The 57671-nt window shown below is 34.5% G+C and carries 54 protein-coding genes (1 of these 54 running past the window's edge); 29 read left to right on the plus strand and 25 right to left on the minus strand.

Annotated elements, in window-relative coordinates:
• Positions 1 to 443 precede the first annotated feature (443 nt).
• Positions 444 to 1736: an aminopeptidase P family protein gene (locus tag Q0838_RS08525; protein WP_298953514.1), complete on the plus strand. Its 1293-nt coding sequence runs from the start codon at positions 444 to 446 to the stop codon at positions 1734 to 1736.
• Between the two features lie 89 nt (positions 1737 to 1825).
• Positions 1826 to 2602, plus strand: a complete 777-nt coding sequence (locus Q0838_RS08530) for a nitrilase family protein (RefSeq protein ID WP_298953517.1) — start codon at positions 1826 to 1828, stop codon at positions 2600 to 2602.
• On the opposite strand, the gene Q0838_RS08535 is transcribed toward Q0838_RS08530, so the two are convergent.
• Positions 2589 to 4190, minus strand: a complete 1602-nt coding sequence (locus Q0838_RS08535; RefSeq protein ID WP_298953520.1) for an Ig-like domain-containing protein — start codon at positions 4188 to 4190, stop codon at positions 2589 to 2591. The two genes, Q0838_RS08530 and Q0838_RS08535, sit on opposite strands and share 14 nt — an antisense overlap.
• Before the next feature lie 200 nt (positions 4191 to 4390).
• On the opposite strand from Q0838_RS08535, the gene Q0838_RS08540 reads away from it, so the two are divergent.
• Entirely contained in the window at positions 4391 to 4600 is a 210-nt protein-coding gene (locus tag Q0838_RS08540; protein WP_298953523.1) for a hypothetical protein, read from the plus strand.
• Between the two features lie 75 nt (positions 4601 to 4675).
• On the opposite strand, the gene clpX is transcribed toward Q0838_RS08540, so the two are convergent.
• The 8 genes from clpX to Q0838_RS08580 form a co-directional block, all read right to left on the minus strand.
• Positions 4676 to 5911 (minus strand): ATP-dependent Clp protease ATP-binding subunit ClpX, encoded by a 1236-nt coding sequence (gene clpX / locus Q0838_RS08545; RefSeq protein ID WP_298953526.1) that lies wholly within the window; start codon positions 5909 to 5911, stop codon positions 4676 to 4678.
• A 161-nt stretch (positions 5912 to 6072) separates the two neighbouring features.
• The gene (gene clpP / locus Q0838_RS08550; protein WP_298953529.1) at positions 6073 to 6747 is read right to left on the minus strand and encodes an ATP-dependent Clp endopeptidase proteolytic subunit ClpP; all 675 of its coding nucleotides are present in this window, start codon (positions 6745 to 6747) and stop codon (positions 6073 to 6075) included.
• Positions 6748 to 6839: 92 nt separating this feature from the next.
• Complete coding sequence (gene tig, locus Q0838_RS08555; protein ID WP_298953532.1) at positions 6840 to 8168, minus strand: trigger factor; 1329 nt, start codon at positions 8166 to 8168, stop codon at positions 6840 to 6842.
• A gap of 109 nt (positions 8169 to 8277) precedes the next feature.
• Entirely contained in the window at positions 8278 to 8625 is a 348-nt protein-coding gene (locus tag Q0838_RS08560) for a phage holin family protein (protein ID WP_298953535.1), read from the minus strand.
• A gap of 80 nt (positions 8626 to 8705) precedes the next feature.
• The gene (locus Q0838_RS08565) at positions 8706 to 10352 is read right to left on the minus strand and encodes an SGNH/GDSL hydrolase family protein (protein WP_298953537.1); all 1647 of its coding nucleotides are present in this window, start codon (positions 10350 to 10352) and stop codon (positions 8706 to 8708) included.
• 13 nt (positions 10353 to 10365) lie between these two features.
• Positions 10366 to 11634: an outer membrane protein transport protein gene (locus tag Q0838_RS08570; RefSeq protein ID WP_298953539.1), complete on the minus strand. Its 1269-nt coding sequence runs from the start codon at positions 11632 to 11634 to the stop codon at positions 10366 to 10368.
• A gap of 103 nt (positions 11635 to 11737) precedes the next feature.
• A complete protein-coding gene (locus Q0838_RS08575) occupies positions 11738 to 12499 on the minus strand; it encodes an alpha/beta fold hydrolase (protein ID WP_298953541.1) in 762 nt (253 codons plus the stop codon).
• Positions 12499 to 13212: a pyridoxine 5'-phosphate synthase gene (locus tag Q0838_RS08580; protein ID WP_298953545.1), complete on the minus strand. Its 714-nt coding sequence runs from the start codon at positions 13210 to 13212 to the stop codon at positions 12499 to 12501. Before Q0838_RS08580 ends, Q0838_RS08575 begins: the two co-directional genes overlap by 1 nt.
• 85 nt (positions 13213 to 13297) lie before the next feature.
• Here Q0838_RS08580 and Q0838_RS08585 point away from each other — a divergent pair, with 85 nt between their 5' ends.
• The 7 genes from Q0838_RS08585 to Q0838_RS08615 all read left to right on the plus strand — a co-directional run bounded on the left by Q0838_RS08585 (position 13298) and on the right by Q0838_RS08615 (position 20463).
• Positions 13298 to 13954 (plus strand): CBS domain-containing protein, encoded by a 657-nt coding sequence (locus Q0838_RS08585; protein WP_298953548.1) that lies wholly within the window; start codon positions 13298 to 13300, stop codon positions 13952 to 13954.
• Positions 13955 to 14830: an NAD kinase gene (locus Q0838_RS08590; RefSeq protein ID WP_298953551.1), complete on the plus strand. Its 876-nt coding sequence runs from the start codon at positions 13955 to 13957 to the stop codon at positions 14828 to 14830.
• 102 nt (positions 14831 to 14932) lie between these two features.
• Positions 14933 to 15619: a DUF6089 family protein gene (locus Q0838_RS08595; protein WP_298953554.1), complete on the plus strand. Its 687-nt coding sequence runs from the start codon at positions 14933 to 14935 to the stop codon at positions 15617 to 15619.
• A gap of 2 nt (positions 15620 to 15621) precedes the next feature.
• The gene (locus Q0838_RS08600; protein ID WP_298953557.1) at positions 15622 to 16356 is read left to right on the plus strand and encodes an isoprenyl transferase; all 735 of its coding nucleotides are present in this window, start codon (positions 15622 to 15624) and stop codon (positions 16354 to 16356) included.
• A gap of 1 nt (position 16357) precedes the next feature.
• Positions 16358 to 18937, plus strand: coding sequence for an outer membrane protein assembly factor BamA (gene bamA / locus Q0838_RS08605; RefSeq protein WP_298953561.1), 2580 nt, complete (start codon positions 16358 to 16360; stop codon positions 18935 to 18937).
• Between the two features lie 34 nt (positions 18938 to 18971).
• A complete protein-coding gene (locus Q0838_RS08610; protein WP_298953564.1) occupies positions 18972 to 19865 on the plus strand; it encodes an OmpH family outer membrane protein in 894 nt (297 codons plus the stop codon).
• 73 nt (positions 19866 to 19938) lie between these two features.
• On the plus strand, positions 19939 to 20463 hold the full coding sequence (locus tag Q0838_RS08615) for an OmpH family outer membrane protein (protein WP_298953567.1): 525 nt from the start codon (positions 19939 to 19941) through the stop codon (positions 20461 to 20463).
• A gap of 423 nt (positions 20464 to 20886) precedes the next feature.
• Here Q0838_RS08615 and Q0838_RS08620 read toward each other — a convergent pair whose 3' ends face one another.
• The gene (locus Q0838_RS08620) at positions 20887 to 21372 is read right to left on the minus strand and encodes an RNA methyltransferase (protein WP_298953570.1); all 486 of its coding nucleotides are present in this window, start codon (positions 21370 to 21372) and stop codon (positions 20887 to 20889) included.
• A 170-nt stretch (positions 21373 to 21542) separates the two neighbouring features.
• Here Q0838_RS08620 and Q0838_RS08625 point away from each other — a divergent pair, with 170 nt between their 5' ends.
• Positions 21543 to 22997, plus strand: a complete 1455-nt coding sequence (locus Q0838_RS08625; RefSeq protein WP_298953573.1) for an ATP-binding protein — start codon at positions 21543 to 21545, stop codon at positions 22995 to 22997.
• Positions 22998 to 23013: 16 nt separating this feature from the next.
• Here Q0838_RS08625 and Q0838_RS08630 read toward each other — a convergent pair whose 3' ends face one another.
• Positions 23014 to 24162, minus strand: coding sequence for a HAMP domain-containing sensor histidine kinase (locus tag Q0838_RS08630; protein ID WP_298953576.1), 1149 nt, complete (start codon positions 24160 to 24162; stop codon positions 23014 to 23016).
• A 54-nt stretch (positions 24163 to 24216) separates the two neighbouring features.
• Positions 24217 to 24567 (minus strand): hypothetical protein, encoded by a 351-nt coding sequence (locus Q0838_RS08635; RefSeq protein WP_298953583.1) that lies wholly within the window; start codon positions 24565 to 24567, stop codon positions 24217 to 24219.
• Positions 24568 to 24812: 245 nt separating this feature from the next.
• Between Q0838_RS08635 and Q0838_RS08640 the strand changes: the two genes are divergently transcribed.
• The 3 genes from Q0838_RS08640 to Q0838_RS08650 all read left to right on the plus strand — a co-directional run bounded on the left by Q0838_RS08640 (position 24813) and on the right by Q0838_RS08650 (position 27308).
• Entirely contained in the window at positions 24813 to 25223 is a 411-nt protein-coding gene (locus tag Q0838_RS08640) for a BrxA/BrxB family bacilliredoxin (RefSeq protein WP_104514387.1), read from the plus strand.
• A gap of 261 nt (positions 25224 to 25484) precedes the next feature.
• Positions 25485 to 26228 carry a 1-acyl-sn-glycerol-3-phosphate acyltransferase gene (locus Q0838_RS08645; protein WP_298953586.1) on the plus strand — a complete coding sequence of 248 codons (744 nt, stop codon included), beginning with the start codon at positions 25485 to 25487 and terminating at the stop codon, positions 26226 to 26228.
• Positions 26229 to 26303: 75 nt separating this feature from the next.
• A complete protein-coding gene (locus Q0838_RS08650; RefSeq protein WP_298953589.1) occupies positions 26304 to 27308 on the plus strand; it encodes an acyl-ACP desaturase in 1005 nt (334 codons plus the stop codon).
• Positions 27309 to 27317: 9 nt separating this feature from the next.
• Here Q0838_RS08650 and recQ read toward each other — a convergent pair whose 3' ends face one another.
• Entirely contained in the window at positions 27318 to 29474 is a 2157-nt protein-coding gene (recQ, locus tag Q0838_RS08655) for a DNA helicase RecQ (RefSeq protein WP_298953591.1), read from the minus strand.
• 243 nt (positions 29475 to 29717) lie between these two features.
• On the opposite strand from recQ, the gene Q0838_RS08660 reads away from it, so the two are divergent.
• Positions 29718 to 30584 (plus strand): hypothetical protein, encoded by an 867-nt coding sequence (locus tag Q0838_RS08660; RefSeq protein WP_298953594.1) that lies wholly within the window; start codon positions 29718 to 29720, stop codon positions 30582 to 30584.
• 86 nt (positions 30585 to 30670) lie between these two features.
• On the opposite strand, the gene Q0838_RS08665 is transcribed toward Q0838_RS08660, so the two are convergent.
• Positions 30671 to 31261: a carboxymuconolactone decarboxylase family protein gene (locus tag Q0838_RS08665; RefSeq protein WP_298953596.1), complete on the minus strand. Its 591-nt coding sequence runs from the start codon at positions 31259 to 31261 to the stop codon at positions 30671 to 30673.
• Between the two features lie 126 nt (positions 31262 to 31387).
• Here Q0838_RS08665 and recJ point away from each other — a divergent pair, with 126 nt between their 5' ends.
• Positions 31388 to 33085: a single-stranded-DNA-specific exonuclease RecJ gene (gene recJ / locus Q0838_RS08670; protein ID WP_298953598.1), complete on the plus strand. Its 1698-nt coding sequence runs from the start codon at positions 31388 to 31390 to the stop codon at positions 33083 to 33085.
• A gap of 465 nt (positions 33086 to 33550) precedes the next feature.
• Here recJ and Q0838_RS08675 read toward each other — a convergent pair whose 3' ends face one another.
• The 3 genes from Q0838_RS08675 to Q0838_RS08685 form a co-directional block, all read right to left on the minus strand.
• Positions 33551 to 33937, minus strand: a complete 387-nt coding sequence (locus Q0838_RS08675) for a response regulator (RefSeq protein WP_298953601.1) — start codon at positions 33935 to 33937, stop codon at positions 33551 to 33553.
• A gap of 141 nt (positions 33938 to 34078) precedes the next feature.
• Positions 34079 to 35920, minus strand: a complete 1842-nt coding sequence (locus Q0838_RS08680; protein ID WP_298953604.1) for a PAS domain S-box protein — start codon at positions 35918 to 35920, stop codon at positions 34079 to 34081.
• Positions 35921 to 36018: 98 nt separating this feature from the next.
• On the minus strand, positions 36019 to 36777 hold the full coding sequence (locus Q0838_RS08685; protein ID WP_298953607.1) for a UDP-2,3-diacylglucosamine diphosphatase: 759 nt from the start codon (positions 36775 to 36777) through the stop codon (positions 36019 to 36021).
• 137 nt (positions 36778 to 36914) lie between these two features.
• Here Q0838_RS08685 and Q0838_RS08690 point away from each other — a divergent pair, with 137 nt between their 5' ends.
• The 4 genes from Q0838_RS08690 to Q0838_RS08705 all read left to right on the plus strand — a co-directional run bounded on the left by Q0838_RS08690 (position 36915) and on the right by Q0838_RS08705 (position 41486).
• Complete coding sequence (locus tag Q0838_RS08690) at positions 36915 to 38051, plus strand: ATP-binding protein (RefSeq protein ID WP_298953612.1); 1137 nt, start codon at positions 36915 to 36917, stop codon at positions 38049 to 38051.
• Positions 38048 to 38791, plus strand: coding sequence for a metallophosphoesterase (locus tag Q0838_RS08695; RefSeq protein WP_298953615.1), 744 nt, complete (start codon positions 38048 to 38050; stop codon positions 38789 to 38791). The genes Q0838_RS08690 and Q0838_RS08695 overlap by 4 nt, the downstream gene beginning before the upstream one ends.
• A gap of 236 nt (positions 38792 to 39027) precedes the next feature.
• Positions 39028 to 40182, plus strand: coding sequence for an SPFH domain-containing protein (locus Q0838_RS08700; protein ID WP_298953616.1), 1155 nt, complete (start codon positions 39028 to 39030; stop codon positions 40180 to 40182).
• A 206-nt stretch (positions 40183 to 40388) separates the two neighbouring features.
• The gene (locus Q0838_RS08705) at positions 40389 to 41486 is read left to right on the plus strand and encodes a DNA helicase PriA (protein ID WP_298953618.1); all 1098 of its coding nucleotides are present in this window, start codon (positions 40389 to 40391) and stop codon (positions 41484 to 41486) included.
• Positions 41487 to 41555: 69 nt separating this feature from the next.
• Here Q0838_RS08705 and Q0838_RS08710 read toward each other — a convergent pair whose 3' ends face one another.
• The 8 genes from Q0838_RS08710 to Q0838_RS08745 form a co-directional block, all read right to left on the minus strand.
• Positions 41556 to 42266: a hypothetical protein gene (locus Q0838_RS08710; RefSeq protein WP_298953621.1), complete on the minus strand. Its 711-nt coding sequence runs from the start codon at positions 42264 to 42266 to the stop codon at positions 41556 to 41558.
• A gap of 20 nt (positions 42267 to 42286) precedes the next feature.
• The gene (locus tag Q0838_RS08715) at positions 42287 to 43249 is read right to left on the minus strand and encodes an OmpA family protein (RefSeq protein WP_298953623.1); all 963 of its coding nucleotides are present in this window, start codon (positions 43247 to 43249) and stop codon (positions 42287 to 42289) included.
• A gap of 231 nt (positions 43250 to 43480) precedes the next feature.
• Positions 43481 to 46132 carry a hypothetical protein gene (locus tag Q0838_RS08720; RefSeq protein WP_298953625.1) on the minus strand — a complete coding sequence of 884 codons (2652 nt, stop codon included), beginning with the start codon at positions 46130 to 46132 and terminating at the stop codon, positions 43481 to 43483.
• A gap of 40 nt (positions 46133 to 46172) precedes the next feature.
• Positions 46173 to 46850, minus strand: coding sequence for a GLPGLI family protein (locus Q0838_RS08725; RefSeq protein WP_298953627.1), 678 nt, complete (start codon positions 46848 to 46850; stop codon positions 46173 to 46175).
• A gap of 436 nt (positions 46851 to 47286) precedes the next feature.
• Positions 47287 to 48189 (minus strand): oxygen-dependent coproporphyrinogen oxidase, encoded by a 903-nt coding sequence (gene hemF / locus Q0838_RS08730; RefSeq protein ID WP_298953628.1) that lies wholly within the window; start codon positions 48187 to 48189, stop codon positions 47287 to 47289.
• Positions 48186 to 48992, minus strand: coding sequence for an EI24 domain-containing protein (locus Q0838_RS08735; protein ID WP_298953630.1), 807 nt, complete (start codon positions 48990 to 48992; stop codon positions 48186 to 48188). Before Q0838_RS08735 ends, hemF begins: the two co-directional genes overlap by 4 nt.
• A gap of 9 nt (positions 48993 to 49001) precedes the next feature.
• A complete protein-coding gene (hemE, locus tag Q0838_RS08740) occupies positions 49002 to 50027 on the minus strand; it encodes a uroporphyrinogen decarboxylase (protein WP_298953633.1) in 1026 nt (341 codons plus the stop codon).
• Positions 50020 to 50676 carry a uroporphyrinogen-III synthase gene (locus Q0838_RS08745; RefSeq protein WP_298953636.1) on the minus strand — a complete coding sequence of 219 codons (657 nt, stop codon included), beginning with the start codon at positions 50674 to 50676 and terminating at the stop codon, positions 50020 to 50022. The genes hemE and Q0838_RS08745 overlap by 8 nt, the downstream gene beginning before the upstream one ends.
• A gap of 359 nt (positions 50677 to 51035) precedes the next feature.
• Here Q0838_RS08745 and Q0838_RS08750 point away from each other — a divergent pair, with 359 nt between their 5' ends.
• From Q0838_RS08750 to Q0838_RS08790, 9 genes are all read left to right on the plus strand, one after another.
• Positions 51036 to 51626 carry a Crp/Fnr family transcriptional regulator gene (locus Q0838_RS08750; RefSeq protein WP_298953639.1) on the plus strand — a complete coding sequence of 197 codons (591 nt, stop codon included), beginning with the start codon at positions 51036 to 51038 and terminating at the stop codon, positions 51624 to 51626.
• Between the two features lie 48 nt (positions 51627 to 51674).
• Complete coding sequence (locus Q0838_RS08755) at positions 51675 to 52550, plus strand: DUF1732 domain-containing protein (RefSeq protein WP_298953642.1); 876 nt, start codon at positions 51675 to 51677, stop codon at positions 52548 to 52550.
• On the plus strand, positions 52550 to 53149 hold the full coding sequence (gene gmk / locus Q0838_RS08760; RefSeq protein WP_298953645.1) for a guanylate kinase: 600 nt from the start codon (positions 52550 to 52552) through the stop codon (positions 53147 to 53149). The genes Q0838_RS08755 and gmk overlap by 1 nt, the downstream gene beginning before the upstream one ends.
• Entirely contained in the window at positions 53133 to 53723 is a 591-nt protein-coding gene (gene nadD, locus Q0838_RS08765) for a nicotinate (nicotinamide) nucleotide adenylyltransferase (RefSeq protein ID WP_298953648.1), read from the plus strand. The genes gmk and nadD overlap by 17 nt, the downstream gene beginning before the upstream one ends.
• Before the next feature lie 96 nt (positions 53724 to 53819).
• A complete protein-coding gene (locus Q0838_RS08770; protein ID WP_298953651.1) occupies positions 53820 to 54473 on the plus strand; it encodes a metal-dependent transcriptional regulator in 654 nt (217 codons plus the stop codon).
• A complete protein-coding gene (locus Q0838_RS08775) occupies positions 54473 to 55264 on the plus strand; it encodes a transporter (RefSeq protein WP_298953654.1) in 792 nt (263 codons plus the stop codon). The genes Q0838_RS08770 and Q0838_RS08775 overlap by 1 nt, the downstream gene beginning before the upstream one ends.
• Before the next feature lie 50 nt (positions 55265 to 55314).
• The gene (locus tag Q0838_RS08780; protein ID WP_298953657.1) at positions 55315 to 56223 is read left to right on the plus strand and encodes a zinc ABC transporter substrate-binding protein; all 909 of its coding nucleotides are present in this window, start codon (positions 55315 to 55317) and stop codon (positions 56221 to 56223) included.
• Positions 56223 to 56960 (plus strand): metal ABC transporter ATP-binding protein, encoded by a 738-nt coding sequence (locus tag Q0838_RS08785; protein WP_298953660.1) that lies wholly within the window; start codon positions 56223 to 56225, stop codon positions 56958 to 56960. Before Q0838_RS08780 ends, Q0838_RS08785 begins: the two co-directional genes overlap by 1 nt.
• Before the next feature lie 4 nt (positions 56961 to 56964).
• Positions 56965 to 57671, plus strand: partial view of a metal ABC transporter permease gene (locus tag Q0838_RS08790; RefSeq protein ID WP_298953663.1) — the 5' portion only. The gene runs 406 nt beyond the window's last position; only the first 707 of its 1113 coding nucleotides appear in the window; it begins with the start codon at positions 56965 to 56967; its stop codon lies beyond the right edge, outside the window.

Here is a 57671-nt window from a genome sequence, read left to right on the forward strand (position 1 = left end):
AAAAACAATAAAACAGCTAATCAAACCAGTAAAATGGTTAGGTTTGATATGTCTTAAATTTATTTAGGACAGGATTGTTATAAAATATTTAAAGTCCTGTTTTTTTAGCTTAAAAAACAGGACTTTTTTTTATTGCTAAATTTTCTGTATGTTTATCATGCTAATAAAAATCATCATTATCGTGGAAGTTGCAAGATATTTTATAATCAGTGTTGCTATAGTTATCGTACTACTTTTAGTAGTTACTTTTATTAAAAACCGTAAGAAGAGACGGTCATAAATAATTTTAAGATCTTTTAAAAAGTGTTTAAGATCTTGTTGTTAATGAATTCTAGTTTTCTTTGTTGTCTATTGAGCTATTCTTACCTTGCGGGAGGTTGTAGTTCCGCTTTCGCGAAAGCGAAACACAAACCATTACCCTAACTCAATTATAGATTTTACATATGAAATATCATCCTATAAATTCGGCTCTTTTTATCAAAAACCGTAAGAACTTTATGGCCAAAATGAAGCCGTCTAGTCTAGCCGTTTTTAATTCTAACGATGTTTTTACTACAGGAGCTGATAGTACACTGCCGTTTAAACAACATCGTGATATATTCTATCTAAGTGGCGCAGACCAAGAAAATACTATTTTAGTATTATTTCCAGATAGTTCTGATCCAGCGCATAAAGAAGTACTTTTTGTTACTGAAACTAATGCGCATATCGCCGTATGGGAAGGTGAAAAACTAACCAAAGAAAAAGCGACTGAAATAACTGGTATCAAAACGGTGTACTGGTTAAGTGATTTTGATAAGAAGTTTTTTGAAATGATGACTCAGTGCGATACCATCTATTTTAATACTAACGAGCATTACCGCCAGTCTGTAGAATTAGAAAGTCGTGAAGACCGATTTATAAAAAAAACCAAATCACAATACCCAGCGCATAATTATGCAAAGTCTGCACCTATTATGCAACGTTTAAGAGCGGTTAAAGATCAAATAGAGATAGATTTAATCCAGAAGGCTTGTGATATTACTAATGCAGGTTTCCGTCGTGTACTAGATTTTGTGAAACCTGGTGTGATGGAATATGAGATAGAGGCAGAGTTTTTACATGAATTTATAAGAAACCGTAGTGACGGTTTTGCTTACACGCCTATTATTGCGAGTGGTAATAACGCAAATGTATTGCACTATATAGAAAATAATCAAGAATGTAAGAGTGACGATTTAATTCTTATAGACGCTGGTGCGCAGTATGCTAATTATGCAAGTGATATGTCTAGAACTATACCAGTTAATGGCCGTTTTACAGACAGACAGAAACAAGTGTATAACGCTGTGTTGAGAGTGAAAAATGAGGCTACTAAAATGCTTGTTCCTGGAACCTTGTGGAAAGAATACCATGTTGAGGTAGGTAAGATAATGACTAAAGAGCTTTTAGAACTAGGTCTTATCGATAAGGCAGATGTTGCAAATGAAAATCCCAACTGGCCGGCCTATAAAAAATATTTTATGCATGGTACGTCTCATCACATGGGACTAGACACTCATGATTACGGTATTTTATGGGAGCCTATGCAAGCAGGAAATGTGTTTACTGTAGAGCCAGGCATTTATATACCAGAAGAAGGTTTTGGTATACGACTAGAAGATGATGTGGTTATCAATAGTAGTGGTGCGCCATTTAACCTTATGAGAGATATTCCTATAGAGGCAGAAGAAATAGAAGATATAATGAACGCTTAATGTTGTAGTATTTATTTTATATTCTATCACTTATATCATGGGCAGTGCTTTAAATAGTTCTGCCTGTTTTTTTAATTTAAAACATACTTATGAAAAAGGATATTTTAAAAACATCGATTATTCAATCATCCTTAGTTTGGGAAAATCCGAAAAAAAATTTAAAGAATTTTGCTAAGAAGATAGAATTACTCTACGGAAGAACAGATTTAGTGGTGCTTCCTGAAATGTTCACTACAGGTTTCTCTATGAGGGCTGATGGTCTTGCTTGTGACTCTGGTGTTATCGATTATTTAAAAGATCATGCCATGAGAGGCGGTTTTGCTATTTATGGAAGTGTCATGTTTCAAATTGCTGATAAATTTGTTAACCGCGGTATTTTCATGCGTCCTGATGGATCTTCTACTATTTATGATAAAAGACACACCTTTACACTTGCTGGTGAGCATGAGGTGTACAATAAGGGTGAAAAAGCCGCTGTGGCAGAATATCTAGGCTGGAGATTTAATTTACAAATCTGTTATGACTTGCGTTTTCCTGTTTTTGCTAGAAATACTAGTAATTATGATGTGCTCCTATATGTGGCTAACTGGCCCGTACCTAGAATAAACGCCTGGGATGCTCTATTAAAAGCTCGTGCCATTGAAAACATGAGTTACTGCATAGGCGTGAACCGAGTAGGAACAGATGGTACAGGAATGGATTACAACGGACACTCTCAAGTTTATGACGTTTTAGGTAATGAATTACTTAATCAACCTTGGGAAGAAGAAGGAATACAAACTATTGATATTCATAAATCTCAAATTGAGAGATACCGTTCTGAGTTGCGCTTTCTAGAAGATAGAGATCAGTTTACTTTAAATTGAGTTTGTAAACTCCGTCCCAATTAGGTTTTAATTTTACTACTTCAGGATAGTAAACTACCTTTTCTGGTTGTATGCCTTTTAAGAAATTACCTGCATCATATTTGCCATTTCTGTTCGCGTCATAAACTACTCTTATATAGTAATCTCCAGGATTGAGATAGAAGAAGTTATAAGTTCCATTCTTATCAACTGACTGTTGTAATTCTATACTTAAATCCTTTTTTGTAATTTGAATAACAATAGGGAATGCACTTGTATTATTTATGCTAACAATAATGTTACCTAGAGATGTTGATTTTACCGTGTTGAAACTATAGCTTAATGTATCTGTATTTTTCTCGCCGTAAAAATCTGTTACAGCACCTGGTAAAAGGGTTAGATTATATTTTTGAGACTCTTTTCTTTCAAAGTCTACTATAGCATTGTTTTTAAGACTGTCTAACCTTGTGGTAAAAGATATTTGTAGACTGTCCTTATCAATAAGTTTCATGAAACTGGTGTCCACCTTTTCTATAGGAGTAGATGCTGAAAAGGTGAAGGGTTTATGTAGTGAGAAATCAGTGCCTTTCTTTATGCTCAACGTGTCTTTGGTAAGTTCTTTTAAACGCACTTTAAATTCTTTCTCTTGGTTTGAAACTGTTGTACTTATCATAACAGAATCTTGTTTAATAACCGGTTGATACCAGTATTGTAAAGTGTCTTTTTTTTCTAATTGTGTTAAGCGGCTTTTGGTAATTAGTGATTTGTCAGTAGGTTCTATTTTTAAATTCTCTACGTTTCCTGTATAACCTACATATAGTCTAGATAGAGCCTGTTGTGTGATTTTTTTAATGCTAGGGTCCAGCTCTTGCTGGTACATGTTAAGTTCATAAATCTTATCACTAGGAATAGTTATGTGTTCTGTGATAAAGCCTATTTTATCTCTTGTTACATCAAAGCGTAAATCATAATTTTCTTCTTTTAGAGCTACCATTTTATAAGTACCTTCTTTAAGGTTTTCCATAGTAAAGGTAGTCAGACTGTCTAGAGTATTTAGAACATATCGCGGTTGTTCTTTGTATACAACACTATCTGTGTACTCTTCATTTACTTCATATAGTAAAACGTTTACAAATTCTTCTGCCTCATAATTTAATGCATCTGTTATTTTACCTTTTAAGGTTAAGGAGTCTATCACCGTACCGGTACTGAAAACGTATTTAAAAAATGGATAAGGATTCCCTTCATTATTGTCTACTATACTTTGTCCAAAATTGAGAACATAAGTGGTATTATCCTTTAATGTGTCGGTAATCTCTATAGTTATTTTTTTTGATGGAGTCCCTTGTGGTGTAATAGTAGGACGCGTTTTTAAAGGTGGTGATATAACTAGTTGTTTTTGTAAATCATTGAGTTTTACAAATTCGTCAAATTCTATCTCGATAATGCGATTCTTGAAATTACGAGTATAATTATCTGGATACATGCGTAATATTACCGGCGGCTTTTCATCTACTGGACCACCTGTAGGTGTGCCTTTTTTTGCACATTGAACTAATGTGATGGCTATGAATAGAACTGCGAGTATATTTAAAAAATGTTTTTTCACTGGTATATTTAACGAGTGCAATTTAAGATGATTGTTTTAAATTAGTTCTATTAAGTTTCAATTTTGCTGTTTATGAAGTTCTCTACTCTTTTTTTTTCTCGCTTTAAGCTTTTTAAGTTTATGGAGGTGCGCTAGTGATGTGGATGATGTTGTGGTGAACCGAGCAGTGCTCGATTTCACAAAAAAATTACCGGTACACAATGCTATTATTAATATGGAATGCTGGTATTATCGGGATAGGCCAGATGAAAAGTTATGAAAGCAGTGTGATTAAGTCTGTTAAAACAAATGAGGATGGAACCTATCAACTAACTTTTCTCAAAAGTGCATTTCTTAGTTTTACGATTAATGCAGATAGATATAAGAAACAAGAATTAGGTGAATACATAAATACTAGAAAGGTAAATTGAACTACCATTATGAAATAAAAAATCCCTTTGCATTAAATAACAAAGGGATTTTATTGGGTAAATTAATGAAGTGGTTTAACTCACTGCTTTTAATTTTTGAATAGCACTTTTGTCTAATTTAGATGCGGCATATTCTTTAGTAACTATTAATTCTTTAGTATCGCCACCTGGCATGTCGAACATGGCGTCTGTAAGAATCGCTTCACATAAAGAACGTAGTCCACGTGCTCCTAGCTTATACTCAATAGCTTTTTCTACTATGTAGGTAAGCGCATCGTCGGTGATAGTGAAATCAATCTCATCCATGTCAAACAATTTTTTGTATTGTTTTACAATGGCATTTTTAGGCTCTGTAAGTATAGCTCTTAACGTATTTGCGTCTAGCGGATTCATGTACGTTAATACAGGTAAACGACCTATGATTTCTGGAATCATCCCAAAATCTTTAATATCTTTAGGTATAATATATTGTAACAGATTATCTTTTTCTACCACACCATCGTTAGAAATACTGGCGCTGAAGCCTACAGCCTGCATGTTTAATCGCTTGCGTATTACTTTTTCAATACCGTCAAAGGCGCCACCAGCGATAAACAAGATGTTCTCTGTATTTACCTCTATAAATTTTTGATCTGGATGTTTGCGACCACCTTTGGGCGGTACGTTTACCACAGTTCCTTCTAGTAATTTAAGAAGTCCTTGTTGTACACCTTCTCCAGACACATCTCTAGTAATAGATGGGTTATCACTCTTGCGGGCAATTTTATCTACCTCGTCTATAAAAACGATTCCTGTTTGTGCTTTTTCAAGATTATAGTCTGCTGCCTGTAATAATCTAGTTAAGATACTTTCTACATCTTCTCCTACATATCCAGCCTCAGTAAGTACCGTTGCGTCTACTATGGCAAGAGGAACGTTTAACATTTTTGCAATTGTTTTTGCAATAAGTGTTTTACCAGTTCCTGTTTGTCCTACCATCATGATGTTAGATTTTTGTATCTCTACATCATCATCGGTATTTTTTTGTAATAATCTTTTATAGTGGTTATAAACCGCTACAGACATTACTTTTTTAGTAAATTCTTGCCCTATGATGTATTCATCAAGAAAAGCTTTTATAGCCTTAGGTTTTTTAAGTTCTAATTCTGCACTAGAAACTCCAGGTTTATCCACTGTAGTATCTTCGAGAACTATTCCATGAGCCTGCTCAATACAGCGGTCACAAATATGTGCATCCAGTCCTGCGATAAGCAAATTAGTTTCTGCTTTATTGCGTCCACAAAAGCTACATTCTAGTTGTTCTTTACTCATATTTCTGTTTTTGACACGATAGTTTGTGCCTTTTTAGATAGGAGTCGTTTTTCTATAAGGTTAGAAATACGATTCTTAATTTTAATATAGGCAGTTTAATTGTTGTGGTTTCCGCTTTCGCGAAAGCGGAATAACCACTAATTATATTGCAAGAATTGATCTTAGTCTCTTCTTAGTACTTCGTCTATCATACCGTATTCCTTAGCCTCATCTGCTTTCATCCAGTAATCGCGGTCAGAGTCTGCATAGACTTTATCATAAGTTTGTCCAGAATGCTTTGCTATGATGGTGTATAATTCTTCTCTAAGTTTTACAACCTCACGAGCCGTGATTTCTATATCACTAGCCTGGCCTTGTGCTCCACTAGAAACCTGGTGTATCATTACACGACTGTGTGGTAAAGCACTACGCTTACCTTGGGCACCGGCGCACAACAAGACAGCTCCCATACTTGCGGCCATGCCTGTACAGATAGTGGCTACATCTGGCTTTATGAACTGCATCGTGTCATATATGCCTAGTCCAGCATAAACACTACCGCCTGGTGAGTTTATATAGATCTGTATGTCTTTATTTGCGTCTGCACTTTCTAAGAAAAGCAGTTGCGCCTGTATAATGTTTGCTACTTGATCATTTACTCCGGTTCCCATGAAAATGATGCGATCCATCATTAAACGTGAGAATACGTCAAAGATCGCGATATTCATCTGGCGTTCTTCTATAATGTTAGGAGTAAGATTAGTTGGGTACATGCTACCCATAATTTTATCGTAATACATAGGATTTACTCCTTGATCTTTTACGGCAAATTTTTCAAATTCTTTAGATATGTCCATGTTGTAATGATACTATATGAGTGATAAAAAAGGCGTTAACTAATTGATAAAATAGTCAACGCCTAAAGATATGAATTATTGACAGGAATAAATTATACTTCGTAAGCTTCTTTAATGAAGTCTTCGTAGGTCATTTCTTTCTTTTTCAATTTTGCGTTTGCTTTGAAGAAATCTAGCATTTTCTCGTTTTGTAGTTGCTCGCTCATGCGTTTTACTTCTTCTTGATTGCTCATGATACGTGCCACTACACTATCTACTTCTTCGTCAGTTGCGCCAGTATGACCGTACTGAGCCATCTGTAAACGTATCATTTTACGAGAATATTCCTGTAGATCTTCAAACTTTAATTGTAATTCTTCATTGTTTTTTACAATGTTAGATTCAATTAGTTGATATCTCAATCCTTTTTCAGAACGCTCGTACTCTGCGGCAGCTTCTTCTTCTGTTAATTCATTCTCGCCATTACTTGCGATCCATCTTTTAAGGAAGTCTGCTGGAAGATCAAATTTTGTGTTCTCAATAAGTGATTCTGTAACGTCTGTTAATAATTTCTGATCTGTTTGTTGAGCAAATTGTTTGCCTGCGTCTTCACGTAGTTTTTCAACCAGTTCTTCTTCACTCTTGATAACATCTTTTCCAAAAAGCTTGTCAAAGAATTCTTGATTTAACTCTGCTTTTTCACGCTCGTTAACTTCAGTGATTTCAAAAGTTACAGGTGTTTCAAGACCTTGTGCTTTATCTTGCTCTAATTTAAGAAAATTCATTAGATCGTGATCATCATTAAAAAGATCTTTTGTTTTAAGTTCTAAAGAGTCACCTATTTTAGCACCTATGAATTTCTTAAGATTAGTCTTTCCTTTGATTTTTGATGTAGAAAACGTAGCGTCAGAATTGATTTCTTCGTCGTCATTTCTGAAAACTCCGGTAACTTCATTTCCTTCTTCCACTTCTTTCTTTGCAATTAACTTACCATATTGCTCACGTATGCGATCGATCTGGTCGTTGATTGTTTTATCATCAGTTTTTATTTCATATTGTGTAATGGCTTTTTTACCTTTTACATCTACATCAAATTCTGGAGCTAAGCCTACTTCAAATTCAAAAGTAAAATTATCTTGATCCCAGTTAATATCTTCTTGAGTCTTAGGAAGTGGGTTTCCTAAAAGGTTCATTTTTTCACTGGTGATGAATTTATTAAGTTGAGATTGAGTCAGTTTATTGATCTCTTCTACTAATACGGGAATGCGGTATTTTTTATTGATAAGGCTAGCAGGTACATGGCCTTTTCTAAAACCAGGTATGTTTGCTGTCTTGCGGTGAGTTGCAAGTACGTTATCTACTTGGTGGTGATAATCTGCCTTTTCAATTTCTATGGTAATTGTCGCATTTAATGCGTCTGTGTCCGTACGTTTTATATTCATTTAAAGACTTTTTTATGCTGTTAAAATTGGGCTGCAAAATTAAGCTTTATTTACTAGTTATCAAAGTGTTTGTCTTATTGCTATGGACCTACGTGGTGGTTAGATATTCTCAGTTATCTTCTTTGTCTAATAATTTAAAGAGAAAAGATCGTGCCGCTGCGAGTAATAGTGAAAATATAAATGCCCAAAATACACTTGTTACCGTAAAATCGTCTACAAACCAGTCTGCTAGGTAGATAATGATAACGTTTATAAATAATAAAAATATACCTAATGTGACTATAGTTATAGGTAAGGTAAGTATAACAAGTATGGGTTTTACTATAAAATTTAATATAGATAAGGTAAGGGCAACTAGTATGGCGCTTACATAATTAGTAATACCTATACCTGGTAAGATTTGTGCCAGTCCCATTACTAGTGCAGCCGTAATAAGTAATTTTATAATGAATCTCATACTATAGAATTTGTGTAAAAATAAAAAATCTGCTGAAGAACGAGCCTTCAGCAGATTCATATAGAAATAATATGCTCTGTTTATTGAGCAGAATCACTTAGTTGAATAGAGTCATAAGCGCCTATGTCTACTTTAGGTAAAGTAGAATCATATTGTGCGTTTATTGCATCTATGATAGTGTTTGCAGTAAATGCATAACCTCTAGCTGTAGGGTGAACACCATCTAATGAAAAAGCACCACCTGATGCATATGTAGAAGTTAAAACACCGCCGTTATAAGAAATACCTGATGTAGCTACTCTAGATAACTCTGTGCGCACATCAACATATGCTAGATCATTTGCTATAGCAATAGCTTCTATAGTCGCGTTATATGCAGTTTGCGCAGCGGTTATTCTATCTTGTTCATCATCATCTAGTACAAATTCATCACCTAAAGGGAAGGTGATACCATTTGCCGTTAACGCACGAGCTAATTCTACTGGTACTTGAGCATCTGTTAAGGTTCCAAGTAGTTGTTGATTATTTTCGCCGAGTAATGTCGCCGCTGTAAATGTTATTAAATCACTTGGTGTTGCTTGACGTATTTGACCGAATTGAGGTGCCAAAATCTGAGCTAATCCAGTAGCTTGCGCAGTATTTAGGGTTAAGTTAAAAGAATCACCAATACCTTGAACTAAAGGAACTAATGCGCCAACAAAACTTGGATTTTGTGATAAATCAACTAAGTCATTGTCTCTAACAACAAGTCCACTAGCAGCGGAAGTAGAAAAAGAAATTTGACGGTCTGGTTGACCGAAAGCTGCAAATATTTGATTTAGTCCACCGTAAACTTGATTAAGTAATGGTATTTGTGGTCCAAAATTTGGATCAACTGGGCTTAGAGCTTGTGAAGGTACCGTTGTAAAGAAAGGAATAGAAGTAACATCTGGAATGTTAACTAGAGCTCCTTTTGCACCGTTTGCAGTAAGTCCATCAACTAACTGTTGGTACACTCGAGCAAATACATTATTGTTAGTTATACTGTTGTCTCCTTGTGCAGCTGGGTCTATGTTGTTTAATTCGTTGTTATCAACACCTAACCCACCGCTAGTAGCATATCCTAATATATCATTATTACCTATCCATAGAGTAAAGAACGTTCCGTTTGCAGCAATCGCATCATCTATTACTGTAGAAGATTCTGAGCTAGAAAAACGAGCATAGTATGGGTTTGCAGTACCTGTAGCAACACCAGCTAAAGCACCGTAACCTGGAGCTGCTAGGTGAAATACTCTTGCGCCTGGAACACCAAAGTTGTTTAATGGTCCGGTAACTTTGTTAGTAATATCTGTCGTTGGAGTTGCGTCTAGAACAACTGGTCCAGCAGGAGTTCCATTACCGTCAGACGCTAGCACAAGGCGGTTAGGTCGTATTTGCACACCACCAGCAAGTAGACCACCGGTATTATCATTAACTAATGGTTGATTAAATTCACCACCTCCAGCAAATTGCATTTGTCCTGCAATGATATTAGGATAAGAATTTAATTGTCCACTTAGGTATAGTGCGTTATCAGCAAATCCTGCTGTTAAAGAGTTTCCTAATGTTACAAATTTAGAGAAATCTGCTTCTCCAGATGTATAGACTCCACCATCTTCGATAGCGTTGTCAAATTCGTCATCACAACCTATTATTGCAGTACCTGCAAGAAAAAGAGCAATGAATTTTATATTTAAGTTTTTCATTATTTTATTTTTTTTACATGCTATAAGTTATACCTAGACCACCGATAAATGCTGATGATTTATAGGTTCCTGCAAATGGTGCAGGAGTAGTTGCGCCAGTGTCAAAAAAGAAATCATAAGATTCATTTATTTCTTTAAACTGTACAAATAGGAATGAAGTGTCGATAGATAACTTTGAATTTACTTTGTAAGAAAGTCCAAAAGTGTAATTATTAGAATCGTTACGTGGTGTCTCTGGTGCAAAGAATCCAGATTGTACAGGAGACTCATCAAAGTAATAACCACCTCTAACTGTTAGTTTTTCTGTAAACTCATATTGAGCACCTAATCTCCATGTAGAAGCATCTTTATAGTTTCTTGGGTTAATAGAAGTAGCACCATTACTAAATTCTAGATCTAGACTGTTGTATTCACTCCATAGAGTTCTATTGTAATCAAAAGCAAGAAGTAGTTTATCCCATTTATAGGACATTCCTACAGTAAGCTCTGCAGGTAAAGGAAGTGTAGCGTTAAAACCAGCTGTTGCACTTCCATTTTCATCAACATCTATACCTGTAAGGCTTGAGTTAGGAAAGTTGGAGAAGGTAGCAGTACCTTCTGTACTTTCTATATCAATTAAAGAACGGTAGTTAAAACCTAAACTAAATCTGTCGTCTGGAGTAAACATAAGTCCAGCAGACCATCCCCAGGCTGTAATACCAGAATCTTCTATTTCTATGTTAGAACGTACACCTTCTTCATCGGTAAGTGTTCTACTAGCATTTCTATTAAATGTTACCGCTCCTATAGCTAGGATAGGTCCACCACCTATACTTACACTATCAAATAATTGATAAGATAAAGTAGGCTGAATAAAGATAGCGCTTAAGTCTATTTCATTAACTAGGTGAGATCCTGCCCAGTCAGTAGGCCATGTTACATTACTTCCGTAAGGTGTGTAAATACCTAAACCTACAGCAAAATCTTCAGACACTTTGTAGGTAGCATAAAGATAAATAGGTGTGCTTACTTCGCTTTCTGTTTCAAAAGAGGTTCCGAATTCTTCATTTTGGTACTTTACATCAGAGAACACACCGAAACCACCAGCGCTTATATTTAATTTGTTTTCTAGGTGTACTATTCCAGCTGGATTAAAGAATAAGATGTCTGCATTATTAACGACAGCGACACCAGTATGTCCCATTGCTAATTGCGTGTTACTTTGTGTGCTGACACGATATCCACCTGCGTAAGCAAACGTAGAGATCAAACAAAGTACAACAAAAACTTTCAGTTTGTTCATAATCAATGATTTGAGGTATAAATTAAATTTGTAAGTGTCAAATTTAATATTAAAATGATATTACACAAGGGTTTTCTTTATTATGATGCAAGCATAACAACGTTTATTTTATGAATTCCGTAACATATGTTAAAAAATCTTGCGGTTTCTCAGCATGAAGCCAGTGTCCTGCATTTTCTATTGTTTTTAGTTCCGCTTTCGCGAAAGCGTGCCTTATAATAACTATGTCACTTTCTAATATGTATCCAGACTTGCTACCTCTTATAAAAAGAGTGGGTCTTTCTATAGGTGTTTTTATGGGTTCATGAATGCCTATCTTTTCTTGAGACTCTCCTAAAACGTCTAGGTTAAACCGCCATCCATAACGACCCTTTTCAACGCGGTAGAGACTTTTTAATAAAAACTGACGTGTTCCTAAATCGGGAATTACTTTTGTTAACATCTCGTCTGCATCCTTGCGAGTACTTATCTTATCAAAATCGATACTTTTTAGGCCGTTTATAATATCGCTGTGGTGCGGTGGATATAATTTAGGCGCTATATCTGCTATTATTAATTTGTCCAGATAGTTTTCATTTTCTGCTGCAAATCTCATGGCTACTTTACCGCCCATACTATGTCCTAAAAGTATGATGTTTTTAAGTTTATGCTTATCACAGTATTCTTTTATATCTTGAGCCATTAAGGAATAGCTAAACTGGTCACTGTGTAAACTGCGTCCATGATTACGCTGGTCAATAAGGTGTACTTGAAAACCGTTTTCACTCCATTTGCGACCTAGAGTTTTCCAGTTATCTGCCATGCCTAAAAAGCCGTGGAGAATTAAAAAAGGCTGTCCTTCACCTAAAATTATAGAATGTAACATTATACCAGTTTTGATTTATACATGTTAACTACATTTTCTAGTCCTAGATAAAGACTCTCTGAAATTAAAGCGTGGCCTATGGATACTTCTAATAATTCTGGTACATGCTCATTAAAAAATTGAATATTTTCTAATGATAGATCATGACCGGCATTGATACCTATACCTAGTTCTGTTGCTTTTTTTGCTGCTGTTATGTAAGGAGCAATTGCATGGTTTCTGTCTGTATCATAATGACTCGCAAAATCTTCTGTGTATAACTCAATACGATCTACACCTGTTAGCGCAGCGCCTTCTATCATTTCTATACTTGGGTCTACAAATATGCTGGTGCGTATTCCTTGATCTTTAAAGTGTTTCACGATTTTAGTTAAGAAGTCTTTATGTTTAACGGTATCCCATCCAGCATTAGATGTTAAAGCATCTGGTCCATCTGGTACGAGAGTGACTTGCGCAGGTTGTACTTCGTCCACTAGTTTAATAAAACTTTCTATAGGGTTTCCTTCTATATTAAGTTCTGTTTGCACTACTTTTTTAAGATCTCTAGCGTCTTGGTATTTTATATGACGCTCATCTGGTCTAGGGTGGATAGTGATTCCTTGCGCACCAAAAGCTTCTAGATCTATTGCTACCTTTAATAAATTAGGAACATCACCACCTCTAGAATTACGTAAAGTTGCTATCTTGTTGACATTTACACTTAAAATTGCCATGTTTTATTTTTATTTCAAAAATACAAAGGATTGTGTCAGAGGTATAAGTGTAGAATTGATTAATTTGCGTTAAATTTTGTACTTTATGGATATTAAGCAATACATAATTAATGATGTAATGCCTTTGGAAATCTCTTCAGATATGAAAAAGGCTCAAGAAATATTCTCGCAGCTTACTTATTCTCATTTACCTATAATGGAAAATGATATTTACATAGGGTGTCTGTCAGAAAATGATGCGCATTGCTTTGAGTCAGATCAAATATTGCAGGCCGTTAAGTATTCTATGACTGCTTTTCATGTAAAAGAAGAGACGCACTGGCTAGATGTTTTAGAAGCATTTGCACAACATCAATCTAATATGATGCCTGTCTTAGATAGTAAGAATGAATATTTAGGATACTATGAACTTAAAGATATTATGGAGCTGTTTAATGACGCGCCTTTTATGTACGAGTCTGGTGCGGTGGTCGTCGTACAAAAAGGTTCTAATGATTATAGTTTTAGTGAAATAGCGCAAATAGTAGAGTCTAATGATTCTAAAATATTCGGTTGTTTTGTAAGTAATTATAACGACCATATGTCTGAGATTACTCTTAAATTGAGTCCTCAAAATTTAAATACCGTTTTACAGACTTTTAGAAGGTACAGTTATGAGATAATAAGTGCAGCCGAAGAAGATTCTTATCTAGATACTCTCAAGGAGCGCTCAGATTATTTGAATAAATATCTAAACATGTAAATGAAAAAAGTTGCTATATACGGTCAGTACCTCCATGATGACACAGTAATAACTTGTAAAAAGCTTATCGATCTTTTAAAAATTAAGAATTGTGTCGCGCTGGTGGAGTCTGGATTTCATAATTTACTTAAAGATCAAGGAGTAGCCTTAGGTTTAGATTCTTTTGATCAATTAGATAAATCCTTTGATCTACTTATAAGTATGGGAGGCGATGGTACTGTTCTTAGAGCAGTTGCTTACATAGGTAAAGTAGATATTCCAGTAATAGGTGTGAATACAGGTAGATTGGGATTTCTAGCAACCCTTCATAAAGACCAATTAGAAGAAGCGGTAAACGCCTTGTATAATGGGGATTACACACTGAGTAAGCGTAGTCTAATTACCTTAGTTTCTACACATGAAGAAAATCATCCAGAGCCACGTAATTTTGCACTTAATGAAGTGACCGTTAGTAGAATGAATACAACTAGCATGATTCAAATAGAAACTAAATTAAATAAAGAACTTTTAACAGTTTACTGGGCAGACGGTCTAATAATATCTACACCTACAGGTTCTACCGGTTATAGTTTAAGTTGTGGTGGGCCTGTTATATCGCCAGATACAGACGCGTTTGTCATAACACCTATTGCGCCTCATAATTTAAATGCCCGCCCACTTGTTATTCCAGATCATACAGAGATCACTATTAAGGTAAGTGGTCGAGAAGAAGAATTTCTTGCATCACTAGATAATCGTATAGCATCCTATCCTAATGAAACACAATTAACACTTAAAAAAGCAGATTTTACTATAGATCTCATAGAGCTAAAAGGGCAAAGTTTCATTAAGACCATTAGAGATAAGTTACTCTGGGGTGAAGATAAACGCAATTAAACAATAAAAAACATCAATACTAGTTCTGTATTACTAGAATCGAGCATGTAAACATCATGCTGGGTAAAGAGAATTGTTATATTTGCACGTTTTAAAAATTTCATGCGGTTAGTTTTTTTATTTATTGTTTTTTTTAGTTTCGCTTTCGCGAAAGCGCAAACCTATGAGTTAGGTATTTTTGCAGGAACCTCAAATGTGGTAGGTGATGTCGGGAGTACTCAGTACATTCAATTTAACGATATCGCAATAGGTGGTATTTTTAAATGGAATCGTAGTCCACGACACAGTTTTAGAGCCACCATAATATCTGCAAATATGGTAGGTGATGATAATGATAGTGATGATGTTTCAAGAGATTTAAGAGGTTTAAAATATGATTATACTATGCTAGAAGCGAGTGTAGGCTTAGAGTACACCTTCTGGGATTGGGAACTGTATTCAGGTAGACCGCAGTTTACACCTTACTTATATACAGGAATTACTGCGTTTCATTATGAGTTGTTTGCACTAAATAACACAAATGAGTTGGAAGAGTACGGTGAAACGACTGATATTGCAATGCCTATAATTTTTGGAGTTAAGATGTCTCTTACTCCTAAATTGATACTCGCAGCAGAGATAGGTGCTCGATATACTTTTACAGATAATCTAGATGGAAGTAGTCCTGTAAGAAGTAAAGATTTTGATAATTTGAAATTTGGTAACTTAAATAACAACGACTGGTACGTGTTCAGTGGGGTGACTCTTACTTACACATTCGGTCGTAAACCTTGTTATTGTAATTTTTAAGTATGGCACAACAATTACTCGATCCTACTAGAATCCCTAAGCATATCGCTATTATAATGGATGGTAATGGTAGGTGGGCAAAGAAACAAGGTTTAATGCGCGTGCGTGGCCATGAAAAAGGTGCAAAGGCAGTTAGACAGTCTGTAGAAACATGTGCAGAATTAGGTGTGGAGCACTTAACTTTGTACGCTTTTAGTACAGAGAACTGGAAAAGACCAAAGTTAGAAGTAGATACCTTAATGAGGTTATTAGTTTCTAGCCTTAAAAAAGAGCTTCCTACCTTACAGAAGAATGATATTTCTCTTAAGGCTGTAGGTGTTTTAAGTCTTTTACCTAAGTCTGCTCAAAAAGAGCTAGCTGAAGTTATTGATGCGACCAAAGAGAATAAAAGAATGGATTTAACTCTAGCCTTAAGCTATGGGTCTAGAGAAGAGTTGATATCAGTTATAAAAAATGTGGCCGGTCAGGTAAAGGAAGGTTCCTTAGAGATCGATCAAATAGATACAGACGTCATTAATAAACATCTATATACGAGTTATATGCCCGATGTAGATTTGTTAATACGCACTAGTGGAGAACAACGTATTAGTAATTTTCTTTTATGGCAAATTGCTTATGCAGAATTATATTTTACAGAAGTGCTTTGGCCAGATTTTAGAAAAGAAAATCTGATAGAGGCAATACATAATTATCAAGATAGAGAAAGAAGGTTTGGTAAAACAAGTGAACAATTATAGAATGATAAAAAAGTTAGCAAACTCGCTACTACTGGTAACATGTTTACTATTAAGTGCAGCTACATACGCTCAAGAGAAAAGAGGAGACCTAGCAATAGGAGATGCCACTAAATATAAAATAGGTGAAATTACTGTTACCGGTAGCCAGACCTATAATGATAATACAGTAATCGCTTTTACTGGTTTACGTAAAGGTGAAGAAGTTTTTGTGCCAGGTGAACGTATAAGCCAGGTGGTAAAGAAAATGTGGGATCTAAAACTTTTTAGTGACATAAGAATTTTTGCTACAGATATTATAGGAGACCCAGAAGATGATGTGATGGATACTATTAATCTAGAAATTAATATTATCGAGGTGCCTAACCTTAATGAGGTAACTATAGAGGGACTGCGCAAAGGACAGACTAAAGATCTTAGAGAAGAATTAAAGTTAACTAAAGGACGTAAGGCGACTGAAAATCTTATCACTACAACTAGATCTTTTATAGAAGATAAATATAAAAAGAAAGGTTTCTTATATGCAGATGCTAAGGTAAAAACGCGCACGCTAGTAGATACAACTGGAAAGAATAGAGTCGATATGAAAATAGATATCGATAAGGGTAAGAAAGTTAAAATAGCAGAGATAAATTTTGAAGGAAACTCCATGCTTACCGATAAGGAACTGCGTAGAGCAATGTCCAATACTAAAAAGAAGAATTTTGTTAGATTTTTAAAAAGATCTAAATATGTCGAAGAGGATTTTCAATCCGATTTAATTGCCGTGGTAGATAAATATAAAGAAAGTGGTTATCGTGATGCTCGTGTGATATCTGATACTCTAACTAAGGTAAATGATAAAACCATCTCTCTAGATATTGAGGTAGAAGAGGGGACAAAGTACTATTTTGGAGATATTAAATTTATAGGTAATACAGCTTTTTCTGATGAGCAATTAAAGAGATTGCTTAAAATAGAAAAAGGAGATGTTTATAATGGAGTTGCTTTTGATGAGCAAATTAGTAATCCACAAGACCCAGATTCTGATGATTTAACTAACTTATATCAAAATAGTGGTTACTTATTCTCTAGTGTAAATGCCGTAGAAACTCGTGTTGAAAATGACACTATTGATTTTGAAATTAGAATCGTAGAAGGTAAAGAGGCTTATTTTAATAATATAAGTGTAAGTGGTAATACAAGAACAAATGATCATGTCATTTACAGAGCGATAAGAACATCTCCTGGTGAGAAATATTCTCGTCAGAAGATTATTAATTCCATACGTGAATTAGGGCAATTAGGTTTCTTTGATGCTCAAAAAATTAATCCGCAATTAAATAATGTAAATCAAGAAGAAGGAACTGTAGATGTAGATTATGAACTAACAGAGGCAGGAGCAAGTCAGATAGAATTACAAGGTGGTTATGGTGGTGGAGGTTTTGTAGGAACGCTAGGTTTACGTTTTAACAACTTTTCATTACGTAATATATTTAATGGTAAAGCATATGAGCCTGTTCCTATGGGTGATGGACAGACCCTGGCTATAAGAGCCCAGGCAAGTACTATTTTTAGAACTTACAGTTTAAACTTTACAGAGCCTTGGTTAGGTGGTAAAAAGCCAGTTTCTTTTAATGTGTCTTTTTCTCACAGCGAGCAATTCCGTGTTAATCAACAAAATTTTAGGGAAGTAGATAGAAATCAAAGATTTTTAATTACTGGTGGTACAGTAGGTATAGCAAAGAGATTAGAATGGCCTGACCAGTATTTTCAATTCTCTCAAGCCATTTCTTTCCAGCATTATAACTTAAAAAACTATCAGACTAGTTTATTTAATTTTCCTAATGGTTTTTCAAATAACCTGGCATACACAGTTGGTTTAAGTCGCAATAATGTTGGTGTTAACCCTATTTTTCCTACTTATGGATCTTCCTTCAGCCTTACTGCAAAAATGACTTTACCTTATTCTGTATGGAATGGTGTAGATTATGCAAATCTAGAAGATGACCCAGAGTTTCAAACTAATGGAATAGCAGACAATGGTAAGATAGATCAAGAAAAATTTAAATTCTTAGAATATTATAAGATAAAATTTGAAGGTACATGGTATACACAACTGTATGAAAAATTAATTTTACAAACTAAAACAGAATTCGGTTTCTTAGGAGCTTATAATAATGATCGTGGTCTCGTTCCTTTTGAAAGATTCTTTGTAGGTGGTGATGGATTAGGTGCTTTTTCTCTAGATGGTCGCGATATTATTAGAATGCGAGGCTATGATAATAGTGCGTTAACTACAAGTGATGATGGAGATACGGTATACAATAAGTTCTCTATGGAACTACGTTACCCTATATCATTAGAACAAGCAGCATCTATTTATGTATTAACATTTGCTGAGGCTGCAGGATCTTATGATCGTTTTAGAAGCTATAATCCTTTTGATGTGCAGCGATCTGCAGGTGCAGGATTACGTATATTTATGCCAGCATTCGGTTTATTAGGTGTTGATTTTGGTTATGGTTTTGATAGTGTTCCTAATGCTGCAAGTAATGATCCTAGTGGTTGGAACGTTCACTTTATAATCGGACAACAGTTTTAAATATGGCATAATTATTTCTTTAAACAACAAGCTTATGAGAACTAAGATTTTAATTATTGGATTAACAGTTTTTTTTAGTTTCACTTTTGCGCAAGCACAAAGAGGAGCAAGAATAGCTTACATAGACATGGAATACATTTTAGAAAGTGTTCCAGAATATCAGGAAGCATCAAAGCAACTGGAGCAAAAAATGCAAAAGTGGAAAGGTGAGATCGATAAAATGTCTAATGAGATTTCTCAAATGAAAGCATCTCTTCAAAATGAAAAGGTTTTACTCACCAAAGAACTTATTGAAGAAAAGGAAGAAGATATATCCTTAAAAGAGCAAGATCTAGCTGACTATCAGCAAAAACGTTTTGGTCCACAGGGTGATTTTTTATTGCAAAGGCAGCAGCTTATCGAGCCTATACAAGACCAGGTTTTTAACGAGGTGCAAAAGATAGGTAAACAGAAGAAATACGACATGTTAATCGATAGTTCTGAAGCGGCATTGTTATATAGTGCAGATCGCCATGATGTGAGTGACCTAGTATTAAAAGCTATAGGCAGAACTGGAAAAAGAAAAGAGGCGCGAGAAAAGCAAAATGCTAGAAATAATCCAGTAGAAGATAATGAGCCCTACCTGTCTGTGGTAGAAGCTGAAGAAAAGGAGAAAAAAGAACAGCTTAAAGAAGATAAAAAAGAAGCGATTCAAAAAGTTATATCTGAGCGTGATGCGGTCCGTAACGAACAAAGAAGAGTACGCGACTCTGCAAAAGCGGCAAAAGCAGCAGCTTATCAAAAAAGAAGAGATAAGCTTATGGCAGACCGTAAGCGTAAGAAAGATAGTGTTCTTGAGCTAAGAGCAGCCGCTAGAGCAAAAAAACAAGCTCAAATAGACGCTAGAAACGCAAAGAAAAATAAGAAAACCCCACCTGGTGGAGAATAATATAGGAACTCCTTATATTTGCAATCGCCTACTAGGCTACTGAATTTAAAAATTGATAACAATTAATAAAAAAATGAAACAAGTAAAAACACTAATAGCAGTAATCGCATTCATCTTTGCAGGTATTCATATAGGTCAGGCACAAGACGCTCAACCTACTAAGGTATGTCACGTAGCCTCTCAATCATTAGTAGAGTCTTTACCTAGTGCCATTGCAGCAGATAAGCAATTAAGAAACCTTGCAAAAACTTATGAAACTAAGTTAACTGCTATGGATAAAGAACTGAAGACTAAATATCAAAATGCACAAGAGGCGGCACCTCAAAGAACTCAAGAAGAAAATGAAAGAATTCTTGCAGAGCTTGCCGAAGGTCAGAAAAAATTAGAAGAATATTACCAGAACTCTCAAACTGCTATGGGTCAAAAAAGAACTGACTTATTAAAGCCACTATATAAGCAAGTAAGAGAAGCTATCTTTACAGTTGCTAGAAGAAAGGGTTTTGATTATGTATTAGACTCTACAACAGGAACTGGTATCATCATGGCAGACGGTTATGACCTTACTAATGACGTAAAAGCAGAACTAGGCGTGAAGTAATTCTGTTTCTTTTTAAAATATATTAAAAGTCGCTTTGTTAACAAAGCGACTTTTTTTATTAGCTTTTATAAAACGAAGTTTTTTTGTTAAGAACAAATAAAAAAACCACGGCCTTTGATGAGATTTGATTTTTACTTATTCTATAAAATAAAAGGTTCATCCACTCGTCTTATAGATTCACAGTATGCACTCACCTTTATTCATTCTATACATGGTGTGTTTCTTCTATATCGTTTATCATTTCTGTAACGGGCATAGAGCAACTTTGATCAGTTCTTTTTAACGATTAATCCCAATCTTTTTAATCTATTAAAAAATACGTTTCCTTGTTTTATGGTCTACTTTGATAAAAGTGTACGTCATAAAATTAAAATCCTTTATGGTGTTCATATTTAAGCGTTAACCCTACTTTTTGTTGTTAGGTTACTCTTTTGGAACTCCATTTATGTAGACATGATTTCCTTTAACGCTTCTATCATATATAATAATACTACCTGCAACGGCCACGTTTAGGCTTTTGGGAGTGTTAAACTTTACTATATGATGTGATTTTGCAATGGCCTCGTTAGTTAATCCGTGGTCTTCGGCTCCTAATAAATACACGCAATTACGTGGATGTTTAAAGTCTTCTAACGCCACAGCGCTATCTGTTAACTCTATTCCCACTACCATAGCGCCTTTAGGTAAATGGTTGTAAAAATCGTCAAATGTTTTATAATGAAAATATGGAATAGCACCTACAGCGTTGTGAGTGTCGCAGGCTTGTTTTGCATAACGTTTACCTATTGTGTAAATGAAATTTGCTCCTAGATTTTGTGCCGTACGCCATAATACACCTAAATTTTCTGGTGTCTTGCCATGCATGATTCCTATTCCGTAATATCCCTGCTCTAGATTATCTATTTTCATACTGCAAATCTATTAATTTATGCGATTATATGCTGTTTGCACTGGTAGGAAGTTTTATGGCTCTTTAAAAATGGATTTTGTATTCGCTTTCGCGAAAGCGGAATTATTCATCTACATATTACATTTAATAGCGTTTTACAACTGGCTCGATTATTGTTATTTTTACTGCAATGAGATTGTATAAAAATAGCCTTAGAAATCGCATCTTCTTCTCCATGATGGTGCTTACCATTATTGCAAGTGTTTTGATTGCCGGTATGTCTATATATCAATTTAAAGAGCAAGCAAAGGACTATCATGAGAAGCGATTATTACGTAAGGAACAGGCGATTAAGGAGCATATTGCCTTTGTCCTAGATGAAACAGATTTTCAGGTCGTAACAAATAACTTACCTTATATTTTTAAAGAAGATATCTATGGTTTAAGTGCTGTGCATGGTATGCCTATTTATATGTATGATTTAAATGGAACTTTACTTAAAAGCTCTAAAGCACAATTTACTAGTGATGGTTTACACAAACAAATATCGTTAGATATTATTAAGAAACTTAACAATGCAGACGATGGTCGTTACGTGCAAAAATTTGAAGTAGACGGACAGAGTTATCGCTCTAGTTATACCTATCTTACCGATAATAGATTTAAGAACATCGCTATTCTTAACTTACCTTATATAGAGAATGACGACTTTATGAATCATGAACTAGAGGAGTTTCTTAAAAGACTGGCCCTAGTTTATGCCTTTATATTTTGCTTTTCTATAATACTAGGTTATTTCCTTTCTAAATACATCACTAGATCGATAAGAAATATATCTGATAACTTAAAAGAGCTAGACATTTCAAAACGCAACCGTAAAATAGACATAGATTATAAAGGAACTGAAGAAATTAATACTCTAGTAGAGTCTTATAATAAAATGGTGGACGAGTTAGAAGAAAGTGCTGTAAAACTAGCCACTAGCGAGCGAGAGCAAGCGTGGCGAGAAATGGCAAAGCAAGTGGCACACGAGATTAAAAATCCGTTGACACCTATGCGTCTTACTGTACAAAGTTTTCAGAGAAGATTTGATCCAGAAAATCCTGATGCTAAGGAAAAACTAAATGAATATTCTAATTCAATAATCGAGCAAATAGATGTGATGAGCAATATCGCTAGTGCATTTTCTACCTATGCCACCATGCCGGCTCAAAAAAATGAAGAGACTGATGTATGTATGGTTACACAGCTCGCTCTGGATATATTTAATGAATCTAACATACGTTATACAGAAGATGTAGATTCCTTAATGGCTGTTTTTGATAGGACACAATTGATACGTGTGGTCACTAATCTTGTAAAAAATGCCATACAGGCTACACATAGTGATAGAGAAAATATAATCGAGGTATCAGTGACTCATGATTCAGATCATATCTTTTTAACCGTGAAAGACGCTGGTACTGGTGTACACCCTGATAACGAGAAGAAAATATTTGAGCCCAAATTCACTACAAAAAATAGCGGAATGGGTTTAGGTCTAGCTATGGTAAAACAAATCGTAGAGAACTTTAATGGAAAGATAGAGATGCATACGGTCTATGGTAAAGAGACAAGGTTTATAGTAACTCTACCTAGATGTTAATATGTTTTAATCTTTATTAAACCTTGTTTAAGATTATCTCAAAGGTGGTCCCCATGTCTTTCTTACTATCGATTACTCTTATTTTACCGTTGTGATAGTCTTTAATTATACGCTTAGCGAGAGATAATCCCAGGCCCCAACCTCTTTTTTTGGTTGTAAATCCAGGTGTGAATATTTGATTCCATTGCTGTTTTGGAATCCCCTTACCAGTATCTTTTATTTTAATAAACACATTATACACGTCTGCCTTGAGATAAATGGTTATGTTTCCTTTTCCCTTCATGGCATCGATACCATTTTTAATCAAGTTTTCTATAACCCATTGAAAAAGAGGTTCGTTTAACTTTACCTGTATAGGCTGGTCAGGAAGATCTACCTTAAATAGAATTAACTTAGAAGATCTGTTTGCTATATATTCCACAGCTTGTTTAGTTTGATGTACGATATCGACTTGAGCAAGTGTGGGAATAGAGCCTATTTTAGAAAAACGATCGGTAATCATTTTAAGACGATTTATATCTTTTTCCATCTCGTCAATGTAAGATGGGTCTACGTCCGTATCTCTTAATATAGTAGTCCAGCCTACTAGAGAAGAAAGCGGTGTGCCTATCTGGTGTGCACTTTCTTTGGCCATACCAGCCCATAATTTATTTTGCTCGCTTGCTTTACTAGATCGATAGAAAAACCATATGACTGAGAAAAATAGAAGCATTATAATTACTAGCGCCATAGGGTAGTACTTGATCTTTGTAATTACGTCACTATTTCCATAATATATGGTGCTGAATGGTTCTCCTTCAAATTCAGTGACTATAGGATCATTTTCTTGTTTAAAAACCTCGATTAATCTTTTAAGTTCTTCTGTATCTCGCTCTACTTTTTCTGATAAGTTACGGGCGCTCATCTCACCTTTATAGTTAACTACTATCATAGGGACTGATGTGGTGTTTGCCATTACTGTAATGCCTAAATCTCCCAAATCTGCTTGAAGAGATTGATTTTGAAGATCTGTTGCAGCGATACCAAATTCTTTTATATTCTTGCGCTCATTCTCTTTTAATTGCTGGAAAAAATCAAACGTGTTCCATAGAATTAGTGAAGTAATTATGACTGCTGCTACAATCATGGACCATCGGTAAATGTCTTTGTTAGAAGTGAAATTCATGTAAGAATTAAATGTTTTATAGAATTAAAAACGTGTCTTTTTCTGTTTTATTGATCAATCGCGTTTAACAATTAAATAGTGATCATCGTCCATAGGTAGATAGCCCTGATCGTATACAAAGTAATAAACCGTTCCCTTCTTTGTAGTGTAAATACTAGTAAAAAAATTAAAATCAAATCCTGCCGCTAGCATTTTATTTCTAGTTACTTTAATTTTATCTTTAGGGTTAAGTTCTTTTAATACTCTGTGATTCTTGCGTAATCTATTATTAATATTACGCATTAAGGCGTTACTATCTCGGTTAAGCTTATTGTTAGCTACATTACGACAGTAGTCACTGCAGTAGATTTTATCTGCTCTACCGCGCACTTCTTCTTTACATTCAGGACATTTTTTTCTAGCCATAATTACCTTACTATCTATTCTTTAAATATACTAAACATTTGTAAACGGTTAGGAGTACTATTATAAGAGACGCAGCTATTTATTAAAAGTGTCCTGATAGAAAGGAAATAAAATAAGTAGCGATTGTTTTTAAAAAAAAAATTACTCATCAACTATTCATAAAAGCATTCTTGTAATAAACTAAAATGATAGGATTGCTGTTTTATAAAGAGCTAGAAGTCTTTACCTTTGTAAAAAATAAAATTATGTACCCAGCAGAATTAGTTCAGCCTATGCGTGACGATTTAGGTAACGCAGGATTTGAACATTTATATACACAAAACGACGTAAAAGAAGCACTAAGCAAAGAAGGTACAACACTTGTTGTTGTAAACTCGGTATGTGGTTGTGCAGCTGCAAATGCACGTCCAGGAGCAAAAATGTCTCTAGATAACTCAAAAAAACCAGATCACATCGTGACCGTGTTTGCAGGAGTAGATCGTGATGCAGTAGATGCAGCGAGAGCAGCTATGATTCCTTTTCCACCTAGTTCTCCATCTATGGCATTGTTTAAAAATGGCGAGTTAGTACACATGTTAGAGCGTCACCATATAGAAGGAAGACCTGCTGAAATGATCGCCGAAAATCTTAAAGAAGCGTATAACGAGAACTGTTAGTCAGTCCTAGTTTAAAATTTTTAAAAGTGCTTTTGTGAAAACAAAAGCACTTTTTATTTAAGATCTACCGCAAGATGCTTAGCTATTAGAATAATAGGCAAGTTTATATTTAAAACTGTAGGAAGAATACGTCACACTTGTTCTTGTGTGATAATTTTTAAAATTTGATTTCTCTAACTACTACCTCAAAAATACTATGCACGCATATCGATTTAAGCAGTTCTCGTTTTTTGATGTGTATTAACAAATTATCTTTGCAGTATGCAAAAAATCATCTCATATCCATTAACAGTAATTCACTTCATACTCTTCTTCTTTTTTCTGGTTATATTCCATCCCATACAACTTATTTGTTACAAATTAAGTGGTTATAATGCACATCGCAAGAGTGTATATATACTTAACTGGTTCTTAATGCAGTCACAGTTGCCGCTGTTCAATACTTTTACTATCAACTATAAAAGGGATCTACCTGTTGGTCCATCTTACGTGTTTGTATGTAACCACCAGAGCATGTTTGATATACCACCCTTAATTTATTATCTTAGAAATTATCATGCAAAATTTATAGCAAAAAAAGAACTGGCCAAAGGGATACCTAGCATTTCACTTAATTTAAGAATAGGAGAGAACTGCGCCATAGATCGTAAAGACCGCAAGCAGGCCATAACCGCCCTTGTTCAATTTGCAAAAAACATACATGAAAAGAAACGTAGCGTTGTAATTTTTGCAGAAGGTACTCGCAGTAGAACAGGTGTTCCTAAGCCATTCCAGACTAATGGTTTAAAGACTATTTTTAAATATGTTCCAGACGCCGTTATCGTGCCAGTTACAATTAATAACAGCTGGAAAGTAGATCGTTATGGAAAATTCCCTTATGGTATGGGGAATAAGATAGCACTAACCCTACACAACCCTATTCCTATTCAAGGAAGAGATATGGACGAGGTAATTCTAGAAACACAAGAAATTGTGCATAAAGGCGTTACTTCTACTGCGGTATAGAGTTGGATAATATTTCCGCTTTCGCGAAAGCGGAACAAATTCAAAACGACTACCTTTACATAATAAGCTATACTTATGAGCAAGCCCCTTAAAAATATACGCATCGAGGTGATGCAATCGCTAGAGAATAAAGTAGAATCCTTTATGGATGAATATTTAATTCCTGTTGATAAGATCTGGCAGCCTACAGATTTTTTACCTAATTCTCAAGAAGATACTTTTTTTGAAGAAGTGAGAGAGTTGAGAGAATTAGCCAAAGAGCTTCCTTATGATTTTTGGGTTGCCCTAGTAGGAGATACTATTACAGAAGAAGCTTTACCTACCTATGAGGCATGGCTAATGGATGTAGAAGGAATTAATCAAGTAGAAGGTAAAGGTAATATCTGGTCTAAATGGGTGCGCCAGTGGACAGGTGAAGAAAACCGACATGGAGATACATTAAATAAATATCTGTACCTATCTGGTCGTGTTAACATGCGTCAGGTAGAAATTACAACACATCATTTACTCACAGATGGTTTTGACATCGGTACAGATCGTGATCCTTATAAAAACTTTATTTACACAAGTTTTCAAGAACTAGCTACCTACATTTCACATAACCGTGTGGCAAAACTTGCTCGTGGTTATGGAAATACTGCCTTATCAAAAATGTGTCGTATCATTTCTGGAGATGAGATGCGACATCATAAAGCCTATAGCACTTTTGTAAAAGAAATCTTTAAAGTAGATGCCAGCAACATGATGGTAGCCTTTAAAGAAATGATGGTTCATAAAATAGTCATGCCAGCCATGTTTTTAAGAGAGCAAGGTCAGAGTATAGGAGCTGCATTTGAAGATTTCTCAAACAGCGCGCAACGTATAGGTGTTTACACTGCTCAAGATTATATAGATATTATGCAAAAACTCATTGATCAATGGGATATTGCAAACATGACACATCTTACCGAAGAGGCTGAGAAAGCACGAGATTATTTAATGAAACTTCCTGCACGTATGGAACGTGTTTCTCAAAGAATAAAAATCCCAACAGATTCTGCCACATTTAGTTGGGTAAATCCCGCCATTATCGGAGGATAGATGTATCTATTATAGAGATTTCTTTAATAAAGTGAGACCCAGTCGCAAAGATCCATAATCTATTTTACCGTTAAAATGTTCAAAGATGCTTTTAAGGCTCTCATTATCTTTTATTTGCTCAAAGTCTGCGGCCATTAGATTATAATCATTAGGGTCTATTAATTTCTCTAGATCTATATCGCCGTGGCTTTCATAACGCTTAGTAAGATGATTTAAGATAGTACCAGGCTGGTAATTTCTTATTTCAGCTATTTCTTGAATCGTTTTACCTTCTCTAAATAAAAGGACTGTTTCCATTACCGTATCCTTTTTAGTACCATTACTTTTCTTTTTGGCTTTTTTAGGTTTTACTATTTCATCTCTATAGACAAAGTTATTTTTACGATCATTTTTAAATTCTGATATCATTTTTAAGAACTTTGCACCATAGGTATCGTGTTTATGAGTTCCAACACCGGTAATGTCGGCAAATTCATTATCGTCCAGTGGAATTCTCGCTGCCATATCTTTTAAAGTCGCATCACTAAAAATCATATAAGGAGCTAGATTTGCAGCATTAGCCAGTTGTAATCTAGTTTTGCGCAATGCTTCATAAAGATCACGATTTACCTCTGTCGGCAACTCTTCTCTAGTTAGTTTTGCTCTACGAGAGGCTAGTTCTTCTGGTTTAGGTATCACAGCTAGAGAGACTTTACGACCGTTAAATAACACCTCTTTACCTTGAGGGGTAATTTTTAAATGATTGTTTTCATGAAAAGCTATTTCTATCAGACCCTGATTAATCATTTGTACGATGTACTGTTGCCAGTTGTTCCACGTTATATCTTTACCAGCACCATAAGTTTTCATATGCTGGAAACCACTTTCCATAATGGCTGCATTCTGTGCACCACGTAGTACGTCTATTAAAAGATTAAGGGATGCTTTTTCATTAGCGCGTATTATGGCGCTCAATGCTTTTTGCGCCGGTAGTGTTGCTTCAAAGAAATCGGGCTTGTTAAGACATACGTCACAGTTGCCACAGTCTTCATCTAGATATTCATTAAAGTAAGAGAGGAGCATTTTCCTGCGGCAGGTAAGAGCCTCGGCAAATTGCTTCATGCGTTCTAGTTTTGCAATTTGTAATTCGGCATTACCGCTTCCTTCTGCAAATTTGCGCAGCTGGATCACGTCTGCATAACTGTGAAATAATAACGCATGTGAGTTGATACCATCACGACCAGCACGACCTATTTCTTGATAATAACCTTCTATGTTTTTAGGCATGTTATAGTGCAGTACAAAACGCACATTAGATTTATCAATTCCCATCCCAAATGCTATAGTCGCACACACTATTTTAAGATCGTCCTTGATGAATTTTTCTTGTACATTTTCTCTTTCTTCATGACTCAAACCAGCATGATAAGCAGCCGCATCAAATCCATAAGCTGTTATCTTACTAGCTAGTGACTCACACGTGTTACGGCTTAGACAATAGATTATTCCAGATTGGTCTTTATTTTTCTGTAAAAAACGACGTATTTGCTGCAGTCTATTATTTCCTGGACGTACTTCTAGAGTTAAATTAGGGCGGTCAAAGGAGGAGACATATTCCTTTCCATTTTGAATCCCTAATTGTTTTTTAATGTCAGCCCTAGTGGCTCTGTCTGCCGTGGCAGTTAGTGCGATCAGGTTAGCATCTGGAAAACTGGTTTTAAAATAAGATAACTGTGTATATGCAGGTCTAAAATCATGACCCCATGTAGAAATACAGTGCGCCTCATCTACGGCAATTAAAGAAACAGGAATTCCCTGAAGGTGATTATTTAATAAACCTATACTTTCTGGAGCTACATAAATTAATTTGAGACGTCCAGAACGCAATTCTTCCAGCATTTCTTGTTGCTGCGTTGCATCTTGAGAGCTGTTAAAGTAAGATGCTGCAATACCGTTTGCTCGCAACGCATCTACTTGATCCTTCATTAATGCTATAAGTGGGGACACTACTAGGGTAATGCCATCTAGTAGTAAAGAAGGTAATTGAAAACACATGGATTTACCTCCACCAGTAGGCATGACGACCATAAGGTCTTTTCCAGCAATAACGCTGTCTATAATTTCTTCTTGTAACGGGCGGAAACTGTCGTAACCAAAATACTTTTTGAGTAGTTCTAGTTTTTTCATAATATTGATTTGAATGGCGTGTAACGTCTTAAAAGACAAGTTTCAAAGGTAGGGTTTCAGTGTGTTTTTATAAAGCTTTGTTTATAACTTGATGTGGTCATTTCTTGATTTATCTAGTGCGATAGATACTTTTCTATCTAGTTAATTTGTATTTTTCCGCTTTCGCGAAAGCGAGATTTCCAACAACATATGCACTTGTATTATTGTTATTTAGAAATCTTATAATTCAGTTGAAACGAGTATATGAAGTATCTTTTTACATTTTTATTTTTTATCATAACATTTTTTGCGGTTGCTCAAAATCAAGATTTGAATGATTATAAATACATTGTCGTAGAAAATCAATACGATTTTCAGAGTGAGGCAAATGAATACCGACTAAATGAGTTGATTGTTTTTGAGTTTAAAAAACGCAATTTTAATGCTTTTAGAAATACAGAAATTCTACCAGAAGATAGGAATAGAGGTGTGTGTAATGCACTTCAATTAAAAATAGATGAAAGTGGAAGTTTTACCAGGAGTTTGATTTTCAAACTGGTGAACTGTGCTGGTGAAACTGTTTTTACTAGTAAAAAAGGTGTAGGAAGAACTAAGTCTAATGACAAAGCCTATTATGAAGCAGTAAGAGATGCGATGACTTCTTTTGATGCTGTTGATTATAGATATGTAAAGCCTAATGATATAAAAATACTTCCAAATAGTGAAGTAGCAGCAATCGGAATAGCTAGTGTGCAAACTATGTCTAGTCAACCAGGTAATGTCGTAAAAGAAACAGAAGAGGTTAAAAAGCCAACTCAAAACTCCTTAATTACAAAGATAGCACCGGATGAATCTCCGAAGTTTGAAAAGAATGTGATAGATGATGCTGCGCCGTCTAGTGAATATGAGTTCACGTCAAAGGAAGGATTTGCATTAATGAAAAGCGCCAAAGGCTTTTTAATCTTTGATAATAATCTACCTATAGGTGTAGTGCTTAAGAAAAGTAATAATGCTTATCTAGTACATACGTCTGTGTTTGCAGGTGTAGGATACAGGAATGGCGATAAATTTATTATTGAGTACATAAATAATAAGGAAGAACAGATTATTGAATTTGTAAATGTTCCATAATAAATAGGTTCATTTATAAAACAGGGTGCTGGTTTATATCAGCACCCTGTTTTCTTTTAAGAAGGTTTGTGAAATTTTAAAGCAGTTTAAACATGCTTACCTACTTCAAAGCCATGCTTTCCTAAATATTGATTACCGCTATCGATAGCATCACCTTCTAAGGTAGTTCCCATAGAATCGTTCCATCTGTTTAAGTAGCCGAATAGTGAGATTACACCTAGCATTTCTACAATCTCTCCATCATCCCAGTGCTCGTGTAGTCTGTCATTTATGTCTTGATTAACGGCATTAGGCACCTGACTCGCTGCTAGTGAAAAGTCTAATGCTGCACGCTCTGCTTCACTGAAGGCAGAGTGTGTGCGGTACTCCCATATGTTATCCAGTTGTTCTTGTTCTGCTCCATAACGCTCTGCAGCTCTTATAGCATGTGCCTGGCAGTACCTGCAGCCTGTTGCGTTACTGGATACCCAAGCAATCATTCTTTTTAAAGCACTGGTTACACGACCTTCGTTTGCCATAACGGCTTTATTCAGGTTGATAAATGCCTTAGATATGGCTGGACGTCGTTGCATAGTAAGGACAGAATTAGGGCAAAAACCTAATGTTTCATTAAAGAAATCTGCTAGTTGAGCAGTTTCTGGATCATGACGGGCGTCTAATGGGGTTACTAATGGCATGTATGTTTTATTTATATTTTCTTGTCTCGTAATTTACGTTTTAAAAATAAAGGAAACATCACAAAATTGAAAATTGCAATTAAAATTAAAGAGCTTAGACTCTTTTTTAGATCTTATCTTTACCAAATGCGTTGGACTTTAAAACCGGTACCAGATTCTCAAAAACAGCAGCAGCTAGCTCAAGAGTTAGGAGTAGATCCTTTTCTAGCTGGTTTGTTAGTACAGCGTGGTGTGGACGCTTTTGCAAAAGCGAAATCCTTCTTTAGACCTGATCTAGAAGAATTGCATGATCCTTTTTTAATGAAGGATATGGAGCTGGCAGTTAAACGTATTCAAAAAGCAGTCGGTAATAACGAGAATATTCTAGTTTATGGAGATTATGATGTAGATGGAACTACTAGTGTTGCATTGATGTCTACGTTTTTAGAAAGTTTTTATGAACGTGTTTCTACTTATATACCAGACCGTTATGATGAGGGTTATGGGGTGAGTTATAAAGGAATCGATTTTGCGGGCGATAATGATTTTTCTTTAATTATTGCACTAGATTGTGGTGTGAAGGCTGTAGATAAAGTTGCTTATGCAAAGGAAAAGGGGATAGATTTTATAATTTGTGATCATCATAGACCTGGTAGAGTATTGCCAGATGCTATTGCGGTCTTAGATCCTAAACGAGTAGATTGTACTTATCCTTATGATGAGTTGTGCGGTTGTGGTGTAGGATTTAAATTATGCCAGGCTCTTACTGTTACAAATGGTTGGGATTTTGATATTTTGATTCCTTACCTAGATCTTGTTGCCACGGCAATAGGTGCAGATATAGTGCCGATGACTGGAGAGAATAGAATACTTGCCTATCATGGTCTTAATGTGATAAACACTAGCCCGCGAGCCGGTTTTAAGGCTATTATTGAAAATTTAAATAAAACGGTCCTTAATATTACTGACGTTGTTTTTACCATTGCGCCACGTATCAATGCTGCTGGTAGAATGGAGCATGGGCTGCATGCAGTGGAATTGCTCAAAGAGATAGATCTAGATAAGGCCAAAGAATGTGCCGCTGCTATAGAAAATTATAATTCTGATAGGAGAGAGCTAGATCGATCTATTACAAAAGAAGCGTTAGATCAAATTATAATTAATAAGGAAGAAGAGAATTTTACAAGTGTAGTTTATCATGACAGCTGGCATAAAGGTGTTATCGGGATAGTAGCTTCTCGTTTAACTGAGACCTATTATAGACCTACCTTAGTGTTTTGTAAATCTGGTGATAGACTTGCCGCTAGTGCACGTAGTGTGAGAGGTTATGATGTATATAATGCATTAGAACAATGTACTGAATTTATAGAACAATTCGGTGGGCATATGTATGCAGCTGGACTTACCTTGTTGCCAGAAAATTATGAGAAGTTTAAAGTAAGATTTGAAGAGGTGGTTTGTGCTACCATAGAAAATAAACATCTGACTCCAGAAATAAACATAGATTCTAAGTTGCCTTTAAGCGCAATTACACCTAAATTTTATCGCATATTACTGCAAATGGCGCCATTCGGTCCAGGGAATATGACACCTGTGTTTATGACAGAAAATGTGGTAGATACTGGGTACGGTAAACGTGTGGGGAAGGACGAAGGCCACCTTAAAATTAAAGTGGCCTCAAAAAAAGGGGAGAAGAATGGCTTTAATGCCATAGGTTTTAATATGGGTGATACATACGATCTAATTACCGATGGTAAAAAATTCCACATTGCTTATTCTATTGATGAAAATGAATGGCAAGGAAATGTTTCTTTGCAATTGAGGTTGAGAGACATTACTTCTTAAAACACAGATGGTAAGAATTCTACTTTACCGATGGGTGTAACCGGTCTGTACTTGTTATAAAACTTTCTCATGCTGTTATCTATCATATTCCTAGATAATGAGATAGAGTTAGTTATATCTTTTTTACACTTGTAATGTTGCTTTTACTCAGTTTTGCAGCCCTGCGCAATGTTTTTTTATTGTTTATAAAAACACATTGGTTGCAGAGTGATGGTGTTTAACTTTTTATGTTTATCTCTAATAGATAATTAGAGACGCTCTTTGCTGTCTGTTTTTGATTTCTGGTACAAAGGAGAACAAAGTGAAAAATAATGTTTTATATACGTTTTTAAATTTGAATTTTTCCTAAGTATCTCGTTTTGAGATGAAACTGTTAATTATCCTAAATGTAGTTAGGTTAATTAGGTTGCTACCTTAAATATCGTATTTTATAATTGTAACTTTACTGTATGTGTTACATTTTTTTTAATTGTTTATGATATTTTTTAGATCGTCTAATCTTAAAGGTTTTTTATTTATGGAAAGTAACGGTTCTGTTTCTTTAAATTCTTTAAAATCCTTGTTAGAATAAAGCTCGCTTGTCATATGAAATTTAATGTTGAGATCTTTCTTTTTTTCTGACATGTCGGTAATAAGATCCCATCCATTCACTGAATTAGTCTTGTTCTCTGTGATGACTACAATAGATTCTTTGTAGTCTGTACTGTTTAATTTATCTAAATTATGAAGAGCTTCTTTATTATCAGAGAACACCTCTATATTATTTGCTAGATCGTTTACTTCTAGCATGGTTTTTATTACGTATGAATCTATAGGATTATCATCAATGATCCAGATTTTAGATGTGTTCATAAAACTTATATTTTGAGATATAAATTTCACACTTTTAAACCAGGTTTTGAGAATGTAAGTTGATCTTAATTTTTAATCGTTTAAACGCTTTAAAATCAGCTAAAAAGCGCATTTTAAAAGACGTTTGATACCTTAGTAGAGTTATAATTCTATAGTGAACTTTGTTCCTATACCTACTTTACTTTGTACAGATATATTTCCACCCATGGCTTCTACTTGATTTTTAGTCATGAATAAACCTAGACCGTTAGAGTCTTTATGGTCATGAAATGTCTTGTACATTCCAAATATTTTATTCTTATTTCTATCCAGGTCTATTCCTATCCCATTGTCAGATACTGTTATGTTACAAGAATCGTTATTAACCCTGGCACAAATAACTATTTTCAAGTGGACGTCAGGATTTCTATATCGTATACTGTTAGTGATTAAATTGAGCAAGATACTTTCTAAATAAACAGGGAAAGCCAGAATCTCTGTGCCGTTTTCTATGTCTATTTCTATATCGTATTCATTTTTCATTATTTCTAATGAAACACTTTCTAACGTTTGTAGAACGAAGTCTTTTAAAGCAATATTTTTTAATTTGATCTTATTAGAGTGTATAGAAACTACCTGATTAAGATCTTCTATGGTTTGATTTAAATTATTGCTAGATGTATTTAACATGGATATGATTTTAGAACGAGTTTCTATCTCTTCACTTTCTTTATAAAAATCAATAAGTCCTTTAAAATTACTAGAGTGCGATCTTAAATTATGAGAAACTATATAGGCAAAGTTGAGGAGTCTTTCATTTTTACTCATTATTTCTTTAAGAAATACTTTCTTTTCCTTTTCTACCATGCGCTCATTAGTTATATCTAAAATTTGAATAACTAGGTTTTCTGGGTCGCCATGTTCATCATGTAATACATTGCATATAGTTTGAGTATAAACTATGGATCCATCAGACGCTCTCAAGGTTATAGCTTGTCTAATATGGTCTGTTTTTTTATTTAAAACCTTTTCTAAGTGATGAAACCATTCTGTAAAATCACTTTTGTCGATTAGTTGATCAAAAGAAGTTTTTAATAGATCCTTGTTTTTTAGTTTAGTTATTCTTTCTAGTGTGGGGTTTACATTAAGGAATTCAAGGGTAGCAGTGTCTAGTATGGCTACACCTAAGTTTGAATTAAAGAATAATTTTTGAAATTTTTGTGATGTAACTTTAATCTCGTGCTCTTTCTTTTTGCGGTCACTTATGTTTTCAAATGTTCCGTATTGTGTTATACATAAACCATTTTTAAACTCACTTTGACCTGTTGCTCTTACCCATATGCAGTTACCTTTTGCGGTAACTAACTCTAATTCTAGATCGTATGGTTCATTTCTCATAATAGAGTTAAGAAAAGCTTCTGATATTTTATTGCGAGATTCACCGTTTTTATAAAAATTTATTGCTTGCGTAGCGTCTGGCACAAAATCATTAGACACTTCATGAAGTTTTTTTGTAGCATCTGACCAGTATAACTCTTTAGTCACATTATTATATTGCCATGTACCTACGTTTGCGTGCGAGCATAGATCTAGTAAAATTTTGAAATCTAATTGATCACGTTTTTTAATAAGAATTTGAGAGGTAATGTCTTCTGTAACCATTACTATACCAGCTATTTTTCCATTATGGTCATACCAGGGTTTAATACTCCATTTTAACCACTGTTCACTGCCATCTTCACGTATAAAAAGCTCCTCATCTCGAGATTCTTCAGCACCATTTAAAACTCTTTGATGTTTATCTTTACATTGATCACTTATTTCAGGAAATATATCATAATGATTAAAGCCTCTTAAATCAGACTTTTCTAGTTTATAATCAGTGCACCATTTTGCAGAGTGTGCAACATATCTCAATTGATTATCTAAAAAAGCTACCGCAATAGGAGCCTGAACAATAATATTAATTTGATCGTGTATCTCGTGATTTTCTTGATCCTCCATTGATCTAATTTAAAAAAGAAAACTAGATAATCTGTGAGTCTCTAAAACAAATGTTAATTTTTTATAAGTTAAAATCGATTAACAGCATATTTGATTGGTTAAGAGCGTATTTTTTCTAATTTAAATTGCTCTCCATCGAACACTCCATAGGTATAATGATTTATCCAGTCTCCTATGTTAATGTAAGTAGAATTTTCTCCTACCTTTATTTCCATAGGTAAATGTCTATGACCAAAAATGAAGTAATCAAAATGTTCTGTTTCTAATTTACGCTTAGCATAGAGTGCCAGCCATTCTTTATCCTCACCTAGAAAAACAGCATCTTCATCTCCAGATATAAGTTTATTTTTAACAGATAAATATCTTGCTATCCCTACACCTATGTCGGGATGCACCCACTTAAAACACCACTGAAAGAATTTACTAGTAAATATCTTTTTCATATGTTTATAACCTTTATCACCAGGTCCTAGACCATCTCCATGGCCTATGAGTAATTTTTTACCATTAAATTCAAAAGCCTGAGGTCTGTGATAAACAGGAATTCCTAATTCCTCTTCAAAATAGCCGAACATCCACAAATCATGATTCCCTACAAAAAAGTAAATAGGGATACCGCTATCTGCAATTTCAGCAAGTTTACCTAATACCCTAACTTGATTTTTAGGAACTACATGTTTATACTCAAACCAGAAATCAAATAAATCTCCCAATAAGAATATAGCAGCAGCATCTTCTTTGATATGATCTAGCCAGGTTAGAAATTTCTGTTCACGTGGTTTACTTTTTTCTTGAGTAGGCGCTCCTAAATGGTTGTCGCTAGAGAAATATATTTTTTTTCCTTCGGGAATTTGCATAGCCACAAAGATAATACACTTACCGCTATCTGAATTATCGAATGGGGTAATGTCCGTGTATTATAGGATTGTATATTTATCTTAATTTTCACATTACTTTAATCTGTATAACTCATAAAGAGAGTATCTTAGACTCTATGATTAATAAACGGCTTCTAGTTAAGAACTTACTCGCTCATAATGATGAGAATAGTTTCTATGATAAAAAGTTAAAAATAGATCTGAGTAGTAAAGAAGGAAAAGCAAAGTTTTTAAAACACATCTGTGCACTAGCAAATTCTAATCCTGACAATAATAGTTACATAGTAATAGGTATCGATGATGAGACTAACGCCATAGTAGGTGTAGACTTCTTTGATGATTCAAAATTACAAAATTTGATCAATGCCTACTTTACAAATGCTCCTATTATACAGTATGAAAACATCCCTTTTCCTCACTTGCCGTTGGGTAAGGTCGTCGGATTAGTAACTATAAGAGCACAAGTAGGACTCACATCACTACGCAAAAACATCTGGAAATACTACGGTGGTAGTGTATTCTTCAGAGATGGAAGTATTTCAATGCCTAAAACTTTTGATCTTGAAATCAAAGATGTCAATTCAGAGATAGTAAAGAAATTAGAAAAACAAGCTAGCAATAATATAGAACATACTTTAGATAGTGTTGTAGAATTTTTAAATCGTAAAAATGAAGATCTAGAAACCCATTATAAGGTTTTTAAAGAGCAATTTGTTATTTGCTGGTCAGGAAAAGTAAAGGTGAATAAAGGACAGCGATATTATAATCGTGTAGACATCGAGATGGTAAATGAACAGGTTAAAATTTTTTACAGCACGTTAGATGAGGTTCAAATCACCTATGATGAGGACAGTTTCAGCATTTTAGAGTTTGTTCAATTAGGTATAGGAGACCGACAGCGTTATCACCCACTAGAGAGACAGACGTTACGGTTTTTCCATAATGGAACTTATTTGCTAGAAAATAAGATCTTATTTAATCCTCCTTATTACCACCGTCGTACTTTGCATCATATTTATAACACAAACCTAGCTCTTTTACATAAAATCTCGCACGACATACCCTTAAAAAATGAAGAGCTAATAGACCTTAGACAGTTGCCAGAGACTATGTTAATATGCCAGTTTAACAACGTAGGAGAGCCTATAGAAAAGATGAAATCTCATAAGAGTTTTCTTAAAAACTATCCAGATACCTATAAATCATATAAAGAAGCATTACGCGTTTTGCGCAAAGTAAAATATAATTCATGAGAACTATTGCAATAGGAGATATTCACGGCGGTTATAAAGCCTTAATTCAGCTTATAGAAAGGATAGATTTAAAAGATGACGACCAGTTAATCTTTCTAGGGGATTATGTAGACGGCTGGTCAGAGAGTTTTGAGGTAATAGATTTTTTGATCTCGCTTTCGCGAAAGCGGAAACAAAACAATCAAGTGGTACCTATTTATTTAAGAGGTAATCATGATGAATTAATTGTAGATAATTTACAAGCAACAACACCTAATGAAATGTGGCTGTTTCACGGCGGGCAAAGCACGGTAGATAGCTATAAGAATAGAAGTAAAGCCGAATTAGAATTGCATTTTAATTTTTTAAGATTTGAACTTCATAATTTTTATGAGCTAGACGGTAATGGCTTTTTTCATGCTGGATTCCATAATTTAAAAGGACCGCATTACGAGTATTATAAAAATATAACTTACTGGGACCGTACGTTATGGGAGCTAGCTCTTGCGGTAGATCCACATTTAGATAAAGAAAACGATCGGTATCCAGGTAGACTAAAAATCTATAATGAAGTATACATAGGACACACTCCTACAGATCGCTTAGGCTCGCATAAACCTATTAACGCAGCCTGCGTGTGGAATATCGATACTGCAGCAGCTTATAAAGGTCCATTAACCGCAATATGTGTAGAGACTAAAGAGGTGTGGCAAAGTGAGCCAGTACATACGTTTTATCTAGATGAGAAAGGAAGGAATTAACAGCCACCGTTCTCATTAAATGGGATGTAATGAGAATGCTATTCATATTAAAAAGAATCATCCCTTAATGAACAGGTAATTTATTGCGACCGATCTAGTAATTTAGGAATGTTAAATTGTAACATAATGATCCTACATTATACCTATTATATGTGATGGTATTTATTCTGCTTGCGCAAAAGCGAAGTTTTAATAAAAATCTGTAACTTAGAAATCTAAATTAAAAATAAATCAGCATGAGCATATTTGATAAGATTAAAGAGAAATTAAGTCACGAGTTTATTGACATAGTAGAGTGGCTAGATTATACAAATGACACGATCGCACATAGATTTGAGCGTTATCAAAATGAGATTAAAAACGGTGCTAAATTAATAGTGCGTGAAGGACAAATGGCTGTTTTCATTAATGAAGGTCAACTAGCAGATGTTTTTAAACCTGGTACTTATGATCTTACCACCCAAAACCTTCCTATTTTAAGTACACTCAAAGGCTGGAAATATGGTTTTAACTCGCCATTTAAAGCTGAGGTTTATTTTGTAAACACTACTTTATTTACAGATGAAAAATGGGGTACTAAAAACCCAATTACTTTAAGTGATAATCGTTTTGGTCTTGTAGAGATTAGAGCATTTGGTACTTATGCGTTTAAAATAGCAGACGCTGGTAAATTTATTATAGATATAGTAGGGACAGATAATAATTTTACCAACTTTGAGATCAATGAGCATCTTAAAAGTCTTATTGCAACTAGATTCACTGATACCGTAGGAGAGGCAAATCTACCTATAGAATTATATGCTGCAAATACTACAGAACTTTCTGAAACCTGTCAGGAAGTAATGAAAACAGAATTCTTGAGTGTAGGTATATCATTAGAAAAATTCTACATCGAGAATGTTTCTATGCCAGAAGAACTCAAGAAAGAGATCTTTGAATACAGCCGTCTAGATAAAATAGATCTGGATAAGCTTACTAAATTTAAGACTGCCAAAGCTATAGAAGCAGCAGCAAATAATGATGGAGGTACTGCTGGTGCAGGTATGGGAATGGGAATGGGCTTTGTCATGGCCCAACAAATGGGTGGTATGATGTCGCCTCAAATGGGTGGACAGCAGCAAATGCCGCAACAACAGCAACAGTATCAGCAGCCCCAGGCCGCGGCAATCCCACCACCTATGCCACAAGCTGTAAGTTATTTTTATGCGGTAAATGGAGCACAAGCTGGACCTGTTTCTTTTGATCAATTAAGATCTCTTTTTGCTAGTCGCAGTATTAATAAAGACACGTTAGTCTGGAAAGCAGGTATGGATGGCTGGAAAGCATTAAGTACTGTAGAGGAGTTAAAAGGATTCTTAGGCGGCAACACGCCACCGCCATTACCTATGTAAAAATATAATTTTCCAACTTTTAAAGCCTTTTGCTTAATTTATAACTCTAGGTCGTTATTAACTGTCATTCTACCGTATGATAGAATAGGGCATTGCTTTTCCAGATTATAATTTCTAGATTTATCCTTAAATTTTGTTTTATGTAGCAATACTTAAATCCTTATTTTTAATACGATATAAATATAACTTTTTGAACCTTTTCTATCTTGAGTGACTCATCTTCTATAAACTCTGAGCGTAAAAAATCCTGTATCAATTGTGGTGCAGAGCTTACTTACGAGCCAGGAACAGATCTAATAACCTGTGATTATTGTGGTCATAAAGAAGTTATCGAGCAATCTGACCAGCCTTTTAAAGAACTGGAGCTTAATAAATACATGGATCAAATGGGTGCCCAGTCGCACTCTATGGAAATTACCATGTTGCACTGTGATAATTGTGGGGCAAACCAGCACATAGAAGAGAGTTATAAATCGCTACATTGTGTGTACTGTACAATGCCGCTTATTATTGAAGACGCATATAAAGACGACTGGATTCTTCCTGGAGCGGTGGTTCCGTTTGAATTTAAGCCAGATAGAGCTTATCATATTTTCAAAAAATGGGTCGCTGGTTTATGGTGGGCACCTAATAATTTACAAAAAGCGAGTCTAAGTCCCGAGAATACAAAAGGACTGTACGTTCCCTACTGGACTTTTGATGCACAATTAGACGCTCAATATGAAGGAGAGCGAGGCGAGTATTATTATGTTACAGTAACACGTGGTTCAGGAAAAAATAAACGCACCACACAAGAACGCCGCACGAGATGGTATGACGCATCTGGTGATATCTCTGGTTTTATAGATGACACTTTAGTTAAAGCCTCTCAACAAAAAGGAGGACAAATACCATCTAAAATAGCATCTTGGAATTTAAAACATCTCAAAACATTTGATACTAGATTTCTAGCGGGCTATGTGACAGAGAAATACACCATACCGCTTAAAGATGGACATCTAGATGCCAAAGAAAAAGCAAGAGATATTGCCGCAAACTGGGTGCGACGTGATATAGGTGGCGATACCCAGCGCATTCATAGATTAGAAATGGAATTAAGTGACCAGACTTTTAAGCATATTCTATTACCAGTTTACATAAGCTCTTATAAATTTAATGGCAAGCGCTATAACTTTTATGTAAATGGACAGACTGGTGTTATTCATGGTAGTAGACCTTATTCTTTTTGGAAGATATTTCTAGCTATTCTAGCTGCATTGATTGTTATAGGTGCGATAGTTTACTTTATAAATACCCAACAGTAATAATTTAATGTAATAATCAAAAATGCCCGATAAAATATCGGGCATCTTCTAGTAACATAAATTATGGTTTTATTCCTTACCGCCTTTATGTTCATCTTGCCATTTTGATAGTTGAGACCATTCACCTTTAAAAGCCATAGCAGCCTGTTTAGGCCAGCTACCAGGTTGGTGTACTTGAAATCTAGAACCACCGTTGTTGAGAATTTCTTTTAACTTAACAGGGTCTGTTTGTGATAATTTATACCACGTTCTAATACCTGCTGCATGAAATAATTCAGAAATTTTAGGACCTATACCTTCCACTATGGTAAGGTCATCTGGTTTTATTCTTTTACCCATTGCGGCCTTTGCAGCATCGGCATCATATTTTAAATTGCTGTCTTCATTTGCACTATCGATAACATTATTAGTAACTGCTCCTGCTACAAATCCGCTAGCTAGATTTGCTGTATTTGTTGCATCTACTGCAGGTGCTTGATCTAATTTTAATTGAAGCGATCTTGCATCTGCCTCTGCTTTTGATGCTTTTATTTTTAAATCATCTGAATTTTTGGTTAATTGAGACACCTTATTTTTTAGACTAGAAGAGTTAATCTCACAACTTTTTAATTGATCTTTTAATTGGTCTATTTCAGACTGTAATGTTTTGTTCTTATCTATCCAGTCGTCACAATCATTAGTAATTACAGAATTAGATTTACCCCAGTAATAACCTATTATTCCCGATATAATCCCTGTTAATAATGGTAATAACCAGCACCATATATTTGATAAATTCATATTTTATTTTTTAGTTGGTTTTATTTAATTGTTATTTCTACACGTCTGTTTTCTGCTCTTCCTTCTGCTGTTTTATTATTTGCAATAGGAGCGTCTGGGCCTTTACCTCCAGTTTCTATTTTTGATTTAGATAATCCATTTTCTATAAGGTATTTTTCAACCTCTATCGCGCGTTTTTTACTCAATGCGATATTAGAGTTTCTGTTACCTACATTGTCAGAGTGTCCTATTACTAGAATTCTATCTTCTGGTCTTTTATTTGTGTAATAATTGATCTCAGATACTTTCTTACGTTGTGTCGCAGTTAATTTTACGGTATTACTTCCTGTCTGAAAGTGTAGGATTAAAGGGTTTGCTTTAATTTGAACCTTTAACTCATCTAGTTTTTGATTTTCAATTAGTGCAGCATCTCCCTTTGCTATTAATGCCGTCGTATAGGTAATGGGTCCTTTAAAAATACTATCACTCGCTGTCATTTCATCATTTAAGCTGCCATAGATATCCATTCTAGAGTTGTCATACCCTAAACTAGTTAGGTAGTTTTTAACATCGTTTGCTCTTGCCTCACCTAGGTTAGTAAACGCACTTGAGTTAGTTTCTGTACTCGTGTATAGACCGGTAATATTTAATTTAGTATCAGGGTTGTCTTCTAAATAGTTCTTTATGTTTTTAAAGCTATTTGTCGCGTTATCTGATACGGGAATGATGTGGTGATAATCATTGCTGTTAAAATCTAGGTTGTCATTAGATCTTTCAATTAACTCTTGGTTGTTATTAAATAGCTCTATGCCGTTAAAACGCTCTTTTTGGGGTGCAGTTTTAATTTGAGAAGTGGTGTCACTGTCTACAGTAATCGCTGAGTCTGTTTTCTCCTGGTCATTACAATTACCGCTATAACATGTACCACAACACAACCATATGGTGAGCAGTATTCCTATGATAATAGTTATAATAATTCCTACCGGATATTTTAGTTTTTTCATTATTTAATTCATCTATAGTTAGTATTAAAATTAAATTAAATTCTTGCTAAAACTATTGATCCGTTCTAATAGGGAGTTTAAAACCGCTAAAAAGCATTAATTAGTCGATAAAAGACATTTTTAATTACGCTTCCGCGAAAGCGTAAACATTAAGAGCAGCTAAGAATGAATATTTTAATAATAATTGAACGATTTTTGTAGACCATCTTTTGCTAGTTTTGTAAACAATTGCTAAAGTTTATAGCTCACAGAAAATAAAGCATATCTGGGAAAAACGGCATTACTTATTTCAGATATGAAGGTAGTGTTAAATGAAGTGTTTATGAATTCCTCATTGTTAGTCAGATTGTATACTTTCAATTTAAAAGCCCAAAGACTATCTTCTTTTTGATATATGATTTGAGAAGATAAATTATCAAAAAATGATGAAGTACGATTATCGTTGTTATTGCTTCTAAAAGTAGTGAAATCGTAAGTTAAATTCAATTTCCAATCTTCATAATCATAGGTCAAAGTAGTGTTGATAGAGAAGTTTTGTTGCGTATTCTCAAAATCATCGATCTTATTATTAAAAATTAAATATCTTATTTCTGTATCAATATTCGGTCTATCTTTAAATGAAGTGCTTGCCGTTAATGCATTATCTAAAGTATTACTAGTAGTAGGTAATAGGGTAGAGTCTATTATGGTAGTAAGATTTGATTTTCTATAGGACGAATTAAATCTGATCAACCAATATGGATTAATATAACTCAATCTAAGATTTGCGGTATAAAATGAATTAGAACGATCGATTTGAACTGGAGTACTTGTTCTGTAAATCTCGTCTACTTCAAAGCGATTGATAATTATAGGTTCAACATTTTTATAGCTTAGAGTGGTGCGTAAAGTAAATCCATAGGTTTGCCCATAAGAGTAATTTAACACTGCCTTATTACTTTCTTGAATATCTAGAAATTGATTACCTTGAAAAATACTGCTAAATCCATTGAGTTGAAAACCTGATGTGTATTTTTGAAAATTCACATAATCTGCATTTTCAGTATATTGAAAAGAGATTTCATTTTTTTTATTCAGTTGCCATTCTGCATTTACTGAAGGTAAAATTTTATTATTAACAAGGTTAGAAGCATTACTTATATTATCGATCGATAGAGTATTGTGTAAGAAGTGAAGGCTAGACTCTACAATTATATTTTTAAATAAGCGTTTATAGGTAAATCCAGATTGTGATTTAAAATTTAGAAAGCTAACGTCATTATTAAACCCATCAAATAGAAGACGTTCATTACTTTCAATATTTTGAAACGCTTGTGAATCAAAATTTTGATCGGTAAAGTAATTTGAAGACTCTAGATATAGGTGGTTTTTACGATTTAATACCCAATAATGAGTAAAATCGGCGCCTATTTTATGACTTTTAGTATCATTACTTTGAAGAACTGAATATTCTTGTTGGTTTACTACTGGAATGAAATCTGCAAACACATTAGTTTCACTTAGTGTAGAATTAATCTCCTCTTCTTGATCTAGCTTCCATTTTACAGTGATTTTTGTAGTATGATGTTTATTAAATTTCTTATTAAAATTACTTTCAAGTAAAAGAGAAGTATTGTAACCAGTGACCGACTCTTTAAAAGGGTTGCCGTTATTTAAAAATGTAGAAGTTGTCTGACTATCATAGTCAAAAATGGTCTTCTCGTATTTTAGTTTATTGCGTAGTTCTGTATTAGGATTTATTTTAAGATTATACTCAAATAATCCAAATAAATTTTTTAATTCATTTTCTGTATTAGTTAATCTGCTGTCTGTTGTGTTCTCATTTAAAAATCTCAAAACATTTGCGTCTTGCTGTTCTGTTTGATCTTGTAAGCCAATAAGTGATATTCTAAATTCAGATTTTTTATTTGGATTGTATTGTGAATTAAAACCTGAGAACAAATGGCGATTTGCTTTAAATTCTTGCTCTATTAAAGATTGAGAAATGCCTGAAGTTAATACATCTTTTATACCATCAAGGTCAGATGCTCCAGTAAACCTGAGGTAATCTTTTAAGGTGAAAGATTTTTCTATTGTATTATTGAGATCGCCTATGTAATTAATGGTGAGTTTATCAGAATATTTAAAAAGAGTGGGATTCAATACATATTGATCTTCTATTCCTGCACCTACTTCTATTTCTCCAAAGTAGAATTTCTTTTTATCTTCTTTAAGCTTAATGTTAAGTGCGATTTGCTCTGACTTCTCTAGTCCTTTAAAGAATGAAGTTTCATGATAATCTTTAATTACCTCAATTTCTTTTGCCACATTTGCTGGGATATTATTAACCCCTAGCTTTGTATCACCGAAGAAGAATTTTTTACCATCTATTAATAATTGAGTGACTTTCTCACCTTTATGCTCTACGTTTCCTTCACGATCTACCGTGATACCTGGTAGTTTTTTAAGTAGTTCTCTTAGTTTGTTTTCTTTTCCATTACTAAAAGCTGACGCATCATAAGTAGTCGTGTCTTTTTTTACGGTAATAGGGACTCTACCTTTTATTATTATTTCTTGTAGCTCATCAATACTGGTGTCTAAGATGGCCGTATAGTTTAATAAGTCTGTTTTTAATAGTAGTGAATCTTTAAACCTTATGTATTTGATATGTGTAATACTTAATAGGTAATTAACATTATTTTCTAGAGTTAGGGAGAATAATCCACGATCATTACTTGTTGTAAATGCAGGTGGTGATAAATCATCTTGTGGATAAGCAATAATGTTTGCGTCACTTACAACGGTATTATCTACACCTAATACGGTACCTTTTAATTGTACTTGAGCAGCAGCACTAATACAAAAAAGCAATAAAAAAGATAGTATGGAAAATTTACTTAGCATTACTATGATTGATATTTAAAAAGTGAATAAGAAAGCATTGTTATTCCTTTTCTTCAGTAACCCTTCTGGCAGCTCTCATTTTCTTAACATGTTCATCTACAGTTATCATAGGAGCATCACCTATAGATGGCACCTCTATATTTTTAGGATTCAAAATAATTTTTTCAACCTTAAATGTAGCGTTTTTATATTCTAATTGTAATATTAATCCTGGTAATCCGCCAAAGCCTATAGGACCATAACCTGCTGGAATTTCTGGAGTGTACCATGCATTATAAAGTAATGTTTTACCAGAAAGTTTATTATAAAATTCAAACACAGCCTTGTAACACTTGTAGTTATCTATCATAGCCGTTTCATTGGTAAATTTCCAAGCATTCATTCTTGCCGAATAATCAACTTTGAACATACTATCCTTAACTTTTCTTATTGTATTGGCTTGTTTTTTAGTTTGTTGAATACCGCTTTTAATACTGAGTAAAGATTTTGCTATTTTACTAGATAATTCATCTTTTATAATATACGGTTGCATTTCAAAGTAGGAGGAGTCTGCATCATAACGAAGAGTGAATTCCATAAGTTCAAATTCTGTTCGTAATTTATGAATAAACTCATGATCAGTATCATTAATCAATTGCACGCTATAAGTGATTTTTCCCGTTTGAGAAAATGCTGTGAAAGTCGTAAATAGGAGGAGAAATAATATTTTGAATTTCATATATAAAATTTTATAGCCCAAATTAATTTTAATAATTTGGGCTAAATAAATGATGTTTATTTTTAATTAAAGATTTATAATCATTTATTTCATACATAAACTATAAGCATCATTTTAAACGTCTTCATAGTCGGCTGGAGATAATGATAAACTCATACTATCAGCCAATCCTACGGAGTAACAAGCTGGTATATTACAATTATACTCTTTATCATTTTCTGATTTTGCAAAACTCATTAAAGATTCACTAAAAGCAAATCCCATTGCAAGCACAATTGATTTTTTAAACTTAATAAATATTTTTTGATTTATCCAAATGTAGGAAGCATATCGGTTTATATATTAGCACAAAATTGACTAAACACGATTATTATTATATCGCTAACCAAATTTTGATAAAACCTTAAACCCATTTAAAGACTGGATTTATCATATTCTAAAGCCAATTCACTGGTGTTTTTAATACCTTAAGTAATTTTTCTTCGTCACTGCCAGCATCAGGTTGGTGATCATAAACCCATTGCACATGTGGTGGCAGGCTCATTAAGATACTCTCAATACGACCGTTTGTTTTAAGACCGAAGAGTGTTCCTTTATCATGTACTAGATTGAATTCCACGTAGCGGCCGCGTCGTATTTCTTGCCAGTTGCGTTGTTCTTCTGTATAAGATAAACTTTTTCTTTTTTCTACTATAGGGATATAAGCTTCTAGAAAATGGCTGGCCATATCTATTTGAAAAGCAAGCCAGTCCTGCATGGTGAATTTTTCTGATTCTTTACAATAATCATAAAATAAACCACCTATCCCACGAGCCTCATCACGATGTGAGTTGTGAAAATAGGCATCACACTTCTCTTTAAAAAGAGCGTAGTCTGCAATTTCATGACGGTCACATACGTCTTTACATACCTGATGGAAATGACGAGCATCTTCTTCAAACAGGTAATAAGGAGTCAGATCCAGCCCACCACCGAACCAGGAGTCTACTATCGTGCCTGACTGATCATACATTTCAAAATACCTAAAATTTGCATGTACAGTAGGTATCATAGGGTTCTCTGGATGCAATACCAGACTTAAACCAGTGGCAAAGAAATTACAATCTTTTACTTTAAAATAGGTTTGCATTGCTGGTGGTAAGTCACCATGAACGGCACTTATGCTCACACCACCTTTTTCAAATACATTACCATTTTGAATAATGCGAGAAAAACCGCCGCCGCCTTCTTTGCGGTGCCACTCATCTTGATGAAAGGTTGCGCCACCATCTATTGCTTCTAATTTTGATGTAATGGTATTTTGAAGTTCTACTATAAAGGAGTAAAATTGATCTTTCACGATTCTAGTTTTGGAGTGTGTGATTGTTCTAACTGTTGCTGTTTACTTTTTACCAGCATTTTACGTTCTCTTAATAATTCTAGTGTTATTTTACTAGCTGATGTAACTGCAACTGGTAAAACGAGTATTATACCTATAACAGGCAGGAATAACATTCCCATAAATACGATGCCATTTCCTACGGCATAACCACGACTTTGTTTAACAAAATTAACACTGTCTCTATAGGTATAATGACGTTCTAAAGTGTAATCCATATTACCAAAACCTGCATAATACGCCTGTACTAAAAAGAGTAAAGGTGTGGTGATGAAATTAACCCCTGGAATGAACGATAAAAAGAGAAGAGGTATACTGATAGAAATTTCGTAAAGTAAATTTCTTATGTTAATACGTAAACCTCGCATTAACTGTTCAGTGTTACTAGTTTTACGATGTTTAATATCGTCATGTAAATCTGGATAGAGGTGTTTTTCAATACGCTCTGACACAGGTGACATAAAAGGCGCGCTTAACGCCATAACTACGTGTTTATATAATATAAATCCTAAAATGGCTATCGCTAGTCCACCTATCCATGTCGCTATTTCGGTAAATGTTTCTTTACCCCATTCCCAAAACCATATTCCAGCGATAAAACGGCCTAAGTTATCTGATAGACCGTAAATAGCTAGAAATATACATGCTCCAAAAAGTAAACTTATACCCATAGGAACTAGAAAAAATGACCAGAGTTTTAATTCATTGATCAGTTTAAAACTGTCTTTATAGGCTTGCAGTCCTTTCAGGATATTTTTAAGCATAATTATATATTATTGTTCATATTCCTTTACAGCATCTACAAATGCTTGTGCGTTCTCTACAGGTATGTTAGGTAATATACCATGACCTAAGTTAGCAATAAAACGATCCTTACCGAATTCATTAATCATTTGCGTTACCATTTTCTTAATCTCGGCAGGTGGTGAGAATAATCTAGATGGGTCAAAATTACCTTGTAAAGTTATTTCTCCACCAGAAAGGTAACGAGCATTTCTTGCACTACAAGTCCAGTCTACACCTAGTGCGCTTGCACCACTCTTTGACATATCATTAAGTGCAAACCAGCACCCTTTACCGAAAACGATAACCTCTGTATGTGGTTTAAGAGCGTCTACTATTTGCTGGATGTATTTCCATGAGAATTCTTGATAATCTGTAGGAGATAACATGCCGCCCCAAGAGTCAAAAACTTGTACAGCATTCACACCGTGATTTACCTTTTCTTTTAAATAAGCGATAGTAGTGTCTGTAATTCTTTGAAGTAATACATGTGCAGCCTCTGGTTGGGTAAAACAAAATTCTTTTGCCTTGTCAAAGTTTTTACTTCCCTGTCCTTGTACACAATAACAAAGAATAGTCCATGGAGAACCTGCAAAGCCTATTAAAGGAACTCTATTATCTAGTACTTTTTTAGTCATGTCTATGGCCTCATATACATAACTTAAAGTATCTTTTACATCTGGCACTACCACGCGCTCTAGATCTTTTACAGACCTTATAGGATTAGGTAGCCACGGTCCTATACCGTTTTTCATCTCTACATCTATGTTCATTGCTTGCGGTATGACAAGAATGTCAGAAAATAGAATAGCCGCATCTGGACCTATTTGATCTATGGGCATTACCGTAATTTCTGTGGCTAGTTCTGGAGTTTGACATCTAGTAAAAAAATCATATTTTTCTTTAAGCTTCATGAAGTCAGGTAGGTACCTGCCTGCTTGTCTCATCATCCATACTGGTGGACGTTCTACGGTTTCACCTTTTAATGCTCTTAAAAAAAGATCGTTCTTAATCATTACGTAATGCTTTTATTGCTGTTATCAATGTGTTTTCTATAGTCTGCTTATTTGCGATTACTATATTTTTAAAATAGAGTCTTGCAGTGGTGGCGGTTGTATCTCCTATACAAACTGCTATTAGAGTTTTGTTGTTAGGGTTCGCTTTCGCGAAAGCGTGCACACCACGAGGGCTATAGAAAGCTATAGCTGCAAAAATACGATCAAAGGTTTTCACGACCGCAATAGATCTATAGGCAAAAACTTCTTTTAAAGGTATTTTTTTATCTAGAAAGAACGCAGGAAGTTCATCCCGACGTTGCTCGCTGCACAAATAATAATAATCTTGATTACTGTAATGTGAAGTTAATTCTATGGCAAGTTCTACTGCATTTTGTGCAATATATTTAGGCTGGAGACCATTTTCTTGCAACAATGCAGCGGTTTTATTACCCACACAGTAAATGTTTTGAATTAGGCTCAAATAAGGTAATATCGCTGGGATTGCGTTTTTACTAGTTATAATTATATGGTCCCAAACAACGTTCTCCTTTAGAATTACATATTCTGTTTTTAAAATATCGTATTGTGTTAATCCTATTCCTGTATTAAGAACTAATTCTTGTTGGGCAGGTGTAATTATTTTAGTGGAGAGTAGGGAATTGTTCATAAAAAGCAACAATATATTATTTTAGAACGGTTTAAACTTCTTTTGAGCTAAAAGTTATTTTTTTACCATTTCAAATATATTGTCGGTATTCTCTATTTTTAGTAAATTTGCTCCCTTATTTTATGAGAGTAATCTAGTGTGTTTTAGGATAATTAGTTATTTTTACCTGATCATCTGCATATTTTTTAACCTTATGGATGCGATAATTGTTTTTGTTTATATCTTTAAAAATAAGATATTTATGAAGTTTAATTAATATTGAAAGCGTTCATTTTTACTTTGTAAGGTCTGGAGTTTTGTGCTTAAATAAATTTTATCCATATTTACTTGTTAACGAGTAAATTAATTAAATTCGTATTATGGAATTACCATCGTTTTTATATGATTTAACTGGAGAAGGTGATAAACCTTCATTGGAATATGCTAATCAAATTTTTAGCATGCTCGAAGTGATTAAGGTACGTAAAAAACAGGTTTTACTTCATTTAGGTGAGGTGGCTGACTGTATCTTTATCGTTAAATCAGGCATACTTAAAGGTAGTATTATTGATGAGTTGGGTGCCTTACATACCGTGCGATTTGTTGCAGATGGTAATGTTATGGCTTCTATGTATAGTTTTATAGATCAAAAACCATCTGATCTTCAAATTACCTGTATAGAAGCAGGTGAGGTGTTGTGTTTTAAATATCAAGATTTTGAATACATGAGTAAGCTGTATTCTGGTCTGTCACCAGCTTTTCACAAGATTATGTTGAAAAGATATCATGACATGGTAGATGAGAAATCTAGAATGATTAGTCACGATGCTACTACTCGATATCTTAAATTTATCGAGCGCTATGCGCCTATAGAAGATAGGTTACCGCTCAAAGAGATAGCGTCCTTTTTAGGTATAAGACAGCAGTCTTTAAGTAGATTACGTGGTAAAATGGATGAAACTAGTAGTTAAACCATAATCCTTTACTTAATTGTTATCTTTGTAGAAAAAAAGTAGAGAATGGTTACTTCTATGACTGGCTACGGTAAAGCAGTCGATCAATTATCAGATAAAAAAATAACTATAGAGATAAGAACTCTTAATAGTAAAAATTTAGACCTTAACATAAGAATCAGTTCTCTATTCAGACAGCAAGAGTTGCCTTTAAGACAGCTAGTTGCAAAATATTTATCAAGAGGTAAAGTAGATTTTTCTGTCCATATAGAGCAAACAGGTATAGCGGCCACTTCAAAACTTAATCTAGAGGTAGTAGAAGGTTACATGAAGCAAATGGCACAATTAGACGGCGTTTCATATGATAGTCCAGAGCATAAATTACAATTGCTAGAAATGGCCACTAGATTTCCAGATGTTTTTTCTCAAGAAAGCAAAGAAGTAGCAAAGGAAGATGTCGCTGTTATTCAACAAGTTGCTTTAAAGGCTATTGCGGCAGTTAATGATTTTAGAAAAGAAGAAGGTAATGTGCTAGAGATAGAATTCAATAAGCGTATCACTAATATTAAAGTTCTTCTTAGCCAGGTGATAGAAGAGGATAAAGAGAGACTCGCTAGCGTAAGAACAAGACTTGAAAAAGCAGTATCTGATCTAAAAGAGTCGGTTGATCAAAATAGATTTGAACAAGAACTTATCTATTACCTAGAAAAATATGATATTACAGAAGAAAAGGTGCGTTTAGAAAATCATTTGAACTACTTTATTGAGACCATGGGTATTACAGAATCTCAGGGTAAGAAATTAGCTTTTATATGCCAGGAGATAGGTAGGGAAGTAAATACAATAGGTAGTAAAGCTAATGATGCTAGCATGCAACAGCTAGTGGTTCAAATGAAGGACGAGCTAGAGAAAATAAAAGAACAACTGCTTAACGTATTATAATGGAAGTATTACCTAAACTAATTGTTTTTAGTGCTCCTTCTGGTGCTGGTAAAACCACCCTAGTAAGACACTTACTGAATCAAGAAGAGCTTAACCTCGCTTTTTCTATAAGTGCCGCTTCTCGAGAGCCTCGAGATGGAGAGGTTCATGGAAAAGATTATTATTTCCTAGGTACTCATGAATTTAAAAATAGAATTAGAGCAAATGACTTTCTTGAATTTGAAGAGGTTTATAAAGATCAGTTTTACGGGACTCTTATAGAAGAAGTAGAAAGACTTTGGGCACAAGGTAAGCATGTTATATTTGATATAGATGTGGTAGGTGGTCTGCGTTTAAAGAAAAAATTTCCTAATCGTAGCCTTGCTATCTTTGTTAAACCACCTTCTATTAATGAGTTGCAAATACGTCTTAAAAAACGTAAAACAGAAACTGCAGAGAAAATTGCTATGCGAGTAGCAAAGGCTAGTACTGAAATGGCGACAGCACCACAATTTGACGTTATTATCGAGAACGACGATCTCGATGCGGCAAAGTTAAAAGCGTTTCAAACAGTTCATGAGTTTATAAATAAAGAAGTCAGTGATGACGAAGAGGAGTAAGATAGGTCTATACTTCGGTACGTTTAATCCTATACACATAGGGCATCTAGCTATTGCAAATTATCTAGTTGAAAATAGCGATCTAGATGAAATTTGGATGGTGGTTACACCTCATAATCCGCATAAAAAAAAGAAGACATTGTTAGATGACTACCAGCGTTTACATATGGTGCATCTTGCTACAGATAATTATGATAAGATAAATGCAAGTAATATTGAGTTTAACTTACCACAGCCTAATTATACGGTAAATACTCTCGCATATCTTTCAGAAAAGTATCCTACAAAGGATTTTACTCTTATAATGGGAGAAGATAATTTGAAAAGTTTACATAAATGGAAGAATTATCAAGTAATTCTAGAAGATTATAGCATCATAGTTTATCCTAGAGTTTCATCTGGTGATGTTCCTGAGCAGTTTGTAAATCACCCCAAGATCACCCTTATTCCAGCACCTATTATGGAGATTTCTTCTACCATGATACGCAATGGTATTGCGTCAGGTAAAGATTTGAGATATTTTATGCACCATGATGTGCAAAAATATGTGGAAGAAATGCATTTCTATGAATAGATTAAATTTTTATGTTTGATTTTTCTTTTAACTAAATTTTTAGACAAGACTAAAAATTAATTTACCTATATCAAATAAAAACTTTACCTTTACCGCATGCATTCCATATCTGAAGAAAATTATATTAAAGCTATTTACCATCTACAAGGTGGTAAGGCTCTAGTGTCTACTAATGAAATAGCAGGGCGCATGAATACAAAAGCGTCATCTGTAACGGACATGCTTAAAAAGTTAGCAGATAAAAATCTAGCAGAATATGTTCCTTATAAAGGTGCGAGACTTACTGATAAAGGAGTACTATGTGCAAATCAAATCATTAGAAAACACAGATTATGGGAAGTGTTTCTAGTCGAGAAGTTAGACTTTTCATGGGATGAGGTCCATGAAGTAGCAGAGCAGCTGGAACATATTCAATCACAAAAGCTTATTGATCAAATCGATAAACATCTCGGTTTTCCTAAAAAAGATCCACATGGAGATCCTATTCCTGACCGGCATGGAAATTATGAAAAGACCAATAAAACCGTTCTTTCTAAACTTAAAAAAGGTGATAAAGGTACCTTAATCGGTCTGATAGACTCCTCAAAAAATTTCTTGAAATATCTAGATAAGCAACATATGAAACTAGGTACTCATATAGAAATTGTCGATTTTGAAGAATTTGACCTTTCCTATACCATTAAAGTAAATGGAGCTGAACTACAAATATCAAAACTAATATCTGATAATCTTTATATTAAATTGAACTAATGAAAAGAATAACACTTACACTAATTGCCCTTGTATCTTCTAGCGTTGCAGTGGCTCAAACCGAAGAAATAGGAGCGCTTGTAACTGACAGACCAGACGCAACAGAATCTGCTAATACGGTTAGAAAAGGGTTTCTTCAAATAGAAACAGGTGGTTTTTATACAGAAAGTGAAGATAATGACTTAAAAACTAAAGAAATTACTTATAGTACAACATTACTACGCTACGGCCTTTTAGATAATTTTGAATTGAGATTAGGATTAGATTATCGCAACACAGAATTTGAATCTAATGGAGAGCGTCAAGGTGATGATTTAAATGGAACATCTCCATTACTATTAGGTGCAAAAATAGGTATTGCCCAAGAAAAAGGATGGATGCCTAAAATTGCTTTACTAGGACATTTAACCCTTCCTTTTACTGCAGGATCTGACTATATACCAGAGAATACAGGAATAGATTTCAGATTTGCATTTGATCATACACTTTCAGATCGTTCTGGAATCGCATATAATGTAGGTGCAAAACTTAGTCCAGAAAACCCTGAACTTGCTTACATCTATACTATTTCTTATGGATATGATTTATTTGATAAAGTTGGATTTTATGCAGAGTTGTACGGAGATTTCCCTGAAGATTCTAAGGCAAATCATCTTTGGGATGCAGGTTTAACTTATTTAGCAAACGATGACTTACAATTTGATATAACTGTCGGAACAGGTATTACTTCAGATATTCAGAATATTTTATTAAGTGCAGGTTTAAGTTATAGAATTAGAAATAATAAATAAATTATTAGTGTTTCCGCTTTCGCGAAAGCGGAACATTTAAAATTTACAACATGAAAAAAATAGTATTCCTCTTAACAGTCTTATCGATAGTGAGCTGTGGAGAAAAAAAACAAGATAACGGTAAGTTGCAAGTTGTGACAACTACTACCATGATTACCGATCTAGTAGAAAATATAGGTGGTGATCTTATCGATGTAAATGGTTTAATGGGTAGTGGTATAGACCCTCATTTATATAAAGCAAGTCAGGGCGATGTGAGAAAACTGGACGGTGCAGACGTTATTTTTTACAACGGTTTGCATCTAGAAGGTAAACTGGTAGAGGTTTTTGAAAAAATGAATGAGCAAGGTAAAACTACTATCGCGATAAGTGATGGAGTGTCTGAGAAGTCTCTTATAGGTAGCGAGTATTTTGCAAGTAATTATGATCCGCATATATGGTTTGATCTGACTTACTGGAATAAAATTACATACTATGTAACTGAAAAACTTATTGAACTAGATCCAGAAAACAAACTAGCTTATGAAGCAAACCGAGATGCTTATCTAGTTAAATTAATAGACCTAACAGCTGCTTTAAACGTAAAGATACAAGAACTTCCTAAGGAGCGTCGTATTCTAGTAACTGCTCATGATGCCTTTAATTATTTTGGTAGAACATTTGATTTTGAAGTAGTAGGCCTGCAAGGAATATCTACTGCAACAGAGGCTGGTGTTAAAGACGTTCAACGCATTACAGATTTTATAATAGAAAATAAAATTAATGCGGTATTTATAGAAAGTAGTGTCCCTAGACGTACGGTAGAGGCTTTACAAGCTGCTGTTAAAGCACAAAATCATGATGTGAAGATAGGTGGAGAGCTTTTTAGTGACGCATTAGGTAGTGCTGGAACGGTAGAAGGTACATATATAGGTATGTATAAACATAACGTGAGTACTATTGTAAACGCACTTAAATAATGGAACAGAAAATAGCAGTAGCGGTAGATGATCTTACGGTGGCTTATAACTATAAACCAGTCCTATGGGATATAGATTTATCTATTCCAGAAGGTGTGTTAATGGCTATAGTAGGTCCTAATGGTGCAGGAAAATCTACGTTGATAAAATCTATTCTGGGTATTATAGACCCTATTGCAGGTTCTGTTGCTGTTTATGGTAAACCTTATAAGAAGCAACGCGATAAAGTAGCTTACGTGCCACAAAAAGGTAGTGTGGACTGGGATTTTCCTACGACAGCACTAGATGTGGTCATGATGGGTACTTATGGCGCTCTAGGCTGGATTAAAAGACCAGGCGCAAAACAAAAAAAACAAGCTCTAGAAGCGCTCGAGAAAGTAGGAATGCTTGCTTTTAAAGGTAGGCAGATATCACAATTATCTGGTGGGCAGCAGCAACGTATATTTTTAGCTCGTGCATTAGTTCAAAATGCAGCTATCTATTTTATGGACGAGCCTTTTCAAGGTGTTGATGCTACTACTGAAATTGCGATCATTAATATCTTAAAAGAACTGAGAAAAGCTGGTAAAACGGTAATAGTCGTGCACCATGATTTACAGACGGTTCCTGAATACTTTGACTGGGTTACTTTTTTAAATGTAAAGCATATTGCTACAGGTCCTGTAAAAGATATTTTTAATGATGATAATCTAACAAAGACGTATGGTATCAATTATAAAGTAGCTGTACAAAAATAACTAGATGGAATTAATAGATTTCTTTACAGATTATACGTTGCGTACTATAACGCTAGGTACGGCTGTTCTAGGTGCTATTTGTGGTATGCTAGGTAGCTTTGCTGTTTTGAGAAAACAAAGCTTATTAGGAGATGCGATTTCTCATGCCGCGTTACCAGGTATCGCGCTAGCCTTTCTATTTACTGGATTAAAGGATTCTAACGTTCTTCTTTTGGGCGCTTTAATCAGTGGTTTTATAGGTACCGTATGGATACGTGGAATAGTTACTAAAACACATCTTAAAACAGATACAGCTTTAGGTCTTATTTTGAGTTTGTTCTTTGGCTTTGGAGAATTGGTTTTAAGTTATTTAAAGAAACAACCAGATGCAAATCAGGCAGGGTTAGATAAGTATTTATTCGGGCAGGCGGCTACACTTGTGCAAAGCGATGTGATTGTTATGATTATTGTGACAGGTATAAGTCTTGTCGTAATGTTGCTATTCTGGAAAGAATTTAAACTCTTGTTATTTGATAAGAATTATGCCATGACTCTAGGTTTTAATACACGATTCATAGATGGATTGATCAGTTTTTTTATTGTATTAGCTATAGTTATAGGTTTACAAACGGTAGGTGTTGTTTTAATGAGTGCTATGTTACTCGCTCCAGCAGCAGCGGCAAGACAGTGGACTAATAGTCTTGGTACGATGGTGATTCTAGCAGCTGTATT

The organism is uncultured Nonlabens sp. (assembly GCF_947495285.1).
Lineage (GTDB): Bacteria > Bacteroidota > Bacteroidia > Flavobacteriales > Flavobacteriaceae > Nonlabens.

Excerpts from the sequence above, each read along its gene's own strand:
- Q0838_RS08720 (WP_298953625.1), bottom strand. The coding sequence starts at position 46,132 with ATGCTAAGTAAATTTTCCATACTATCTTTTTTATTGCTTTTTTGTATT.
- Q0838_RS08640 (WP_104514387.1), top strand. The coding sequence starts at position 24,813 with ATGTACCCAGCAGAATTAGTTCAGCCTATGCGTGACGATTTAGGTAAC.
- Q0838_RS08715 (WP_298953623.1), bottom strand. The coding sequence starts at position 43,249 with ATGAAAAAACTAAAATATCCGGTAGGAATTATTATAACTATTATCATA.
- Q0838_RS08775 (WP_298953654.1), top strand. The coding sequence starts at position 54,473 with ATGAAAAGAATAACACTTACACTAATTGCCCTTGTATCTTCTAGCGTT.
- Q0838_RS08685 (WP_298953607.1), bottom strand. The coding sequence starts at position 36,777 with ATGCAAATTCCCGAAGGAAAAAAAATATATTTCTCTAGCGACAACCAT.
- tig (WP_298953532.1), bottom strand. The coding sequence starts at position 8,168 with ATGAATATAAAACGTACGGACACAGACGCATTAAATGCGACAATTACC.
- Q0838_RS08700 (WP_298953616.1), top strand. The coding sequence starts at position 39,028 with ATGAGCATATTTGATAAGATTAAAGAGAAATTAAGTCACGAGTTTATT.
- Q0838_RS08725 (WP_298953627.1), bottom strand. The coding sequence starts at position 46,850 with ATGAAATTCAAAATATTATTTCTCCTCCTATTTACGACTTTCACAGCA.
- Q0838_RS08590 (WP_298953551.1), top strand. The coding sequence starts at position 13,955 with ATGAAAAAAGTTGCTATATACGGTCAGTACCTCCATGATGACACAGTA.
- gmk (WP_298953645.1), top strand. The coding sequence starts at position 52,550 with ATGGAAGTATTACCTAAACTAATTGTTTTTAGTGCTCCTTCTGGTGCT.
- Q0838_RS08665 (WP_298953596.1), bottom strand. The coding sequence starts at position 31,261 with ATGCCATTAGTAACCCCATTAGACGCCCGTCATGATCCAGAAACTGCT.
- Q0838_RS08660 (WP_298953594.1), top strand. The coding sequence starts at position 29,718 with ATGAAGTATCTTTTTACATTTTTATTTTTTATCATAACATTTTTTGCG.
- Q0838_RS08650 (WP_298953589.1), top strand. The coding sequence starts at position 26,304 with ATGAGCAAGCCCCTTAAAAATATACGCATCGAGGTGATGCAATCGCTA.
- clpX (WP_298953526.1), bottom strand. The coding sequence starts at position 5,911 with ATGAGTAAAGAACAACTAGAATGTAGCTTTTGTGGACGCAATAAAGCA.
- Q0838_RS08560 (WP_298953535.1), bottom strand. The coding sequence starts at position 8,625 with ATGAGATTCATTATAAAATTACTTATTACGGCTGCACTAGTAATGGGA.
- Q0838_RS08595 (WP_298953554.1), top strand. The coding sequence starts at position 14,933 with ATGCGGTTAGTTTTTTTATTTATTGTTTTTTTTAGTTTCGCTTTCGCG.
- Q0838_RS08755 (WP_298953642.1), top strand. The coding sequence starts at position 51,675 with ATGGTTACTTCTATGACTGGCTACGGTAAAGCAGTCGATCAATTATCA.
- Q0838_RS08615 (WP_298953567.1), top strand. The coding sequence starts at position 19,939 with ATGAAACAAGTAAAAACACTAATAGCAGTAATCGCATTCATCTTTGCA.
- Q0838_RS08585 (WP_298953548.1), top strand. The coding sequence starts at position 13,298 with ATGGATATTAAGCAATACATAATTAATGATGTAATGCCTTTGGAAATC.
- bamA (WP_298953561.1), top strand. The coding sequence starts at position 16,358 with ATGATAAAAAAGTTAGCAAACTCGCTACTACTGGTAACATGTTTACTA.
- Q0838_RS08750 (WP_298953639.1), top strand. The coding sequence starts at position 51,036 with ATGGAATTACCATCGTTTTTATATGATTTAACTGGAGAAGGTGATAAA.
- recQ (WP_298953591.1), bottom strand. The coding sequence starts at position 29,474 with ATGAAAAAACTAGAACTACTCAAAAAGTATTTTGGTTACGACAGTTTC.
- Q0838_RS08745 (WP_298953636.1), bottom strand. The coding sequence starts at position 50,676 with ATGAACAATTCCCTACTCTCCACTAAAATAATTACACCTGCCCAACAA.
- recJ (WP_298953598.1), top strand. The coding sequence starts at position 31,388 with ATGCGTTGGACTTTAAAACCGGTACCAGATTCTCAAAAACAGCAGCAG.
- Q0838_RS08540 (WP_298953523.1), top strand. The coding sequence starts at position 4,391 with ATGCTATTATTAATATGGAATGCTGGTATTATCGGGATAGGCCAGATG.
- Q0838_RS08635 (WP_298953583.1), bottom strand. The coding sequence starts at position 24,567 with ATGGCTAGAAAAAAATGTCCTGAATGTAAAGAAGAAGTGCGCGGTAGA.
- Q0838_RS08525 (WP_298953514.1), top strand. The coding sequence starts at position 444 with ATGAAATATCATCCTATAAATTCGGCTCTTTTTATCAAAAACCGTAAG.
- Q0838_RS08600 (WP_298953557.1), top strand. The coding sequence starts at position 15,622 with ATGGCACAACAATTACTCGATCCTACTAGAATCCCTAAGCATATCGCT.
- hemE (WP_298953633.1), bottom strand. The coding sequence starts at position 50,027 with ATGATTAAGAACGATCTTTTTTTAAGAGCATTAAAAGGTGAAACCGTA.
- Q0838_RS08675 (WP_298953601.1), bottom strand. The coding sequence starts at position 33,937 with ATGAACACATCTAAAATCTGGATCATTGATGATAATCCTATAGATTCA.
- clpP (WP_298953529.1), bottom strand. The coding sequence starts at position 6,747 with ATGGACATATCTAAAGAATTTGAAAAATTTGCCGTAAAAGATCAAGGA.
- Q0838_RS08570 (WP_298953539.1), bottom strand. The coding sequence starts at position 11,634 with ATGAACAAACTGAAAGTTTTTGTTGTACTTTGTTTGATCTCTACGTTT.
- Q0838_RS08780 (WP_298953657.1), top strand. The coding sequence starts at position 55,315 with ATGAAAAAAATAGTATTCCTCTTAACAGTCTTATCGATAGTGAGCTGT.
- Q0838_RS08610 (WP_298953564.1), top strand. The coding sequence starts at position 18,972 with ATGAGAACTAAGATTTTAATTATTGGATTAACAGTTTTTTTTAGTTTC.
- Q0838_RS08530 (WP_298953517.1), top strand. The coding sequence starts at position 1,826 with ATGAAAAAGGATATTTTAAAAACATCGATTATTCAATCATCCTTAGTT.
- Q0838_RS08625 (WP_298953573.1), top strand. The coding sequence starts at position 21,543 with ATGAGATTGTATAAAAATAGCCTTAGAAATCGCATCTTCTTCTCCATG.
- Q0838_RS08565 (WP_298953537.1), bottom strand. The coding sequence starts at position 10,352 with ATGAAAAACTTAAATATAAAATTCATTGCTCTTTTTCTTGCAGGTACT.
- Q0838_RS08575 (WP_298953541.1), bottom strand. The coding sequence starts at position 12,499 with ATGTTACATTCTATAATTTTAGGTGAAGGACAGCCTTTTTTAATTCTC.
- nadD (WP_298953648.1), top strand. The coding sequence starts at position 53,133 with ATGACGAAGAGGAGTAAGATAGGTCTATACTTCGGTACGTTTAATCCT.
- Q0838_RS08645 (WP_298953586.1), top strand. The coding sequence starts at position 25,485 with ATGCAAAAAATCATCTCATATCCATTAACAGTAATTCACTTCATACTC.
- Q0838_RS08785 (WP_298953660.1), top strand. The coding sequence starts at position 56,223 with ATGGAACAGAAAATAGCAGTAGCGGTAGATGATCTTACGGTGGCTTAT.
- Q0838_RS08630 (WP_298953576.1), bottom strand. The coding sequence starts at position 24,162 with ATGAATTTCACTTCTAACAAAGACATTTACCGATGGTCCATGATTGTA.
- Q0838_RS08710 (WP_298953621.1), bottom strand. The coding sequence starts at position 42,266 with ATGAATTTATCAAATATATGGTGCTGGTTATTACCATTATTAACAGGG.
- Q0838_RS08580 (WP_298953545.1), bottom strand. The coding sequence starts at position 13,212 with ATGGCAATTTTAAGTGTAAATGTCAACAAGATAGCAACTTTACGTAAT.
- Q0838_RS08620 (WP_298953570.1), bottom strand. The coding sequence starts at position 21,372 with ATGAAAATAGATAATCTAGAGCAGGGATATTACGGAATAGGAATCATG.
- Q0838_RS08770 (WP_298953651.1), top strand. The coding sequence starts at position 53,820 with ATGCATTCCATATCTGAAGAAAATTATATTAAAGCTATTTACCATCTA.
- Q0838_RS08680 (WP_298953604.1), bottom strand. The coding sequence starts at position 35,920 with ATGGAGGATCAAGAAAATCACGAGATACACGATCAAATTAATATTATT.
- Q0838_RS08690 (WP_298953612.1), top strand. The coding sequence starts at position 36,915 with ATGATTAATAAACGGCTTCTAGTTAAGAACTTACTCGCTCATAATGAT.
- Q0838_RS08735 (WP_298953630.1), bottom strand. The coding sequence starts at position 48,992 with ATGCTTAAAAATATCCTGAAAGGACTGCAAGCCTATAAAGACAGTTTT.
- Q0838_RS08695 (WP_298953615.1), top strand. The coding sequence starts at position 38,048 with ATGAGAACTATTGCAATAGGAGATATTCACGGCGGTTATAAAGCCTTA.